Genomic DNA, 56457 nt, shown 5'->3' on the forward strand with positions numbered 1-56457 from the left:
CGCCGAACCCATGGCCATGATCAGCGACCGGCCCGCCGAAGCCGCCGACCGCGCCGTCCCCGGGCACTGGGAAGGCGACCTGATCATCGGCAAGGACAACGCCTCGGCCATCGCCACCCTGGTCGAACGCACCACCCGCTACGTCCTGCTCGTGCCCCTGCCCCGCGGCCGCGGCGCCGAGGCCGTCCGCGACGCCCTCGCCGCCACCGCCGCGACCCTGCCCGCGCACCTGCAACGATCCCTGACCTGGGACCAGGGCAGCGAAATGGGCCGCCACCACGAATTCACCATCGCCACCGGCATCCCCGTCTACTTCTGCGACCCCCACAGCCCCTGGCAACGCGGCAGCAACGAAAACACCAACGGCCTGCTGCGCCAATACTTCCCCAAAGGCACCGACCTGTCCGCCCACACCCCCGAACACCTCGCCGCCGTCGCCGCACAACTCAACCGCCGACCCCGCAAAACACTCGACTGGGACACCCCAGCCGAACGCCTCGCTAACCTCCTCACCACAACCACATAACCACCCGTGTTGCAACCACCCCTCGAATCCACCCAGATTCCCTCAAGGGCCCCTTCATGGACCACTCGCGTGCCCGTCCGCCAGCACCAGCCCGCCCAAACCGCAGCGATCCCGCCGCCTTCGTCCTGCACCGCGGATGGGTAGGCCCCGCCGTCCGGTTCACCCTGACCGACCCAGCCGACCCCACCCCCTACTGGCTCTTCAGCACCCGCAAACCCCAACGAGTAGTCGAACTACTCCGCGGCGCCTGACAAACCGCAGCCAGCACACCCAACGCCCGAGGCAGCCAGCCCCCGCCCTGCACCCCGATACGAAGCCTCCCTGCGGTTCGGGGGTGCTTGTCAAGGCATCTTTCCCGCATTGACAAGCACCCCCGAACCGTCAGCACACTCCGGCTTCGGGGTGCCCCACCGCACCACCCACCTGCAATGTCGCCCCCAGGCGACGAGCCGCCCCCTACTTCGCCGCCATAGCCACCGCGACAAGAGTCACCACTCCGCCGACCCCGAACACCCCCACCACCAACCCCGAAACCGCCGCCACCGAAGCAGCCACCCGGACCGCCACCCCCGCGATCCACCGCAGCACCCGGATCACCGCGACCAGCATCACCAGCGCGAGCACGAGCACCCCGGCCGGCACCCCCTGCCCGCTCTCCGCGGCGGCCAGCACGGCATTCATGACCGCACCCGTATCCGCGGTTCGCGCAGGTCCTCGCGCCCGAACTCGCGCAGGTTCTCGGACGCCCGCCTGCGCATTTCCTCGCGCGCCCGCACCCGCTTGCGTTCCGAGCCCAGCTGCCACACCCAGCGCCAGCCGACGACCGTCGCGACGACGGAACCGGCGAGGGTCACCAGGAAGGCCTGTCCGACGAGACCGTGGAGCGAGTCGAAGCTCAGCAACACCAGCAGCGCCCACACCTGAGCCACGGTGAACGGGACGACCAGCGCTGCCGCGTACACCCCCCGACGCCAGCGAACCGGCTGAGGAGCAGGAAGAAACGGTTCCATGACTGCCTCCCTCGGTGGTGTGTTTCCAGGAAACCCCGGCCACGCCAGGAAATCTGTGTCAGCTGACACGTTCAGCGGGCGAGCCTTCGCAGTTCCGCGAGCCGGTGGACGGTCACCTGGCCGCGCGCGGTGCTGATCACCCCCCGGCGGCGGAGTTCCCGCGTCACCCGCGCCCACGATTCGCGCGAAATCGCCGCTGTCATCGCGAGTTCCGCTTGCGTGCCAGGCACTTTGACTTCGATGTCCGCACCGCGCCGCACGCCGTGCTGCACCGCCAGCTGCATCAGCTGCGCGGCGACGCGGCGGGTGGTCGTCCCGCCGCCGAGATCGAGCCATTGGCGTCCGACGTCGCGCATCCGGTCGGCCAAAACTTGAAGCAGCGCCCAGGAAATCGCCGCTTCGCGCTGGCACAGCGCGACGAACCGCGCGGCGGGCACGACCAGGACATCCAGTTCGTCGAGTGCTTGCACAGTCGCCGACCTCCGTCCGCCGTCGATCACGGCCAGTTCGCCGATCACGTCGCCCGCGCCGCGGACGCCGATCACGACCTCGCGCCCGTCCGGCGTCGCGTTGGTGATCCGGACGTGCCCGGTCAGCAGGAGAAGCACCACCGAGGCCTGCTCGCCTTCGCGGCAGAGAACGTCCCCGCGCCGGTAAGCCTTGCGGACGGACAGGTCTTCCAACTTCGCGCGGTCCGCCGCGCCCAGCGCCGGCCAGAACCCGATCGTTTCCACGGCGATCCCCCCTCCTCGTCGTCGGCCGGACCGGTCAGGCGATCAGTCCCGCTCCCGGCCGGACGGCGTCGGTGGTGCGGACCCAGCCCCGGGTCCGCTGCCCGCCGACGCGCACGCGGAAGGCGTGCGCGAAGGAGCTGCGGTCGATCCCGGCGTAGCCGTGCCGGACGACCGAGCGGTGGATGGCGTTCGAGACGACCAGCGCGAGCGGGCCCGAGGAAGCGCGCAGCCTGCGTCTCAGATCAGGGGCGTCGAGGAGCCGGCAGGCGATGTCGATGTCCTCGCCGTACGGTCCGTGCGCGTCGTAGTGCACCTCGCCGGCGTGCACCGAAACCCTCAGCCGGAAGGCCAGTTCGGGGTCCTGGTCGCCGTGCCGGGCGAGCAGTTCGGCCAGCGCGGGCACCACGCGGGCGAGCAGGACCGTCTTCGGCACCTCGTCGACCGGGCGGACGAGGCACAGCGCTCCGTCGCCGCGGTCGACGAACGGATCCCGGAACTCCTCCGTGATGCCGCCGGCCCGGAACGCCTCGTCGAGCAGGGCGAACAGGACCGAACGGAGCCCGGCCCGAGCCGGGTTCGTGCGCGTGGTCGACCCTTCGATGTCGACCACCACGATGGCTCGGTGAACTGGTGCCTGTACTGCTGACGTGTCCATGACCGCCCCCTTATTTCAGGAAGCTACTGAAATCTAGTAGACTTTCACAGCAGCTACTATAAGGCTGGGCCGGTACTGAAACAATGGTGTCGCGCACCCGACATCTTCGCTTCACCTGCCGGCCTGGCCCGCGATAGGCAACCCCTGAACCGCCGCCGACACTCGACCCCGGCCCGTCCGGCGACTCCGGCCTCCCGGGTGTAGAATCCCCGCCATTCACGCCTGACTGAACTTCACTGAAGGGTCTGAAGTCGTGTCTCAGCCCAACCCCGCGCTCGCCGCTCGACTGCGCACTCTGCGCAAGGAGAGCTGGTCCGACGTGGTGCTCACCCAGAAGCAGCTCGCCGAGGCCTTCGGCGTGAGCACCGGCCTGCTGTCGTCGTGGGAGAACGTGGCGAAACCGGTGACGCCCCCGCCGCCGCGGCTCGAGGCGTACGCGACCTTCTTCGCCACCCGCCGTTCGGTGCAGGGCCCGAAACTTCATCTCCTGGACGTCGCGGACCTGACGGACGAGGAGCACACCGTCCGCAAGGAACTGCTCGCGGAGCTGCAGGCGCTGCGCGGCGACCTCGACGACCCGCCCGCCCAGCCGGTCTTCGCCCCGGCGAGCCTGTGGCACTTCCCGCCGAACCAGGACATCGTGATCGTCTGCGCGCAGCTGCCGGAGAAGTACCGCATCGCCTACACCGACCCGTCCAGCCCGGACTTCGTGAACCTCTACACCTACGCCGACCCGGACGCGCTGCTGGAGCTCTACGGCCACATCCGCGCGTGCAACCCGGCGAGCAACGTCACCTTCCGCACCACCGACCAGAACACGACGCTGTCGGCGGACGAGTACACCGCGCACCTGGTGCTGCTCGGCGGCGTCGACTGGAACCCGCAGACCCGCGCCCTGCTCGACCGGGTCGACGTGCCGGTCCGCCAGATCAGCCGCAAGGGCGACGAGGAGGAGCTGGACAGCGGGTTCGAGGTGACCCGCCCGGACGGGACGACCCAGCGGTTCAGCGCCAAACTGCGCGATGGCGTCCTGCTCGAGGACGTCGCGCACTTCTACCACGGCGTCAGCCCGCTCAACCGCAAGCGCACTGTGACCGTGTGCAACGGGATGTACAGCCGCGGCACCCTCGGGGCTGTACGAGCGCTGACCGACCGCCGCTTCCGCGACCGCAACCAGGCTTACCTCGACCGGCGCTTCGCGGGCGCGGATTCCTTCAGCATCATCAGCCGGGTCCCGGTCTTCGACAACCAAGGGCTGACGCCTGACTGGACCCTGCCCGAAAACCGGCTGCACGAGTGGCCAGAATCGAGCCTTCCATGACCGCGACCGTCGCAGCGCCGGCGCAGCACACGACGCATCAGCGCCTGCTGCATCACGTCGCCGCCGAAGACGCGCCGCAGGCCCAGCTGGACGCGATCGTCGTGCCCAACGGCCGTCCCGCCGCCTACCTCAAGGACGCTTTCCGCGCCGCCCGCGAACTCGACGCCACGCTTCTGTTGCTGTGCAGCAAAAACGCGCGCGCGACCGACGCGGTGCTCGCCGCGAAACGCGCCGGAGTGCGAGTCCGCGCGATCGACACCGACGAGGCCGCCGGTCTCGGCGCCGTGCCGCCGTTCGAGACGAACAAGCTTCTGCAGCAGCAGGCGAAACGCATGCTGCGCCGGGCCGACACCAGTTTCAAGCGCAACCTCGGCGTGCTCGTCGCCGACCTCGCGGGCTGGCAGCGGATCCTTTTCCTCGACGACGACATCCATCTCTCGCGCCCCGGCGACCTGCGCGCGGCGGCGGGTCTGCTCGACGAGTACGCGGCGGTCGGCCTCGCCAACACCGGAATGCCGGACAACTCCGTGGTGTGTCACGCCTACCGCGATTCCGGCGGACAGCAGGACACGTTCGTCGGCGGCGGCGCACTGGCGGTCGGGCGAGACGCGTTCTCCTCGTTCTTCCCGGACATCTACAACGAGGACTGGTTCTTTCTCCTCAGCGGCACCGGCCTGCGGGCCACCGCGGTCACCGGGACCGCGTACCAGGGCGACTACGACCCCTATCGCGACACCATGCGCGCCCGGTCGGAGGAGCTGGGCGACACGCTCGCCGAGGGCGTCTACTGCCTGCTGGACAACGGTCTCGGCATCGCCGACGCGAACGCCGGGTACTGGAAGGACTTCCTGAAAAGCCGCCGGGCGTTCATCCGCACCACGCTGCGCCAGGTCCAGGACGCACCGCACCTGACCGGCGCGCACGAGGACCGGATGGTCGCCGCGTTGAAGGCCGCGCTCGGCCGCAGCCTGCTGATCGAGCCGGACCTGTGCGTCGACTACCTGCGCGCCTGGCAGGACGACCGGGAAGCATGGCACACGCATCTCCTGTCGCTGCGCGCGCGGCACGGTTCGGCGAGCGATCCGGACGCCGCGTTCGGCACGCTGGGGATCGCGGAGATCGTGCACAAATCCTGAAGGTTCAGCGTTCGCCGCAGGTGCGGCTGGCGAGCGGTGCGGGACGGTCGTCCGGCAGTCTTTTCACCAGCACGTGGCAGCGCTCGGCCTCGGAAACCGTGCGCCCGTCCGGGAAAACGCGCTCGGCGTAGCACACGACCGTGCCGTGGCCCCAGTCGTGGTAGCCGAGGCGACGGTACAGCCGGGCGGCGCGCGTGTTGTCCGTGCGGACCGCGAGCGCGCCGAGCGCGTGGCCGTGACCGACCAGGTACTCCTCGGCCGCGCGGACCAGAGCCGCGCCGATGCCGCGGTTGCGCGCGTCCGGAGCCACTTCCAGGTGGTTCAGCAGCGGAACGCCCGGCAGGTGGCCGCGGATCGGCGGCTCCTCGGCGTCCTCCAGCCACAGGTACACCGCGCCGACCGGTCGCGCGGAGCACCACGCGGTGAACAGGACGCCGAGCCCCTTCGCCTGCCGGGTGAACCGGTCCTCGAAGAATCCCCGATCGCCGAGGATCTCCGCCAGCGCCGCGAGGTCCGCCTGCTCAGCCGGCCGGATCGAGACGTCGCCCATCAACGCCGACTCCTGTCCGCAGGACCGGGCACGAGGCACGCGAGCGGACGGTCGGCCCGGAGCCGGTCCGGGCCGCGGTCCTGATCTTGTCCGCCCGGCCTCAAGGGTAAGTGCGCGCCGGGTAGCCGCGAAGACGGCGAATGCCGCAGCCCGGCCCCGCGAACGGAGCAACCGGCTACCCTGCGCGACCGCGCCCCTCCCCCGTTTTTCACGTCCCCAATACACCCCGGGATGAAGCGGTTCAAACGGAAACCGAGCAGTAGTACGGAAATCCGCTTCAATCGCGGGGTTGGGCGCGGGAATGAGCGGTTGACTGGAGCGGGTTCAGCGGATCCCGTCGCGGTCGCGCTGATTCGCCCGGAGTGGGGGCGTGGCGAGCTGTCGTGCCGCGCGCTGTCGGCTTCTGCACGCGGCCTTGCGTGCCTCGGCATCGGCGCGGGGAGAAGCGGTCGGCTGGAGCAGGTTCAGCGGATCCCGTCGCGGTCACGCTGATTCACCCGGAGCGCGGGGCATGGCGAGCCGTCCTGCCGCGCCCTGTCGCCTTCCGCACGCGACCTTGAGCACCTCAGCACCGGCGCAGGAATGAGCCGTCGGCTGGAGCAGGTTCAGCGGATCCCGTCGCGGTCACGCTGATTCACCCGGAGCGCGAGGCATCGCGAGCCGTCCTGCCGCGCCCTGTCGCCTTCCGCACGCGGCCTTGGAACACCTCGGCACCGGCGCGGGAACTGACCGTCCAGTCGAGCGAGCCGCCGCCGAGGGCTGTCGCACCCCATGCTGGCTCGACCGTCTTCCGGGCATCCCGGCGGGCCACCGCGTCGCGCGCACCACCGTCGGCAAGCGGCGCGGCCGAGGCCCGTGACACCCCGCGCTGGGCCACCGCCTAAATCAAGTCCAACGGGTCCAGCTGCACCCGCACCGGCTCCACCGCCTTGCGGGCATCGCGGCGGGCCACCGCGTCGCGCACCACCGTCGCCAGGGCGCGGCCGTCCGGGCGGGCCACCCGTACCAGCGCCCGCTCCCGTTCCGCGTTGCCTTCGTCGTCGTAATCGCCCAGCGGGACCGGGCCCAGCACCTCGCCGCTCTCCGGCAGCGGGAGGTCGTCGAGCACGCTCGCCACCGCGGCCGGGCTTCCCTCGACGCTCGCCATCCGCGTCGCGGGCGGGAAACCCAGCTCCCGGCGTTGCTCCAGTTCCTGGCTCGCGTGCCACCCCGGATCCCAGCGCACCAGGGCCTGCACGACCGCCAATCCGGCTTCCGCGCCGACGATCACCCGGCCCCCGCTCGACGCCGGGCGGACCAGGGCGCCGGCAGCCATCCAGCGGCGGAGAGTTTCTTCCGCGGCGCGCAGATCCTGCCGTCCGAGCAGCGCCCAGCCGTCCAGCAGCAGCGCCGCGCCGTAACCGCCTTCGGCGACTGGCTCCGCGCCGGGCGTGCAGACCACGAGCGCCGGGCGGCCCGGGACAGTCGCCAGGACTTCGGTCGCACCGGAGGTCCGGACCGGCACCCCGGGGAATGCCCGGCCCAGTTCTTCGGCAGTGCGTTTCGCGCCGACGACCACGGCCCGCAGCCGGACGGAACCGCAAGCAGGGCAACGGAAAGCGGTCTCCGGGACACCGCACCACCGGCAGGCGGGCGGACGCGGGGCACCGTCCTGTGAACCGCCGGGCAACGCGAGCGGACCGGCGCAGCGGCGGCAGTGGGCGGGCGTTCGGCATTGGCCGCAGGACAATCCGGGGACGTACCCGCGACGCGGGACTTGCACCAAGGCCGGCAATCCGGCGGCGAAAGCTTGGCGGGCGGCTTCGAAAGCGACCGCGGGCAGACGGGCGACCCGGGCGGCCTCGTCGCGCGCCACGTCGAAGTCCTCGCCGACCGGAGTCACGCGCGGGGCAGCGGCCCGGAGTTCGGCACGATCGGCCTGGATCTGTTGTGCCCAGCCGGATTCCACGAGCAGCTGAGCCTCGGCGGTCCGGGCGAATCCGCCGACCAGGAAAGCCGATTTCGTGGCGTGGGCCCGATCCATCAGCACATCCCGCACGTGCGGGTACGGGGCATGCGGATCCAGGTGCAGATCGTCGCCGTCGTCCCAGACGACGAACAGACCAGGATCGGCGACAGGCGCGAACATCGCCGCGCGAGTGCCGACTACCACGCGGACCGCGCCGCGCAGCACGGAAAGCCAGCGGCGGTACCGTTCGGCCGGTCCCAAACCGGCGATCAGCGCCGCGACGCCCTTCTCCCCCACCAGTTCGATGCACGCGTCGTGCACTCGGGTGAGGTCGCGGTGGTCCGGCACCACCAAGACCGCGCCTCGGCCTTGAGCCGCCGCGGTGGCGGCCGCTTCGGCGAGGCGACGGGGCCAGTCCTCGCCGGGGAGGGCTTGCCAGACCGCGTTGGCCGGGCGGCCTTCCGCTACTGCTTCCAGAAAGGCTTCGCCGCGTTGATACCGGGACCAGGCGGACACCTCCGGCGCGTCCGGCGCGGGGGCCGGTTCCGCGGGCGGCTCGCCCTCTACCTTCGCGTGTCGAGGCGGCAGGGCGAGGCGCAGGACGTCGGACAGAGTTCCGGCGTAGCGATCGGCTACCGAGCGGCAGACGGCGTGCAACGAGGGCGGGAGGACGGGTTCGCTAGAGGTGACCCGCTCCAGGTACGCGAGTTTTCGCTCGTATTCCGTCGTGTCGGTGCGTTCGATGAGGTAGCCGTCGACGAGTTGCCCGGCGAAGCGTACTCGGACCCGGCAGCCGGGCACCGCGGATTCGTGCAGTTTTTCCGGGACCTGATAGTCGAAGGTGCGGTCCAGGTGGGCAAGGGGGATGTCTACGGCGATCTTCGCGACCGGGAGTTCGGGGGCGGGGTTTTGCTGGCCTTTGCGGGAGCGGGCGGGTTTGCGGGCCGTCTTCTTCGCCGGGGTGGCCTTCGGCTCCGGGGCGGAGCGCGGAGGCTCCGGGAGGTCCCATAGGGGGGTGGGTTCGGAGCTGGTCACCAGAAGATCTCTACCAGACTGGGCTGACAGTCCTGTCGTCGAGGGAACGGGCGCGGCGGGGCGCACCGGTGCTGATTGCGTGAAGGGCCCCGTGCGGGGGATCAGATTCCCCGCACGGGGCCCTTCACGGACAACCGAAGGTCAGGCACCGGCCAGGGAGCGCAGCGCGTCTGCCCGGGCGGTGCTTTCCCACGGCAGGTCCAGGTCGGGGCGGCCGAAGTGGCCGTACGCCGCGGTCGGGGCGTAGATCGGGCGCAACAGGTCCAGGTCGCGGATGATCGCGGCGGGACGCAGGTCGAAGACCTCGCTGATGGCCGACTGGATCTTCGTCGGGTCGACCGTTTCGGTGCCGAAGGTCTCGACGAACAGGCCCACCGGGGCGGCCTTGCCGATCGCGTACGCCACCTGCACCTCGACCCGTCCGGCCAGGCCCGCGGCGACCACGTTCTTGGCCACCCAGCGCATCGCGTACGCGGCCGAGCGGTCCACCTTGGACGGGTCCTTGCCGGAGAACGCGCCGCCGCCGTGGCGGGCCATGCCGCCGTAGGTGTCGACGATGATCTTGCGGCCGGTGAGCCCGGCGTCGCCCATCGGGCCGCCGATCACGAAGCGGCCGGTGGGGTTCACCAGCAGGCGCGTGCTGTCGGTGTCGAGGCCCAGCTCGGCCAGCTCCGGCTCCACCACGTGCTTCTTCACGTCGACCCCGAGCATCTGCTCCAGGTCGATCCCGTCCGCGTGCTGGGTGGACACGACGACGGTGTCGAGCCGCACCGGCTGTTCGCCCGCGTACTCGATGGTGACCTGGGTCTTGCCGTCCGGGCGCAGGTACGGCAGCACGCCGTCCTTGCGGACCGCGGTCAGCCGGCGCGACAGCCGGTGCGCGAGCGCGATCGGCAGCGGCATCAGCTCCGGCGTGTCCGAGCAGGCGTAGCCGAACATCAGGCCCTGGTCGCCCGCGCCCTGGCGGTTGATCTCGTCCTCGTCCGACTCCACGCGCGACTCGTACGCGGTGTCGACGCCCTGGGCGATGTCCGGGGACTGCGACCCGATCGCCACGTTCACGCCGCAAGAGTTGCCGTCGAAGCCCTTGGCCGACGAGTCGTACCCGATGCGCAGGATGACGTCCCGCACGATGGTGGGGATGTCCGCGTACGCCTCGGTCGTCACCTCGCCCGCGACGTGCACCTGGCCCGTCGTGATCAGGGTCTCGACGGCGACCCGGCTGCGCGGGTCCTTGGTCAGCAGGCCGTCGAGGATCGAGTCGCTGATGGCGTCACAGATCTTGTCGGGGTGGCCCTCCGTCACGGATTCCGACGTGAACAGCCTTTTCGTGGACGCAGACACGACCTCGTCACTTCCCTCGGTCTCGCTTCGGCGCCCCACCGGATTTCAGGCGCTCCTGGCACGACCCACCCTACCCAGCGGGCCTGTAGCTACAGTCGACGTTGAATCAACGCTGTTACGGCATCCCACAATGTGGCCGCCAGCCGGGCTTTGGCGCCCTGCGGGATGACCTGCTCGGTGCCGTCCGAGGCGAGCAGCCAGCCCGAATTGTCCTCGGTGCCGAACGCCTTGCCGTCGCCGACCGCGTTGACCACCAGCAGATCCGCGCCCTTGCGGCGGAGCTTGGCGCGGGCGTGGTCGAGCACACTGCCGTTCTCGTCGCCGGTTTCCGCGGCGAACCCGACCACGATCTGCCCGGAACGCCGTCCTTGCACCAGTTCGGCGAGAATGTCCGCGTTGCGGTCGAGCGTGATGACCGGATCCGGGCTGTCGTCGGACTTCTTGATCTTGTGGTCGGCCCGGGTGGCGGGCCGGAAATCCGCGACCGCGGCGGCCATCACGACGACATCCGCGTCGGCCGCGGCGGCGTGCACGGCTTTGCGCATCTCCTCCGCGGTGGACACGCGCCGCAGCGTCGCGCCCGCCGGGGACGGCAGGGCGTCGGTGTGCCCGGCGACCAGCGTGACGTCGGCCCCGCGCTGCGCGGCGACCCGGGCGAGCGCGAAGCCCTGTTTGCCGGACGAGCGGTTGCCCAGGTAGCGGACCGGGTCGAGCGGTTCGCGCGTGCCGCCCGCGGAGATCACCACGCGCAGGCCTTCGAGGTCCCGCGGCAGCGCGCGGGGCTCGGCGAGCAGCAGCCGGGCCAGGTCGACGATCTCGGCCGGGTCGGCGAGCCGTCCCTTGCCGGTGTCGACGCCGGTCAGCCTGCCGGCGGCGGGTTCGGTGACGACCATGCCGCGCGAGCGCAGCAGCGCCACGTTGTCGCGGGTGGCCGGATGCTCCCACATCTCCGTGTGCATCGCCGGGAAGAAGGCGACCGGGCACCGGGCGGTGAGCAGGGTGTTCGTCAGGAGGTCGTCGGCGAGCCCGTGCGCGGCCTTGGCCAGCAGGTTCGCGGTCGCCGGGACGACCAGCACGAGGTCGGCCTCTTTGCCGACCCGCACGTGCTGCACCTCGGGCACCTCGGTGAAGACCCCGGTGTGCACCGGGTTCCCGGACAGTGCCTCGAAGGTCGCCGCGCCGACGAAGTTCAGCGCGGCCTCGGTGGGCACGACGCGGACGTCGTGGCCGGATTCGGTGAGGCCCCGCAGGACCTCGCACGCCTTGTAGGCGGCGATGCCGCCGCCCACGCCCAGGACGACCCTGGGCCTGGCGTCACTCACCCTCGGTGTGCTCGAGCAGCCCGCCGTGGATCTCGCGCAGCGCGATCGACAGCGGCTTCTCGCGGGGGCCGGGCTCGACCAGCGGGCCCACGTACTCCAGCAGGCCCTCGCCCAGCTGCGCGTAGTAGTCGTTGATCTGCCGGGCCCGCTTGGCCGAGTAGATCACCAGCGCGTACTTCGAGGAGACCTTGTCGAGCAGGTCGTCGATCGGCGGGTTGGTGATGCCTTCGAGCTCTTCCAGCGTCGCCTGTTGCACAGTCACTCGTGCTGCTCCGTATCGTCACATCGATCGGCGGCGGATTCGCCACCGCCGGTAATCAAGTCTAGCAACCGCCGCGCGGCGACCTCGACGTCGGCGTTCACGACCCGTTCGTCGAACTCACCCGCCGCGGCCAGTTCGCGTTCCGCCTCGGCCAGCCGGGCGGCCACCGCGGCCTCGGACTCGGTGCCCCGGCCGGTGAGCCTGCCGACGAGTTCTTCCCAGGACGGCGGCATCAGCATGACCAGCCGCGCGTCCGGCATCGCGGCCCGGACCTGGCGGGCGCCCTGCAGTTCGATCTCCAGCACCGCCGGACGGCCGTCCGCGAGCGCCTTCTCCACCGGCTCGCGCGGCGTCCCGTACCGGTTGCCCGCGAACTCGGCCCACTCCAGCAGCCGGTTCCCGGCCACCATCCGGTCGAATTCGGCGGAATCCACGAAGTGGTAATGGTTTCCGTCTACCTCGCCCGGCCGCGGCGCCCGCGTCGTCACCGAAACGCTGAAGTACAGGTTCGGCTCGAGCCGGCGCAGCTGTCCCACCACACTCGACTTCCCGACACCGGACGGGCCGGAGACGACGGTGAGCCGGGGGCGGGAGACTTCCCCCGCCACCGGCTCACTGCCGCGGTCGGCGCCCCGGGTCACCGGGTAGTCCTGACCGACGCCGCTCACTCGCCGCTGAACTCGGCCAGCAGCGCCTTGCGCTGCCGGTCGCCGAGCCCGCGGAGCCTGCGGCTGGGGGCGATCTCCAGTCGTTCCATCGTCTGCTGGGCCCGGACCTTGCCGACGCCGGGGAGCGCCTCGAGCAAGGCCGAAACCTTCATCTTGCCGAGAACTTCGTTCTCCTCGGCCTGCTTCAGCACGTCGACCAGAGTGGTACCGCCCCGCTTCAGCCGCTCCTTCAGCTCAGCACGGATGCGGCGGGCGGCGGCGGCCTTCTCCAGCGCCGCAGCACGCTGTTCCTCTGTCAGCTGGGGAAGTGCCACGTTTTCCTCCGGTAGTTCTCACATCTGGGTGGGTGACGCGACGGTACCCACCCCTGAGCAGGGGCCACAATGCGGGGGTGGCTGGTGGAGCGCGATTCCGGGGCCTGCTATTGGCCTTTTCCGCGCAGTCCCGCCAACCGGCCGTTCACCTCTTGGGCCGCACGGCGTAACGCCGCGGTGTCCGGGCCGTGGCGCAGCAGGTCGCGCGAGGAGGCCGGGAGCAGGCCCGGAAGGCCCTCCCCGAACACTGCCCGCAAATCCGCCTCGGTTGCCCCCTGCGCCCCGAAACCGGGCGCGAGGACCGGTCCGTTGAGCCGGCTCAGGTCGACTTCCCCAGGAGCCACAGTGGCCCCTACGACCACGCCGACGTCGCCGTAGGGCTCAGCACCTGCGTTGTGGTCCGCAGCAGCGTCTACGACGCTCTGAGCGACCGTACGGCCGTCTTCGAGCCGCGCGCGCTGCAACGCGTCCGCCTCCGGGTTGGACGTGCGCGCGAGCACGAAGAGCCCGTTGCCCGCTTCGCGCGCCGCCGCGACCGCCGCGTCGAGCGCGCCGAAGCCGAGGTACGGCGACACCGTGGCCGCGTCGGCGGTGAAAGCCGCCTTCTCGGCCACGTACGCCGCCGTATAGGCCGCCATCGTCGAACCGATGTCGCCGCGCTTGACGTCCAGCAAGACGAGCGCTCCGGCGTCGTGAGCGACGTCCACGACGCGTTCGAGCACCGCCACCCCGGCGGGCCCGAACGCCTCGAAGAACGCCGACTGCGGCTTCACGATCGCCGCCACCTCGCCCAGCGCCTCCGCGGCGCTGAGCGCGAAGCGTTCGAGCCCGCTCGCGTCGAGCGGAAGGCCCCACGCCTCGATCAGACCCGGATGCGGGTCGATCCCGGCGCAGAGCGACCCGCGCGCGGCCACCGCTTCGGCCAGCCGCGCCCCGAACCGTGCGGTCACGACGTCGCCTTCAAAGCCGCCTGGAGGTCCTGAAGGCTGCGCACGCCGATGTCGCCGCGGATAAGCGCTTCAATCCCGTGCACGGCCGCCGCGGCGCCCTGCACCGTGGTGATGCACGGAATGTCGCGCGACACCGCGGCAGTACGGATTTCGTAACCGTCCACACGCGGTCCGCTGTTTCCGTACGGCGTGTTGATCACCATGTTGACGTCGCCGGCGAGGATCACGTCGACGATGTTCGGCTCGCCGGTGCCCGGGTCCGGTTCGGAGTGCTTGCGCACCACCGAACACGCGACTCCGTTGCGCCGCAACACTTCCGCGGTGCCCGAGGTGGCCAGGATCTCGAAGCCGAGGTCGGCCAGCCGCTTCACCGGGAAGACCAGCGAACGCTTGTCGCGGTTGGCGACGGAGACGAATACCCGGCCCGAGGTGGGAAGGGATCCGTAGGCGCCGCTCTGCGATTTCGCGAACGCTTTCCCGAACGAGGTGTCGACGCCCATGACTTCGCCGGTGGATTTCATTTCCGGGCCGAGCAGGGAGTCGACGCCGTGTCCTTCCGGCGTGCGGAACCGGTGGAACGGCAGGACCGCTTCCTTGACCGCGACCGGGGAGTCGGCGGGCATCCGGCCGCCGTCGCCCTCGGCGGGCAGCACCCCGGAAGCACGCAGGTCCTTGATCGTCGAACCGGTCATCACCAGCGCGGCGGCCTTCGCCAGCGGGACCGCGGTGGCCTTGGAGACGAACGGGACCGTGCGGGAGGCGCGCGGGTTCGCTTCCAGGACGTAGAGCACGTCGTCCTTGAGCGCGTACTGCACGTTCAGCAGGCCGCGGACGCCGACGCCGCGCGCGATGGCCTCGGTGGAGCGGCGGACCGCGTCGAGGTCCTGCGCGCCGAGGGTGATCGGCGGCAGGGCGCACGAGGAGTCGCCGGAGTGGATGCCGGCTTCCTCGATGTGCTCCATGACGCCGCCGAGGTAGAGGTCCTCGCCGTCGAACAGGGCGTCGACGTCGATCTCGATGGCGTCGTCGAGGAACCGGTCCACCAGCACCGGGTGCTCGGGGGTGACCTCGGTGGCGCGGCGGATGTAGCCGGCGAGGGACTCCTCGTCGTAGACGATCTCCATGCCGCGCCCGCCCAGCACGTAGGAGGGACGGACCAGGACCGGGTAGCCGATCTCGTCGGCGATCCGCTTCGCGCCCTCGAACGAGGTCGCCGTCCCGTACTTCGGCGCGGGCAGCCCGGCCTCGGTCAGCACCTCGCCGAACGAGCCGCGGTCCTCGGCCAGGTCGATCGCCTCCGGCGGCGTCCCGACCACCGGCACCCCGGCGTCGGCGAGGCGCTGCGCGAGCCCGAGCGGGGTCTGGCCGCCCAGCTGCACGATGACCCCGGCGACGGTGCCGGACCGCTGCTCGGCGTGCACGACCTCCAGCACGTCCTCGAACGACAGCGGCTCGAAGTACAGCCGGTCGCTGGTGTCGTAGTCCGTCGACACGGTTTCCGGGTTGCAGTTGACCATCACGGCCTCGAACCCGGCCTCGCGCAACGCGATCGCCGCGTGCACGCACGAGTAGTCGAACTCGATGCCCTGCCCGATCCGGTTCGGCCCGGACCCGAGGATCAGCACCTTCGGCTTGTCGCTCTGGACCGCGACCTCCGACGTCGCGGCGGGGTCGGTCTCGTAGGCCGAGTAGTGGTACGGGGTCTTCGCCGCGAACTCCGCCGCGCAGGTGTCGACCGTCTTGAACACCGGCCGCACCCCCAGCCGGTGCCGCAGCGCCCGCACGCCGTCCTCGCCCGCGAGTTCGGGGCGCAGGGCCGCGATCTGCCGGTCCGACAGGCCGGTGCGCTTCGCCCGCCGCAGCAGGTCGCCGTCCAGCACCGGCGCGTCGCGGACCTCGGCCCCGACCTCGCCGATCAGCGCGATCTGGTCGATGAACCACGGATCGATCCCCGACGCCTCGTGCACCTGCTCGACGGTCGCGCCGAGCCGCAGCGCGCGCTCGACCTCGTAGAGCCGTCCCTCGTGCGGCGTGCGCAGGTCGTCCAAAGTGGACTCCAGCGTCGCGCCCTCGGGGTCGGGCCGGGTCCAGAACCCGGTCGCCTTCGTCTCGATCGACCGCATCGCCTTCCCCAGCGCCTCGGGGAAACTGCGGCCGAACGACATCGCCTCGCCCACCGACTTCATCGTCGTGGTCAGCGTCGGGTCCGCGCCCGGGAACTTCTCGAACGCGAACCGCGGCATCTTCACCACGACGTAGTCCAGCGCCGGCTCGAACGACGCCGGGGTCTCGCCGGTGATGTCGTTGCGGATCTCGTCCAGCGTGTAGCCGATCGCCAGCTTCGCCGCGATCTTCGCGATCGGGAAACCGGTCGCCTTCGACGCCAGGGCACTGGAGCGGGACACGCGCGGGTTCATCTCGATCACGACCATCCGGCCGTCGACCGGGTTGAACGCGAACTGGATGTTGCAGCCGCCGGTGTCGACGCCAACCTCGCGCAGCACCGCGATGCCGACATCGCGCATCACCTGGTACTCGCGGTCGGTCAGGGTCATCGTCGGCGCGACCGTCACCGAGTCGCCGGTGTGCACGCCCATCGCGTCCACGTTCTCGATCGAGCACACGACCACCACGTTGTCGTGCTTGTCGCGCATCAGCTCGAGCTCGTACTCCTTCCAGCCGAGCACGCTCTCCTCGATCAGCACCTCGGTCACCGGGGATTCGGTCAGCCCGGTCGAGGCCAGCCGCTCCAGGTCCTCCGGGGTGTGCGCCATGCCCGAGCCCAGGCCGCCCATGGTGAACGACGGCCGGATCACCACCGGCAGGCCCAGCTCCGCGACCGTCGCGCGGACCTCGTCCATGTCGTGGCAGACCCGCGACCGCGGCACGTCCGCGCCGACGGTGCGGACGATGTCCTTGAACTTCTGCCGGTCCTCGCCGCGCTGGATCGCGTCGATGTCCGCGCCGATCAGCTCCACGCCGTACTTCTCGAGCACGCCGCGCTCGTGCAGCGCCACCGCGCAGTTCAGCGCGGTCTGCCCGCCCAGCGTCGCCAGCAGCGCGTCGGGGCGCTCGGCCGCGATGACCTTCTCCACGAAGTCCGGCGTCACCGGCTCGATGTAGGTCGCGTCCGCGAACTCCGGATCCGTCATGATCGTCGCCGGATTCGAGTTCACCAGGCTCACGCGCAGGCCCTCGGCCCGCAGCACCCGGCAGGCCTGCGTGCCCGAGTAGTCGAACTCGGCCGCCTGCCCGATCACGATCGGCCCGGAGCCGATCACCAGCACGTGCTGGATGTCCGTCCTCTTCGGCATCAGGCCTTCTTCTCCTGTGTCTTGCGGGATACCCGCACCCAGTCGCCCCCCGCGAGCTGGGCTCCGCCAGTGTGGCTCACGCGGGACTCCATCAACTCAACGAACTCGTCGAACAGCGGCGCGGCGTCGTGCGGACCCGCTGCCGCTTCGGGGTGGTACTGCACGGAAAACGCCGGGACCTCGAAGGCGCGCACGCCCTCGACGGTGTCGTCGTTCGGGCAGTAATGGCTGATTTGCGCGGCCCCGTAAGGGGAATCGAACCGCTGGCCCGGCTCGCCTTCGAGAGCGAAACCGTGGTTCTGCGCGGTGATCGCGACCCGTCCGGTCGCCACGTCGATCACCGGGATGTTGATCCCCCGGTGCCCGTAGCGCATCTTGTACGTCCCGAGACCCAGGGCCCGGCCGAGGATCTGGTTGCCGAAACAAATCCCGAACAGCGGAATCCGCTGCTCCAGAACCGTTTTCGTCAACGCCGTCGCGTGCGCCGTCGTCGCCGGGTCGCCGGGACCGTTGGACAGGAACACCCCGTCCGGCTCCAGCGCCAGCAGCTCCTCCGCGCTGGTGTTCGACGGCAGCACGTGCACCTCGATGCCCCGCTGCGTCATCAACCGCGGCGTGTTCGACTTGATCCCCAAGTCCAGAGCCGCAACGCGGAACCGCCGTTCCCTTTGCGCCGCAACCACGTACGGCCGCTCCGTGGAAACCTCGCCCGCGAGGTCCGCGCCCTTCATCTGCGGGCTCGCCAGCACCTCCGCGACCATCTGCTCGTCGCTGCCCAGCGCGTCGCCGGAGAACACCCCGGCGCGCATCGCGCCCTGCTCGCGCAGATGCCGGGTCAAGGTCCGGGTGTCCACTTCGGAAATCCCGACCACGCCCTGGCGCACCAGTTCCTCGTCCAGCGTGCGCTTGGCCCGCCAGCTCGACGGCGTGCGGGCGGGATCCCGCACCACGTAACCGGAAACCCAGATCCGGGACGATTCGTCGTCCTCGTCGTTCCAGCCGGTGTTGCCGATCTGCGGCGCGGTCTGCACCACGATCTGCCGGTGGTACGACGGATCCGTCAGCGTTTCCTGGTACCCCGTCATGCCGGTGCAGAACACCGCCTCGCCGAGGGTCCGCCCGCGCGCGCCGTACGCCGCGCCGCGGAACACCCGGCCGTCTTCGAGAACCAGGGCGGCGGGGCCGCGAGTGCCGGTGCTCACTGGGCACCTCCCTTGATGTCGTGATCGGAGAGTTCTTCGATCCACTGTGGATAATCGTCTAGTTCGTCGCCGCGGAACCCGGTGTCCAGCTCGACGTCGCCGAGCCGCCAGGTGATCACCAGCAGCACGTCGGTGCCGGTGACTTTCCCGGCGAGCCGGGAGTCGCGGCGGATCCCGGTGATCGAGGCGCGCGGGATCCAGAAGTCCGGCAGCCCGCCGCGTTCGACGGCCACCCCGTCCGGGTGCAGCCGCCAGACCGCGCCGGAGCGCGGGCCCGCGCCCCGGGTGACGACGCGGTCCTGCCAGTTGCCCGCGGTCGTGGTGCCCACGTACACGCCGGTCGATTCGAGCTGGAACTCGCCGGGCTCGGCCGGGATCTCCGGGAACGGGGCGATCCGGGCGCTCTGCGAGCGCGCCTTGCGCCGCCAGCCGACCCACATGCCCCACAGGCACAGCAGGAAGAACGCGGCGATCCCCAGCGTCAGCAGCAACCGCTCCATCAGCAGATCTTCCCCTCGCGTGCGGTGATCCGCCCGCGCAGCAGGGTCGCCGTCACCACGCCGGGCAACCGCATTCCCTCGTACGGGGTGTTGGCCGCGATGCTGGCCAGTTCGGCCCCGCGCACGGTCCATTCGGCGTCCGGGTCGACCAGCGTCAGGTTCGCCGGTTCGCCCGCCTCGATCGGACGGCCGTGCCCGGCCAGGTTCCCGACCTCCGCCGGCCGCTCGCTCATCACGCGGGCTACGCCGCGCCAGTCGAGCAGCCCGGTCTTGACCATCGTCTCGACGACCACCGACAGCGCGGTCTGCAGGCCGAGCATGCCGGGCCGGGCCGCGGCCCATTCGGTGTCCTTGTCCTGCACGGCGTGCGGCGCGTGGTCGGTGGCGACGCAGTCCACGACGCCCTCGGCCAGCGCGGCGCGCAGCTTCTCCGCGTCGCCGCCGGTGCGCAGCGGCGGGTTGACCTTGTTGACCGGGTCGTAGGTCTCCAGCCGGTCGTCGGTCAGCAGCAGGTGGTGCGGCGTGACCTCGGCCGACACCTTCGTGCCGCGCTCCTTCGCCCAGCGCAGGACGTCGACCGTGCCCGCGGTGGAGACGTGGCAGACGTGCAGCCGCGCGTTCGCGTGCAGCGCCAGCAGGCAGTCGCGCGCGACGATCGACTCCTCCGCCGACGCCGGCCAGCCCGCGTAGCCCAGCCGCGACGCCTGCTCGCCCTCGTGCGCCTGCGCGCCGACGGTGAGCCGCGGTTCCTCGGCGTGCTGGGCGATCACCGCGTCGAGCGCCGTCGAGTACTCCAGCGCACGGCGCATCAGCAGCGGGTCCGCGACGCACACGCCGTCGTCGGAGAAGACCCGGACCGCCGCGGTGCCCTTGGCCATCGTGCCCAGTTCGGCGAGCTTCTCGCCCTTGAGCCCGACGGTGACCGCGCCGACCGGGTGGACGTCGACCAGGCCGACCTCCTGTCCGCGCCGCCACACGTGGTCGGTGACGAGCGCGTTGTCCGCGACCGGATCGGTGTTGGCCATGGCGAACACGGCGGTGTAGCCGCCCAGCGCGGCCGCGGCGGACCCGGTGTCGATGGTCTCGGTGTCTTCGCGCCCCGGCTCGCGCAGGTGCGTGTGCAGGTCGACGAACCCGGGCAGCAGGACCTGGCCCTTCGCGTCGAGCACTTCGGCGCCCTCGGGAACGCGTACCTCGCCGATCGCGGCGATCACGCCGTCGGTGACCAGAACGTCCACCGGCTCGCCCTCTCCGTACGGGCGGGCACCCTTGATCACGATGCTCACGCGGCAGCTCCTTCACTGGCCAGGAGGTGGTAGAGGACCGCCATGCGCACGTGCACGCCGTTGCGGACCTGTTCGGTAATGGCCGAGGACGGGGAATCCGCGACCGCGGAAGCGATCTCCATGCCGCGCAGCATCGGGCCGGGGTGCAGCACGACGGCGTGGTCCGGCAGCAGCGCTTGGCGGCGCTCGGACAGCCCGTAGGAGATCGAATATTCGCGCGCGGACGGGAAGAAGCCCCCGTGCATCCGTTCGGCCTGGACGCGCAGCATCATCACCGCGTCCACCGCGGGCAGCTCGGCGTCGAGGTCGTGCGACACCGTGACCGGCAGCTTCTCCACGCCGACCGGCAGCAGCGTCGGCGGCGCGACGAGCACCACCTCCGCGCCGAGGGTGCTGAGCAGGTGGATGTTGGACCGCGCGACCCGGCTGTGCAGGACGTCGCCGACGATCGCGATCCGCCGGTCCTTCAGGGAACCGAGGCGTTCGCGCAACGTCGCCGCGTCCAGCAACGCCTGCGTGGGGTGTTCGTGCATGCCGTCGCCCGCGTTGACCACCGCGGTGCCCGGCCCGGCGAGCCAGCCGGACAGCCGGTGCGCGGCCCCCGAGGCGGGGTGCCGGATGATCACGCAGTCGGCGCCCGCGGCGGCCAGCGTGAGCGCGGTGTCCCGCAGGGACTCGCCCTTGTTCACCGAGGAACTGGACGCCGAGACGTTGATCACGTCCGCGCTCATCCACTTCCCGGCGATCTCGAAGGACACCCGGGTGCGCGTCGAGTTTTCGTAGAACAGCGTGATCACGGTGCGGCCGCGCAGCGTCGGCAGCTTCTTGACCTCGCGGCCGAGCAGCGTGTGCTTCAGCTCGTCGGCGGTGTCGAGCACGGCGGTCGCGGTGTCCGCGTCGAGCCCGTCGGTGGCGAGCAGGTGCTTCACCGGGTTTCTCCTTCCGGTGCGCGCAGCAGCACCGCGTCCCGGCCGTCGGTTTCGGACAGCAGGACGGAGACGCCTTCGGCGCGCGCGGTGGGCACGTTCTTGCCGACGTAGTCGGCGCGGATCGGCAGCTCGCGGTGGCCGCGGTCGACGAGCACGGCGAGCTGGACGGCACGCGGGCGGCCGTGGTCGCGCAGCGCGTCGAGGGCGGCGCGGATGGTGCGGCCGGAGAACAGGACGTCGTCGACGAGGATGACGACGCGGTTGTCGATCCCGTCCGGCGGCAGCTGCGTCTGCTCGAGGGCGCGCGGCGGACGGCGGCGGAGATCGTCGCGGTAGAGGGTGACGTCGAGGGCGCCGTGCGGCGGCGCGACCCCGGCGAATTCGCCGATCTTCTCGGCGAGGCGCGCGGCCAGCGGGGTGCCGCGCGTGGGGATGCCGAGCAGCACCGGGTACTGCTCCGGCGGACCGGCTCCGAGAGCGGTCTTCTCGATGACCTGGTGGGCCATCCTCGCGATCGTGCGCGCGACATCACCGGCGGACAGCAGCTCGCGCTCTCCCGCCGGCTCCGCCGCGCCACGCGGACGTGACGACAAGGCGGACCTCCTTCCCCGCCTCTCTGGACGGGTCCTTAAAGGACGTCGGCAACCGGCTGCTGCCGGAAACCGCACCGACAGTAGCAGGACCGGTCAATCAGTCTTCCGGGTGGTACGCGCACGGCCGCCACCTGCGCGGACCGACCTTCTGCTTGACCTGGTGACAACTATGCGTAACCATTACTCTGAGTATTCGACTCGAGGAGTCCCCGGCTCCGGTCCTCCCGGCCGGACAGGGGCGATGAAACGGAGAACCACCAGATGGGCGATTACGCCAAGGCGCTCGGGGCCAAGCTCCGCGGGATCCGCCAGCAGCAAGGCCTGTCCCTGCACGGGGTCGAGCAGAAGTCCGGCGGACGCTGGAAGGCCGTCGTGGTCGGCTCGTACGAGCGCGGCGACCGGGCGGTCACCGTCCAGAAGCTGGCCGAGCTGGCGGACTTCTACGGCGTGCCGGTGGTCGAACTGCTGCCGGAGGGCCGGGTCCCCTCGGGAGCCGAACCCGCCACGAAGATCGTCATCAACCTGGAGCGGCTCCAGCAGCTGCCCGCGGAGAAGGTCGGCCCGCTCGCCCGGTACGCGGCCACGATCCAGAGCCAGCGCGGCGACTACAACGGCAAGGTGCTCTCCATCCGCACCGAGGACCTGCGCTCGCTCGCCATCATCTACGACATGACCCCCGGCGAGCTGACCGAGCAGCTCATCGACTGGGGCGTCCTCCCGCCGGAAGCCCGCCCGTCCAAAGAGGACTGAGCACTGATGGCGGCAGCGGCCGTGCACGACGCGGCGGGCTTCCCGCGCCCGGGGAACCGGGAACGCCCGCCGCGCTTCGGGTGCGGTTCCGGCTGAAATCCTGCCGCCGCGTCCGGCCGGGCCTCGCTCGATCCAGGGTGCCCGCGTCCGCTGACCTGCATTTTCCCCCTGTGGCGAATCGCGGATCGCTCGCCGCGATTCCCGCGTGTGCCGCGCCGGGAACGAATCCGTTCCGGCGCATTTTCCGCTCCAGGCCGGGCCGCCGGGACTCTTCGCGCTCCGGCCGCTTCCCCGACCTGCGGTTTCCGAGCGGATTCCCTGAGCTGGTGCGCAGTTCGGCTTCGAGCGCCGTCCGCACCGCTTTCCCCGTATCGCTGAAAAGCGTTGCCGCGCCCCGGTTTCCCCGCCTCAAGCCGCGATTCCCGCCGTACGGCACCGGGATTTCCCGGCTGGTCGCGGTTCTCCCGTCGCACCGGCGGACTGCTCACTCACCGCAGCGAGTCCGGGAAACCACCGCTGCCGACTCACCGGATCGCCGCGAAACCGCGCGGGTGCGCCCGGCTCGAATGGTGCCCGCCGACCGGTTCTGATTCCGCTCGGTGATCAATTTTCTCCCGGACGCCCCTCGCGCCCGACCGCCCTGCCCCTGCCGTGACCCGATCAGGCAGCGGCCATTCAGGTGGCCGCTTCCCCCGGCCGGGTTACCTCCGGCTACCGGGCCGCCAGCGCTACAGGACCGCGCGCAGCCGGTCGGCGATCGTGCCGATGCGGCCGAGCACGCCGTTGATGAACCGGGGCGAGTCGTCTGTCGAAAGTTCCTTCGCGAGACCGACCGCTTCGTCGATCGCGACCGCGTCGGGAACGTCCGCCGACCACAGCATCTCGTACACGCCGACGCGCAGGACAGCCAAGTCGACCGGCGGCATCCGCTCGAGGGTCCAACCCTGCGAGTGTTCCGCCAGCAGTTCGTCGATCCGCTCGCGCTGGGCCGTGACGCCCTCGACGACGGTGATCGTGTAGTCCGCGATCGGGTCGACCTCGACCGCGCCGACCCGGTCGGCCAGCAGCGTGACCGGGTCGGCGGACCGCTGGGCGGCCTCGTACAGCATCTCGACCGCGCGCCGGCGGGCCTGCCGCCTGCTGATCGCGCCGCCGCGGTTCGGGTGCGGGGGAAGCTTGTCCGCCATCAGCTGGAGACGCGGCCGAGGTAACGGCCGTCGCGGGTGTCGACCTTGATCTTCTCGCCGGTCGAGAGGAACAGCGGGACCTGGATCTCCGCGCCGGTCTCGAGCGTCGCCGGCTTGGTGCCGCCGGTGGAGCGGTCGCCCTGCAGGCCCGGGTCGGTGTGCTGGATGACCAGCTCGACCGAAGTCGGCAGCTCGACGTACAGCGGCTCGTTCTCGTGCACCGCGACCTGGACCTCGGTGTTCTCGAGCATGTAGTTCGCGTTGTCGCCGACGGTCTCGGCGGGCACGGTGATCTGGTCGTAGGTGTCGCCGTCCATGAAGACGAAGTCCGCGCCGTCCTTGTACAGGTACGTCATGTTCCGGCGGTCCACCGTGGCCGTCTCGACCTTCGTGCCCGCGTTGAAGGTCTTGTCGACGACCTTCCCGGTCAGCACGTGCTTGAGCGTGGTGCGCACGAAGGCGCCGCCCTTGCCCGGCTTGACGTGCTGGAACGCGGTGACGCTCCACAGCTGGCCGTCCAGGTTGAGGACGAGTCCGTTCTTCAGGTCGTTGGTGGTGGCCACGAGTCTTCAGGTCTCCTGTGTTCGATCTCTTCGGCCGCGGCCGTCATACGGCCACGAGGTCCTTGGTGCTCAGGGTGAGGAGTTCGGGTCCGGAGTCCCGCACGACGAGCGTGTCCTCGATGCGCACGCCACCGCGCCCCGCGAGGTACACGCCGGGCTCGACGGTGACCGCCATACCGGCGGACAGTGTACCGACGCCCGCCGCGGCGAGACTCGGTGCCTCATGCACCTCCAGCCCGACGCCGTGGCCGAGACCGTGCGCGAACTGCTCTCCGTACCCGGCGTCGGCGATCACCGAGCGCGCGGCGGCGTCCACTTCGGACACCACGGCGCCGGGGCGGACGGCCTCGGTTCCCGCCGCCTGCGCGCGGTGCACGAGGCCGTAGAGCTCGCGCTGCCAGTCCGCGGGTTCGCCGAGGACGACCATGCGGGTCATGTCCGAGTGGTAGCCGTCGACCGTCGCGCCGAAGTCGAATTTCACGAAGTCGCCGCGGCGCAGTTCGGCCCCGGTCGGGCGGTGGTGCGGGATCGCCGAGTTCGGCCCGGCGGCGACGATGGACTCGAACGAGATCCCGGACGAACCGTGCTCCAGCATCCGGTTCTCCAGGTCGCGGGCCACTTCCAGCTCGGTGCGGCCCGGCCGCACTCCCCCGGCCTCGAGCAGCGCGGCCAGCGCGCGGTCGGCGGCGGCGCACGCGGCGCGCAAGGCGGCGATCTCGACCTCGTCCTTGACCATCCGCAGCTGCTCGATCAGCCCCGGCGTGCGGACCAGCTCGACCCGGTCGAAGCGCACCTTGAGGTGCTCGTGCTCCTCGACGCTCACGTGCTGGCTCTCGAACCCGGTCCGGCCGTAGTCCGCGAGCCGGTCGGCCGCGTGCGCCGCGAGCGCGCGGGCGCTGGCCCGGTCGAGCACGCGCTCCAGGTCGGGCACCTCCGACTCCGACTGGGTCGTGTAGCGCCCGTCGGTGCAGAACAGGGTCTTCGCGTCGCCGCCCGCGTGCAGCAGCAGCGCGGCGTTCGACCCGGTGAACCCGGTCAGGTAGCGGATGTTGAGCAGATCGGTGACCAGCAGCGCGTCGACCCCGTTCTCGTGGAGCAGAGCGGCGAGCGCGGCACGGCGGCGAGCGTGGATTTCCGGCACCCGACCAGCTTAACCAGCGGCTTCCGGCCGTCGTTCCGACGCTGTTCCAGCGCGGTTCCGGCACGGTTCGAGCACGGCGGACGGGACGGCCTACTGGCGGTTAACTTCGGCGCGCCTACACTCCGTCCATGCTGGGTGCCTGGTTGACGCGCGGGCTGGTCATGGCGGTCGTGCACGCCGCCGCGATGACGCTGCTCGCCAAGTGGTCCGTGTTCCACCCGACCGGCCAGACGCTGTTCACGTCGCTCACCATCGCCGTACTGGTCGGCCTGGCGGCGCTGTGGAGCGCGATCGACGGCTGGCGCGACCTGCGCGACAGGGGGCGCGCGTGGTTCATCGCTTCCCTGGTCGCGGGCGTGTGCTCGGGCATCCTGTACGTGATCGGGCGGGCCATTTTCGTCGACCAGACCGGGGTTTCCGAGCTGGGCGCCGCACTTACCGGCGGAGCGGCGTTCTCCGCGCTGCTCGTGCTGGTGCCCGCCGGGCTGGGGCTGTTCGTCGGCGGGCGGATGCGGCGTCCGGCGGCGGAAGACGACGAGGATTCCTCCGGGCCGGAGCCGGACGACGAGGACGAAGACGGCACCGGCAGCCGTTCCGGCGAGCTCGAACTCCCGCCGAGCCCGGCCCCGCGGACCGCTCCGAAGCCTTCGCCGGTCAGCCGCCCAGCGGCAAACCGCGCGCGGCGGCGTCCCACTGTCGCGGGTCGATCTCCTGCACCCCGGAACCGTTGAGCGCCACGATCGTCGTGTCCGGCAAGCCGTAAAGCTGCCCGTCGAGCACCATGCCGTAGCCGCGGCCGTACGCGTGCACGATGGTCGCTCCCGAACGCAGGCGGGTTGTCACCGGCATGTCCGGCACCTGCGGCAGCGGCCGGTCGACCAGCTCCGCGGCGAGCACGGCGGCGACTGAACGCCGGTCGATCCGGATGCGCTCGCCGCGGCGGTAAAGGTCGATCATGCGGTCCGGGGACGGCATCGCGACGCCGTCGAAGGTCGCGGTGCTGCGAGACGGGGTCGAGCAGCCGCCCGCGCCTTTCACGTCGAGCCCGAAGTGCTTCAGCCCGGTCGGCGCGCCCGCCGGGCCGATCTCGGTGGCGCGCACGACGTCCAGCGACACCAGGTCGCACGGATCGCTGACCGACGTCGGCGCGTGCCCGTCCGGACGGCGGACGAGGCCGGGGCCTTCCTTCCACGCGCCCGGGATGACGACCGGTTTGTACGGCTGCATCGTGAAATCGCGGTCCCAGAACGTGATCGTCGTGCCGTCCGCGGTTTCGTGCGCGATGGCGAAGGCGTCGAGCGCGCCGACCCACTCCAGGTCCACGCTGAACGCGTCGACCACCGACCGGGTCCGCGGCGCGTCGGTCGTCGCGGTGGGCTCGAAACCCTTCTCCCCCAACGCTTCCACGCCTTCGCGGAACGCCGGGTCGTGCGCCCGGATCACGAACTGGCCCGCCCCGTTCCAGCCCGCCGCGCGGCCGGTGGTGTCGGTGAACATGAGGTAGTACCAGCCGTCGAGGAACACTACGGAGGGCTGGCCGGCGCCGTAGACGTTGGCGCGGTGGACGTCGTGGGACGCGCCGAGAATCGGTTTGCCGCCGTTCGACCGGGTCCAGTGGATGCCGTCCGGGCTGGTGGCCATGCCGATCGCGTTGCCGAGCGCGTGGTCGCCCGCCGCGCCGGTGTAGTACATGAAGTACGTGCCGCCGACGCGCAGCACCGACGGGTCGCAGGTGTGCATGCCGTCGAAGTTGCCGGGCGCGCCGGACAGGACCGCCACGGGCGCGCCGCCACCCGGTCCGGTGAAGGGTCCGTCGGCGGAGGGACCTTCGGCGTAGAGAATGTCGTCGCCCGGCGGCGGGGCGCTGCTGTACTGGCTGCACCACCACATCCGGGTGCGGCCGTTCTCGACCATCACGGTGGGGCCGTAGTTGTAGGACGCGTCCGCCGCCCCGGCCGCCACCACCCCGCCGCTCTGCCGGGCGGCCCCCGCGGCGAGCGCGACATCCGCCGCCCGAGGCGGATCCTGAGAGGATTGCGGCGCTCCCCCGGCGATGCCGCCGTGCCCGGTGCCCTCGGCTTGCGGCTGGGCGGAAGTCTGGCTGCACCCGGAAACGAGGGAACCGGCGATCAGCAGCGAGAGCAGCTGACGCACGGGTCGCCGACCCCCACGACGGAACGGGTGCATGATCGCCGAGTGTAGCGACAGCGGCACCGGATGGGTGAACCACATCGTGCATCCGCCGGTCAGACGGCGGGTTTACCGAGGGCTTGCTTTTCGCGCGGGAAAGCCCGCTGCGGTAGCGGATCTGCGGCTGGGTCGGGTGCTTCGCGGCTGCCAGGCCGGAATGGATGCGCGGTGATCCAGCGCAACGCCGCAACCGCCGACGTCGAGACCGGCGGTCGGGATCCCAGAAGGCGTGCGGTCCCGCATTTGCCCGCCGCCCGCTGTCCGGCCGCCAGCTCGAGACGAATGCGGCGCGATCCAGCGCACCCGGCCACAACACCAGACCACGGTTCAGCTGCAACCGCCCCGCGCCCCTACCGGGAGGTCAAGACGAATGCGCCGCCGACGCCGAGATCGACGCTGACGCCGGTCGCGAGACCAGAAAGAGTGCCCCACCGCATCTGCCCGCCGCCCGCTGTCGGCCGCCAACTCAGAACAATGCGGCGCAATCCAGCTGCAACCGCCCCGCGTTCGCCACCGGGAGGTCAGGACGAGTGCGCGGCGATCCAGCGCAACGCGAGGCCGTACCCGTCCACTCCGAGGCCGACGATCACGCCGGTCGCGATGTCGGACAGCACGCTGTGGTGCCGGAATTCCTCGCGCTTGTGCACGTTGCTGATGTGCAGCTCGATCAGCGGCGCGGTGAGCTGGGCGGCGGCGTCGCGGACGGCGATCGAGTAGTGCGTCCACGCGCCGGCGTTCAGTACGACCGGCGCGCCCGCGTCGGCGGCTTCGTGCAGCCAGCCGACCAGTTCGCCTTCGTGGTCGGTCTGCCGGACCTCGACGTCGAGACCGAGCTCCTGGCCGGTCGTGACGCACAGCTGCGCGAGATCGTCGTGTGTGGTGGAGCCGTAGACGTCCGGCTCGCGCTTGCCCAGGCGGCCGAGATTGGGGCCGTTGAACACGAACGCCTTCACAGCAGCACGCTCCCGCCGTTTTCCGGGGCCTCGGCCGCGATCGCCGAGTACGCGGCGGCGAGCAGCGACGGGTCGGGGCCTTCCAGGCGGCCGGGTTTGCCGAGCCCGTCGAGGACGACGAACCGCAGTACGCCGGAGCGGGTTTTCTTGTCGCCCTTCATGGTTTCCAGCAGCTGGGGCAGCGCGTCCGGGGCGTAGGTGGTAGGCAGGCCGATCAGCTTGAGCACGGAGGCGTGCCGGTCGGCGGTGGCGTCGTCGAGGCGTCCGGCCAGCCGGGCCAGTTCCGCCGCGAACACCAGGCCGACGCTGACCGCCGCGCCGTGCCGCCAGCGGTAGCGCTCGCGGCGTTCGATGGCGTGGCCGAGGGTGTGGCCGTAGTTGAGGATTTCGCGCAGGTCGGACTCGCGCAGGTCGGCCGCGACGACGTCGGCCTTCACCTGGATCGAGCGGCGGACCAGCTCGGCGAGCACGTCGCCGGTCGGGTCGAGCGCTCGCTCCGGGTCGGCCTCGATCAGCTCGAGGATCCGCGGGTCGGCGATGAACCCGGTCTTGACGATCTCGGCCATCCCGGCGACGAGTTCGTTGCGCGGCAAGGATTCCAGCGTCGCGAGATCGACCAGGACGGCCGAGGGCTCGTGGAAGACGCCGACGAGGTTCTTGCCCGCCTCGGTGTTGATCCCGGTCTTCCCGCCGACCGCCGCGTCGACCATGCCGAGCAGCGTCGTCGGCACGTTCACCAGCCGGACGCCGCGCATCCAGGTGCCCGCGACGAACCCGGCGAGGTCCGTGACCGCCCCGCCGCCGAGCGCGACGACCACGCCGCGCCGGTCCAGCCCGATCCGGCCGAGGACCTCCCAGCAGAAACTGGCGACGGAGAAGGCCTTGCCGTCCTCTGCGTCAGGAATTTCGACGCGGTGCGCGTCGAGACCGGCCGCGGCCAGCTCGTCGCGTACGGCCTCGGCGGTGGCGGTGAGCGTCGGCGGGTGGATCAGCGCGACCTTCGACGCGTCGGCGAGCTGCTCGGTGAGTTCGCCGAGCAGGCCGCGCCCCACGAGCACGTCGTACGGCTGCGCGGTGGCGACCCGGATCCGGACGGGCGGGGTGGCGGACACGGTTCTCCTCACTGCTCCCGGACCCGGCGGTCCTGGGCTGCGTGGTCCTGGGCTGGGCGGTGGCTCAGTGGCATCGGCTGCTCGCGGCCGACGCGGGTGCGGACGGGCTGCTGGCTCCCGCCGGACTTGGCGGCCCGCCAGCCCGGCGCGACAGACCGAACATGGTTCGGAGCAGCCAGCCGGACGGAGCCGTGCTGGCCGGTGCCGGGCCGGTGGCGGGTCACTGTTCGCGGACCCGGTCGGGTTCGAGGGCGGCGACGGCGGCCGCGACGACCTCTTCCGGCGTCAGCTTGTCGGTCTCGATCTCGACGGTCGCCACCTCGCGGTACACCGGCAGCCGCTGATCGAGCAGGGCTTTGAAGGTGGCGCGCGGGTTGATCCCGGCGAGCAGCGGGCGGGCGCTGGACATCCCGGTGCGCTGCACTCCGGCGGCGAGCCCGACGTTCAGGAAAACCACGGTGTGGTCCTGAAGCCGGGCGCGGGTGCCCGGGCTGAGCGGGGCGCCGCCGCCGAGGGAGAGCACGCCGTCGTGTTCGGCGAGTGCGGTGGCGACCGCTTCCTCCTCGAGCGCGCGGAACGCCGGTTCGCCGTCGTCGGCGAAGATGTCCGAGATGGCGCGTCCGGCGCGGGCGACGATGTCGTCGTCGGTGTCGCGGAAGGTCACGCCGAGCGCGGCGGCCAGCAGCGGGCCGACCGTGCTCTTGCCGGAGCCCGGCGGTCCGACGACGACCGCGCGCGGGCTCACCAGCGCTCCTCGAGCGCCTTCAAGTACGCCTGCGCGTTGCGCCGGGTCTCGGCGAGCGAGTCGCCGCCGAACTTCTCCAGCGCCGCGTCCGCGACGACCAGCGCCACGACCGACTCCAGCACCACGCCCGCGCGCGGCACCGCGCACACGTCGGAGCGCTGGTGGATCGCCACGGCGGGCTCGCCGGTCTTGACGTCCACTGTGGACAGTGCCTTGGGCACGGTCGAGATCGGCTTCATCGCGACGCGCACCCGCAGCGGTTCGCCGTTGGTGATGCCGCCTTCGAGCCCGCCCGCGCGGTTCGACCGGCGCGTGACGCCGACCGGTCCGGTGCCGCGGTCGATCTCGTCGTGCGCCTGGCTGCCCCAGCGGCGGGCGGTGGTGAAGCCGTCGCCGACCTCGACGCCCTTCATCGCCTGCACGCCCATGAGCGCGCCGGCGAGCCGCGCGTCGAGCCGGCGGTCCCAGTGCACGTGCGAGCCGAGGCCCGGCGGCAGTCCGTAGACGATCACCTCGATCACGCCGCCGACGGTGTCGCCGGCCTTCCGCACCGCGTCGACCTCGGCGACCATCGCCTCGGTCCCCTCGGCCGAGAACGCGCGCACCGGGCTCTCGTCGATCGCCGCGAGGTCGCCCGGCCGCGGCAGCGGGCCGTCCGGGGCGTCGGCGCCGCCGATGGAGACGACGTGGCTCAGCACCTCGGCCCCGAGCAGCTGCCGCAGGAAGTTCCGCGCGACCGTGCCGAGCGCGGTCCGCGAGGCCGTCTCGCGGGCGCTGGCGCGCTCCAGGACGGGACGGGCCTCGTCGAAGCCGTACTTCTGCATGCCGGGCAGGTCGGCGTGCCCCGGGCGGGGCCGGGTCAGCGGCTCGTTGCGGGCGAGCCCGGCAAGCTCGGCCTCGTCGACCGGGTCGGCCGCCATGACCTTCTCCCACTTGGGCCACTCGGCGTTCTCGATCTGGACGGCGATCGGGCCGCCCTGGGTGACCCCGTGCCGGACCCCGCCGAGGAACTGGACCTGGTCGGTCTCGAAGCCCATCCGCGGGCTGCGGCCGAACCCGAGCCGGCGCCGCGCGAGCTGCGCGGACAGGTCCGAGGTCGTCACCTCCACCCCGGCAGGCAGCCCCTCGAGCACAGCGGCGAGGGCGGGTCCGTGCGATTCTCCAGCGGTGATCCAGCGCAGCACCGGACAATCCTGTCACGGCCGGTCCGAGCGCCTGGCAGAGCCCCTGGCCTCAGGCGATGCCCGTTCCAGCGGCTGGGAACACCGCGCACGCCCAGGTGGCCAGAACCAGGCCGGGGCCGTAGGGCACGCGGAGAGGTCCGGCCCGGATCCGGGAGTGCACAGGGCCGGTGTGCGGCACGGTGGCAGCGACCGTCGGCGAAGGATCGGTACCGGTTGGCGCGGGCACGCGGGCACCATCGGCCGGAATGGCATTCGGAAGTTCTTCCCGGCTCTCGGACCGGAGGGACAGCGCGCCGGTCTCGGTGGCCGGTAGGCGGGCAGAAGTCCGCGATCCGCGTGCTTGCCGGATCCGGCGCATCAGCCACATCGGCACCATGGCCGCCGCGCTCACCATCGCCGCCAGGACCGCGGCCACCGCCGGGGCCAGTCCGCCGACCGCGCCCAGCACAGCGCCGAAAGACCCGGCCAGCTTCACGTCCCCGGGGCCGAGCCCGCCCGCGGACAAGCGATGGACGATCAGGTGCGTCCCGCCGAACAGCAGGCATCCCAAGGCCGCACCGGCCGCCAACCGCCATCCCCCGCCGCTGAGGGCGGCGAGAGCAAGCGTCAGGGCGACCACGGGGTAAGCGGGCAGGGTGAGGACGTCCGGGAGGCGGCGGTGCCGGACATCGGCCAGCGCGAGGGGCACGCCGAGCACCGAAACCAGCCACGCCACGGGCAGCCACCAAGCCGGGAGCGCGCCAGAGTCGGCACGCGCCGCAGCCACCGCGACTGCCGCGACGGCGGTTGTCATGCCGAGCACGGCGGAGACCGGGGCACCGGCTTTCTTCGTCATCACCAGCAGCACGGGGACCACCGCCCCGGCTGCGAGCACTGCTGTCAGGACCATGCGACCAGCCTGTCGCCACCGCCTGGACCAGGGCAAACAAATCAGGGCGCGAGGGGACCCCTCGTGCGCGACACGCCGGAAGGTTCACTCGACGGAGGCGCTTCAGCCGCGAGAAGAAGCCAAAACCCCGTCCCCGGCAAGGGAAGCCCGCCGGTATCCGGTCGGGTTGACGCCGCGCAGCCGTTTGAACGCCGAGCTGAACCCGAACGCGTCCGAGTACCCCACCGCACGCGCCACCTCCGCGATCGACATCGACGGCTGTTCCGTCAGGAGGTCCGCGGCCAGAGTCATCCGCCATCGGGTCAGGTACGTCATCGGCGGCTCCCCCACCAGGTCCGCGAAGCGTTTGGCCAAGGTGGACCGGGAAACTCGGGTCCGGGCGGCCAGGGTGACGACCGTCCACGGCGCCGCCGGATCCGCGTGCAGCAAGCGGAGCGCCGCGCCCACCACCGGGTCCCGCTGGGCCGCCCACCACGGCGGCGGCGTTCCGCCTGGACGGTCGAACCAGTCGCGCAGGAGGCAGACCAGCATCCAGTCCAGCAGACGGTCCAGGACGACTTGCTGGCCCGGCGCGTCGACGGCCAGTTCGGCCGCCAGATGATCCAGCACCGGGTCTTCCGCGGCCGAGGAAGGCGGCCGGACGACCACCGGCAGCGCATCCAGCAGAGCGGACATCCGGCCGCGGCTCCGCACCGGGTACGCGCCGACGATCAGGTTGGTTTCGCCGTGAAAGGGATCGTTCCAGCCCAGGCGATGCTGAGTGCCGCCCTGATCGGGAGTCGCGCAGAACTCGCCGCAGTCGACCGGGGTGGCGGAGGTGTCGAGACTGTCCACGAAGGAAAACGGGCCGCGGACGAGGATGGTCTCGCGGGCCCGCAACAGCTCCGGCGGGTGATCTTCCGGAACGACCCAGCCCTCGCCGCTCAACAGCGTGCACAGGGTCAGCGGGGCACTGTCCACGAAGCGCAACGACCACGGCGCCGAAAGGGCCGTGCAGCCGAACAACGAGCCCTGTGCCCGGACCCCGCGGATCAAATCGCTGAACGCGTCCACTCCCCCGAGATTAGACGAATGGACAGGAAATCCGGCGTATTACCCATGGGATCGTCCGAAGACACCCGGTTGAATCCCAGTCATGAGCACTCTCACCGACCACGATCTCGAGTTCCTCCGCCGTCCCCTGCACGGCTTCCTGACCGTCGCCGCCGGACCGCGGCCGCCGCAGCCCCGGCCGGTGTGGTTCGAGGCCGCCGACGACGGCACGATCCAGCTGTTCACGTCCCCGGACTCGGCCAAGATCCGCCAGCTGCGCGAGGACCCGCGCGCGTCGATCGTCGTCGCCGCGCCGGTCGGGGAACGGGAACGCTGGGTGTCCGTCGCCGGGCGCGTCACGATCGAGACCGACGGCGGGCACGACCTCGCCCGCAGGCTCGCCGCCCGGTACTGGGATCTCAGCACCCCGGATGCCGAAGCCGGGCTGAAACTGCTGCAGGACCTCGACCAGGTCCGGGTCGTCATCCACCCGGAGAAGGTGCGCCGCTACGCGTTCTGAGCCGTTCGCGCGCGGATCGCCCGCACCAGCAGCACCAGGCCGCAGACCACGCAGACCGCTTCGGTGATCACGCCCCAGTATTCGTACTGGCTGTTGAACTGGTCGTGCACACCGTAGAAGCCCACCGTCACCGACAGGAGGTAGGCCAGCAGCGTCACGCCGCCGAAGCCCAGCGTCAGGAACGCGGGCAGCCAGTGCCGCCAGGCGAGCAAGGCGACCGCGATCAGCACGCCGGCGATGCCGTTCACCACAAAGAGCGGCCCGACGACCGGGATGTCCGCGTAGCCGCTGCCCCAGTACAGATAGAAATGGATCGCCGCCGAGCCCGCCAAGCCCGCCGCGCCCAGCACTCGCAGCCAGGTGGTCCCCATGCCGTCTCCTTCCGTGCGTGCTGCCGGATATCGACTACACGCATGGGCGACCGCGGCGGTTCACCGGCACCTGGAGCCGTCCCGGTTCGTTGCACTGGGCATGACTGCCGAACTTCACTCCCGCCGTTCCGTTCTCGTCTCCGGAGCTGCCGTCGCAAGTACCGCTGCCGTCGCGCTCACCGCGTGCGGGAGCGGCGACAGCGGGTCCGGAAAGGCCGCGCCGAAGGCGGGCGGGAAAGTGCTCGCACTGGCGGAAGTGCCGGTGGGACAAGCGAAATCCGCGAAGACTCCGGACGGGCAGGACGTGCTCGTGGCACAGCCGTCGGCCGGGACGGTCGCCTGTTTCAGCGCCGTCTGCACGCACCAGGGCTGCACGGTGAACCCGCCGCAGAACGGTCAGGCGACCTGCCCGTGCCACGGTTCGGTGTTCGACGCGCTGACCGGCGAGGTCAAGAAGGGACCGGCGAGCCAGCCGCTGTCCAAAGTGGCCGTGAAGGTCGAGAACGGGGACGTTGTCACGGCCTGACCGGAACCGCCCTTTGCGGACAAGCTCTGTCCACAAAGGGCGGTCGGATCAATCGTTCCAGGTGAACAGCTCGTCGCCGGCGGCGACCGTGCGCCCGCCTTCGAGGCCGGCGAGCACGTCGGCGGACGCGTCGAGGCCGACGACCGGGACGATCGGCGAGTAGCCCTTGGCGGCCACCGCCTCGGGGTCCCAGCCGACGATCGGCTGGCCGGCCCGCACCGTCTCGCCCTTGACGACGTGCAGGGTGAACCCCTCGCCCTTTTCCTTGACCGTGTCGATGCCGAGGTGCACGAGCACCGCGCGGCCGTCCTCGGTGGCCACGACGTACGCGTGGGGGTGCAGCGTCACCACGGTCCCGTCGACCGGGGCGACCGCGTCGGCGCGGCCGCCGGACGGCCGGACCGCGATGCCCGGGCCCACCATCGCCTCGGCGAACACCGGGTCGGGCACCTCGGTGATCGCGACGACCTCGCCCGCGACCGGGCTCAGGATCGGCAGGCTCACATCAAGTCCTCGATGTCGCTGGCGATGGTGTCCGCCTCCGGGCCGACGATGACCTGGACCGCCGAGCCCATCTTCACGACGCCCATCGCGCCGGCGGCCTTGAGCGCCGCTTCGTCCACGGCGGACATGTCCTCGATCTCGCACCGCAGCCGCGTGATGCAGCCCTCGATCTCGATGACGTTGTCCGCGCCGCCGAGCGCCGCGAGAATCTTTTCCGGCCTGTCATCCGCCATCGCGGCCTCCTCGTATCCCGTTGGTTTTCCACCTGGAACAGGTGCTGCCCGCCACCATTACTACGCCGTTTGCCGCCTTGCCCGGCGAGACCGGCCACGAACGGATAACGGTGGTTGACACCCGCTCTCGCTGCGGAGCATCCTGCCCCATCAGATCATTGGTCTAGACCGGAACGTACCAATCTTCCGGCGCGGACGCGAGCACCGGCCCCGGTGCGCGAGGAGCGAGGGAGGGCGACATCGAGATGAGCGCGGCCGCGCACGTTCCGCCGTCCGACCCCGCCGAGCGCGTGGTGAACGGGCCGACCCCGAAGCACGCCCAGCTGCGGGAGATCCTGCGCCGCCTGGTGGAGCGCGAGCTCCCGCCGGGCTCGCCGATCCCGTCCGAGCGAGAGCTCGCGCAGCTCTACGGCGTCTCGAGGCTCACCGTCCGTTCGGCGATCGGGAAGCTCGTCGAGGAAGGACTGCTGGCCCGGGTCAGGGGCAAGGGCACCTTCACCGCCGCGAGGCGGATGGAACTGCAGGTGTACCTGATGTCGTTCACCGACGACATGCGCCGGCGCGGGCTTACCCCGACCACCGAAGTGATCTCGACCTCGACCGAGGTCCCGCCGGTGACTTCGGCGCACGCGCTCGGCCTCGCCGAGGGCGTGCCCGCGCACCGGCTCGTGCGGCTGCGGCGCGCCGACGGCGTTCCGCTGGCCGTGGAACGCGGCTGGTACCACGCGGGCCGGACCCCCGGCCTGCTCGACCTCGACCTGACCCGTTCGCTGTACGCCCAGCTGGCCGACGCTTTCTCGCTCCGGCCGGACCGGGCGTACCAGACGGTGTGGGCCGAATCCGCGGACCGCGAAACGGCGCGCCTGCTCGGCATGCGCACCGGCAGTCCGCTCCTGGTGTTCCGCCGGGTTTCCAGCTCGGGCGGCGAACCGGTGGAGGACATGACGTCCTGGTACCGGGGCGACCACTACCAGGTGACCATGCAGCTGGACCGGAACACCCCGGGTTCCGGCGACCAACCCCACAATGGAGGTATCCGATGAGCGCCACCACCGCGGCTGGGGCTAGCGGAAAGAAGAAGGGCGGCGGCCTTGCCGGGCTGCAGCGCTTCGGCCGCAGCCTCATGCTGCCGATCGCGACCCTGCCCGCGGCCGGCCTGCTGAACCGGCTCGGCCAGGACGACGTCCTCGGCAAGGACGGCCTCAACTGGGGCAAAGCCGCCGACGTGATCGGCGCGGCGGGCGGCGGCATCTTCGACTGGCTGCCGCTGATCTTCGCGATCGGCATCGCGGTCGGCTTCGCCCGCAAGGGCGACGGCTCGACCGCCGTCGCGGCCGTCATCGGCTGGGTCGTGTTCAACAAGGTGATCCAGGCGATCGCCCCGATCAAGAGCCAGCAGGGCTACAAGCCCGGCTGGGACCTCGCGCCGATCCACTGGCCCTACAGCGTCCTGACCGGCATCGTGTCCGGCATCGTGGCGGCCCTGCTGTGGCAGCGCTACCACCGGATCAAGCTGCCGTCCTGGCTGGCCTTCTTCGGCGGCCGCCGGTTCGTGCCGATCATCACCGCGCTGGCGATGATCGTCCTCGGCGTCGTGTTCGGCCTGCTGTTCAAGTACGTCGACGAGGGCATCACCGCGGCGGGCAAGGCGGTCGTCGGCTCGCCGGTCCTCGGCGGCGGGATCTACGGCATGCTCAACCGCCTGCTCATCCCGGTCGGCCTGCACCAGCTGCTGAACGTTCCGGTGTGGTTCATCTTCGGCGGCGGCGACCTGACCAACTTCTTCAACCACGTCCAGGGCTCCGGCGCCTTCATGACCGGGTTCTTCCCGATCATGATGTTCGCCCTTCCCGCCGCGGCGTTCGCGATCGTGCACACCGCGCGTCCCGGGCAGCGCAAGCTCGTCGGCAGCATCATGATCTCGGCCGCGCTGACCGCCTTCGTCACCGGCGTCACCGAGCCGATCGAGTTCGCGTTCATGTTCGTCGCGTGGCCGCTGTACATCTTCCACGCGGTGATGACCGGCATCTCGCTCGCGGTCTGCAACGCGCTGGGCATCCACCTCGGCTTCTCCTTCTCCGGCGGCGCGATCGACTTCGCGCTGAACTCGTCGCTGGACACCGCGCACAAGGCCTGGCTGATCATCCCGATCGGGCTCGTGCTGGCCGTGATCTACTACGTGGTGTTCCGGTTCGTGATCACCAAGTTCAACCTGCGCACGCCGGGCCGCGAGGACGATTCGGTCGAGGCGGACCTCGAGCGCACGGCCGCGAAGTAATACCCGAGAAAGGCAAGAGAGGTACACCATGCCGGAGAAACGCGTCACCGTGGCCAGCAAGGTGGGGCTGCACGCCCGGCCGGCCGCTCTGGTCGCCAAGGCGGCCGCGGCCCAGCCCGTGGCGGTGCGGATCGCCAAGGACGGCGGCGACCCGGTGGCCGCCGGCAGCGTCCTCAACCTGATGACCCTCGCCGCCGCGTACGGCGACGAGGTCGTCATCAGCGCCGAAGGCGACGGTGCCGAGGCGGCGGTCGAGGCCGTCGCCGAGCTGGTCGCCACCGATCTCGACGCTCAGTAGCGATACCGCTCCACGGGGAAACCGCGAACCGTGCGGGGCGCCGGAACTTCCGGGGCCTCGCACGGTTCGTCGCGTCAGGGCACTGCGAGACGGCCGTCGCGCGGGTCCTATTACGCTGGCGGGCATGGAGAGCCTGCGCCTGATCGACGAATGGCCAGTGGACAACGCCGCGGCCGGGGTGGTCTCCGCTTCCGGCGAGGTGCGCGGACGCCACGGCGACCCGGCCCGCCAGTTCCGGCTCGCGTCGGTCACCAAGCTGCTCACCGCCTATGCCGCGCACATCGCGATCGAAGAGGGCGTCGTCGAGCTGGACACGCCGGCCGGGCCCGAGGGCTCCACCATCGCGCATCTGCTCGCGCACACCTCCGGGCTCGCCTTCGACGCGCACAAGGCGATGGCCGAGCCCGGCACGCGCCGGCTGTACTCCAACGCCGGGTTCGAGGAACTCGCCGACGCGCTGGCCGAGCATTCCGGCATCGAATTCGCCGAGTACCAGCGGGAAGCGCTTTTCGAACCGCTGGGCATGACGTCGACGCGCCTGGAGGGCTCCCCCGCGGCGGGCGCGGTGTCCACATTGGACGACCTGATTCGGTTCGCCGCGGAACTGCAGGCCCCCAAGCTGCTCGCGCCGGAAACCCTGAACGCGGCCACCGAAATCGCGTTCCCGGGACTGAACGGCGTGCTGCCCGGCTTCGGGCACCAGAAGCCGAACGACTGGGGCCTCGGCTTCGAACTGCGCGACCACAAGAGCCCGCATTGGACGGGCGCGAACAGCTCGCCGCGCACGTTCGGCCATTTCGGGCAGTCGGGCACTTTCCTGTGGGTGGACCCGGAAGCGGGCCACGCCTGCGTCGGGCTCGCCGACCGGTCGTTCGGACCGTGGGCGGCGCAAGCGTGGCCGCCGTTCACCGACGCCGTGCTGGCGGAACTCTCCGCGTGAGACGCTGGTTGGCGCTGGCCGCCCTGCTGCTTGTCGCGAGTTGTTCCGCACCGGCCGCACAAACCCAAGCGCCACCAGCAATACCCGCGCCGGACGCTCCGCTTCCGTTGGGCACCAACGGCGCCGCGGCACCAAAACTGAGCTGGGCACCGTGCCACGGCGGTTTCCAGTGCGCGACCGCGCCGGTACCGGTGAGCTACCGCGAACCTGGCGGCGCGAAGCTGAATCTCTCGGTGATCCGCATGCCGGCCACCGATCCCGCGCATCGCGTCGGGTCGCTGGTGATCAATTTCGGCGGGCCGGGCACCGACGGCGTCAGCGAGCTGATGCGGTTCGGCCCGCGGTACCCGGACGAGTTGCGGGCCAAGTTCGACCTGGTGAGCTTCGACCCGCGCGGAGTCGGCGGCAGCGCGCCGGTGCAGTGCCCGGGAACGCCGCCCGCGGCCGGGTCTCCGTTGCGGGACAGCGCGGCGTTCTGGGCGGCGAGCGCGGCCGTCGGCAAGGCGTGCGCGGCCGCGACCGGTGCCGAGTTGTCGCACCTGTCCACGGCGAATGTCGCGCGGGACATGGATGTGCTCCGGCAGGCGCTGGGCGAGCAGCAGCTGAACTTCTACGGCTATTCGTACGGCACGTATCTCGGCGGCACCTACGCGAACCTGTTCCCCGGCAAGCTGCGCGCGATGGTCCTCGACGGGACGCTCGACCTCGTCGCGAATTCCACCGGACAGCCGGGTCAGCAGCACAAACCGGTCGACGTGCGCGCGGACATAGCGACTGCGCAGCAACAGGAACTCGAAGCGTTCTTCGCCGCCTGCGACGCGGCCGGGCCGGGCAAATGCGCGTTCGCCGGCGGTGACCTGAAGCAGAAATTCGCCGCGGTGTTCGCGCGGTTGACGCACGGCCCGGTCGGCGGCATGACGGTGTCGTCGCTGATGGAAACGATCGACCGGGCGCTGTATCAATCGTCCCGGTGGCCGTGGCTGGCGAAAACGCTCGCCGGGCTCGTGCCGTCCTCCCCGGTGTCCCCCGCGCCGGTGCTCGATCCGCGCGTGCCGACGCATTCGCCCGGCTTCCTCGCGGTGCAGTGCCTGGACAGCGAACTCCCGCAGGAGCCCGCCGAGTACGCCGCACTCGCTGCGGCAGAAGCGGAACGGCAGCCGTACTTCGGGGTCGCGCCAGTGTTTTCGATGGCCCAGTGCGTCGGCTGGCCCGCGCGGGACGAGGACCGGTACCTCGGGCCGTGGAACCGGCCTCGCCAGCACCCGATCCTGATCCTGGCCAACCGGAACGATCCGGTCACCCCGCTCGCCAACGCCCAGGCCGCCGCGCGGGAACTCGGCGACGGCCACGTGGCCGTGGTGGACGGCGCCGGGCACACGACGCTCGACGTGCCGAGCACGGCCGCTTCCGCGGCGACGGCACGGTATTTCGTGGACCTGACGGTGCCTCCGGACGGGACGGTCTACCCGCCGGAGGTCCGGCCGTTCCCCTAGCCGTTCAGCACGTTGATCGGCTCGCCCGCCTGGAACGCGGCGATGTCCTCCACCGCGCCGCCGTAGAAAATCTCGTACGTTTCCCGGCTCACGTACCCGATGTGCGGCGTCAGGATCGCGTTGTCCAGCGTGCGCAGCGGATGGTCCGCGGGCAGCGGCTCGACATCGTAGACATCCAGCGCGGCCGCCGCGATCTTCTTGCCGCGCAACGCCTCCAGCAAAGCCGATTCGTCCACGATCGGCCCGCGCGAGGTGTTCACCAGCAGCGCGCTCGGCTTCATCGCGGCGAATTCGGCGGCACCGACCAGTCCGCGAGTGCGGTCGGACAGCACCAAGTGGACCGACAGCACATCGGACTGCGCGAACAAGTCCTCTTTGGACACTGCGGTGACGCCGTGCTCGGCCGCCCGTTCCGGCGTGAGATTCTGGCTCCACGCAATCGGTTTCATCCCGAACGCCTGGCCGATCCGGGCGACCTCGGCGCCCAGCCTGCCGAGACCGAGCAGGCCGAGCGTCTTGTCGCGCAACGACGTCCCGAGGCCGACCTGCCAGCCGCCCTCTCGCATCGAGCGGAACTCCGCGGGCAGATTGCGCGCACCGGCCAGGATGAGCGCCCACGCGTGTTCCACGGTCGACGCGCCGAGCGCACCGGTCGCGGACACCACCACGCCGCACCGCTTCGCCGCGTCCAGATCGATCGCCGCGTTCCTCCGGCCGGTGCTGACCAGGAGCCTCAGGTCCGGCAGCCGGTCGAACACGGCGGCCGGGAACGGCGTGCGCTCGCGCATCGCGACCACGACGTCGAACCCGGCCAGCCGCGTCACCACCTCGCCCGGTCCGGCGAACGGCTCGGTGAACACCTCGATCTCCGCCCCGAGCGGCTCCCAGTCCGCACACTGGAGAGCCACGTTCTGGTAGTCGTCGAGAATCGCGATCTTCATGCCGCCCACCGTAACCCGGCGAGGTCAGGCGTTCCGCGCCCGCTCGATGATCTCGTCGATCACCTCGTTCTTCGCGTCGGCGTAATTCTGCACGTACTCCCAGACCTGCGCGGCCAGTTCGCGTTTCGTCGCCAGGTACAGCGCCAGCTCCTCCGGATGAGTGCGCAGCCGGTTCCGGAACAGCAGATAGCGCTCGGTCTGGCCGTTGCCGGGCGAATGGACGTGCAGGTTGACGTTCGTGTCCGGGCCCTTGAAACAGCGGTGCTTCTCCCAGTCCGGCTCGCGGATCACCAGCCGGTAGCCCGCCGCTTCGAGGTCGGGCACATACGCCGCTTCATCGTTCGAATCGGGCACCTCGAGCAGAATGTCGACGATCGGTTTGGCCGCGAGCCCCGGCACCGAGGTGGATCCGACATGCTCGAGCAGCAGCACGCGTTCCCCGAGCGCCCCGCGGATGCGCTCCGCCTCGCGTTCGTAGAGCCGCGGCCATTCCGGGTCGTACTCGGCGAGCGTGATCGTGGTGCCGAGTTTCGGAGCCTCGCCGACCCACGCCGCTTGGATTTCTTGCTCGCCGAACTGTTGCCTGGTCACAGTGCATCCCCCTGATGCTGGACGAAAACAGTCGACCAGAATATCAGGAAATCGGCAGCGGCAGGATGTTTCCGGTCGCCTCGCGCAGCGCCGCCCGCATCGCCTCGCGCGGAGCCGGTTGCCCGGTGAACTGCTCCGCTTGCCCGAATGCCTGGTGCAGCAGCATGTCGAGGCCGGTCGCGAGCCGTCCGCCGCGGCGTTCGACCGCCTCGGCCAGCGGCGTCGGCCACGGGTGGTAGATCACGTCGAGCACACTGCCGATCCGCGACAGCTCCGCGAGGTGCGGCACGACCGCGTCCGGCGGCACCGTGTTGACCAGCACCGCCGCGCGGTCCGCCAGGTCGGCGAAGTTGGCGTCGGACCAACGCAGCACGTCGACGTCCAGGCCCGCGCGTTTGGCCGCGTCCAGCGTTTCCGAGGCCCGCGCCGGTTCCCGCACCACCAAGCGCACCGCCGTGACGCCGAGCGCGGCGAGTGCGACCACCGCGGCGGCGGCCGTCCCGCCCGCGCCGAGCACTACTGCCTGGTCATTGGCGGAAGGCGAGTAACCACCGGCGTACCGCAGCGCCCCGGTCACCCCGTCGACGTCGGTGCAGTCCGCGAGCCAGCCGTCCGCCCCGCGCACGAGCGTGTTCGCCGCACCGACCGCGGCCGCGCGCGGCGTGACCTCGGCGGCGTGGTCGAGGGCGGCGCGTTTGCCGGGCATGGTGACCGAAAGGCCGACCCATTCCGGGCCGAGGCCGTCGACGAACCCGGGCAGTTCGGCGGCGTCCTTCTCGATCCGGTCGTAGGTCCAGCCGTCCAGGCCCAGCGCCGCGAACGCCGCGCGGTGCAGCACCGGCGACAGCGAATGCGCCACCGGCTTGCCCAGCACCGCCGCGCGGCGCGGCCGGTCAGTAGACGCCACGCTGCTCCGCCAGGTGCTTGTTCTCGTTGTGCTGGTCGTTCGTGACCGCGAAGCAGGAATGCCCGTCCTTCTCGCATTTCACGAAGTACGCCCAGTCGCCGGGCGTCGGGCTGACCGCGGCCTTGATCGCGTCCGCGCTGGGCACCGCGATCGGCGTCGGCGGGAGACCGTAGTTGGCGTAGGTGTTGTACGGCCCCGATTTCGCCCGGTCCTCCGGTTTGGTGAGCAGCGTCGGGCGGTCCAGCACGTAGTTGACCGTCGAGTCCAGCTGCAGCCGGATGCGCTGCGAAAGCCGGTTGTAGATCACCCGCGAGATCTTGCCGAAGTCCGGCGTGATCGCCTCGCGCTCGATGAGCGACGCGATGATCAGGGTCTGGTACGGCGACATTCCCGGCCCGGTGTTCTGCGCGGTGAGCCCGGCCGCCTGGATCGCATCGGCCGACTGCTTCACCAGGTCGGTGATCAGCTCGGTCGCGCTCCAGCCGGGTTTCACGTCGTACACGCCGGGTGCGATCAGGCCTTCGAGGCGTTTGTCCTTGCTCAGCGCCTTGCCCGCGTCGGCCAGCGCCCAGTCGGGCGCGCCGAGGGCCTTGAGGTCGGCGTCGGCGACCGTCTTGCGCAGCTGGTCCACCGAAATGCAGGTGCTCTTGCCGTTCACCGTGGCGCACGACGCCTTCGACATCAGGCTGAACACGCCCGGCGTGACCTTGCCGTCCGGCTGAGTGATGTCGTCGAACTGCGTGTACGGCCGGATTTCCAGCCGCCCGACCCGTGCCGTCGGCGAGGTGATCAGGTCGACCGCGCTTTCGCCCGACATGTGCTGGCGCAGCAGGTAGTAGCCCTGCTGGATCTTGCTGAGCGCGGTGTTTTCCGCGCCCGCCTTCACGAACGCCCGGGTACTCGCGACCACACCCGCGTCGGTGAGCTTCGCGCCGATCGCGGACGTCGTGTCGCCCTGCTCGACCTGCACGAGCGCGTCGCCCTCGCCGGAACCGTCGTAGTCCGCGTAACCGAAGATCTTCTGGTAGCCGAACCAGGCCCCGCCGCTGAGCAGGACGAGCACGAGCACCGCGGCGATCCAGCCGATCGCGCGCTTGCGCTTCTTGCGGGTCTTCTTCGCGGGCGGCTCGTCGACCGGCGGCCCTGCCCCGTCTACGGGATAGCCGTCCTCGTCGTAGCCGTCGTACTCGTCGTCGTAGTCCTCGTACTCGCCGTATTCGTCGTACTCGTCCTCGAAGAGGCCGTCGATCGGCCGCTCGTCCGGGTGCTCCGGTTCGTGCGCCTCGGGCACGGTCGGGATCACCTCGGTGGGCTGCTCGGCCGGCTGCCGACGCGGCGGCTGGGTGCGTGGGTCGCGCGGCATCGACGCGTCCGCGAAACGCGGGTCGCGCGGCATGGAGGCCTCGGCGAACCGAGGATCCGGCGGCATCGACGCATCGGCGAACCGGGGATCACGCGGCATCGAGGCCTCGGCAAAGCGCGGATCCGGCGGCATCGACGCGTCCGCGAACCGAGGATCGCGCGGCATCGAGGCCTCGGCGAACCGAGGATCCGGCGGCATGGAGCCGTCCGGCGGCGGAGCGGGAGCGCGCCGAGCCGGAGGGGGCGGAGGCATCTCCGGTGGTCGGCGACGGCCAGGCGCGGCAGCTTCCACTGGCATGTCGACGGCGTCCCGGCGACGGCGACCGGACGGCGGTTCGGCGTCGACCGGAGGCGGAATGTCCTCGCGCCGACGGCGACGACCGGCGGGCGGCTCGCTCGGCGGCGGCACGTCCTCAAGCCGGCGACGGCCTGGTTCAGCGTCGACCGGCGGGACGTCTTCGCGGCGACGGCGACGTCCGGCTGGCGGCTCGACGTCCGCGGGCGGAACGTCGTTCCCGGCCACCGGTTCCTCGCCGGGAGCGATCCGGCGCGGACGGGCGCGCGGAAGGTCGTCGGCCGCGTGCGGCGGCAGGTCCCAGTTCTCCGTCGACCGCTGTGGCCGGTCCTGGGGCGGGGCCGGACGACGCCGCCGGGTCGGCGGCGCGTCGGCGGCCGGGCGGCGGGGCGGTTCGGCCGGCGGCATCGCGTCCGGTGCGACGCGACGGGTCGCGTCGCCGGCGGGGCGAGGCGCTCCCTCCGGCGCGCGCCGTCGCCCTTCCGCCGCGGGAGGACGCTGGGGCACGTCGCCGCGCGGGCGCCGTCGTTCGCCGGACGGAGGCATGCCGTCGGCCGCCGCGCGGCGTGCGGGCGGTTCGTCTTCGGGCTCGCGTCGCCTGCGCCGTCCGCCCGGAGCTCCGGAACCCGCCGCGGGGTCCGGGAGATCCGGGTTGTCGGGGTTGCGCAGCCGACGGCGGCCACCCGGGTTGCCGGGGCCGCGAGGGTCGGTCATGAGTCGCCTTTCCGGGCGCGGTGCGCGGCGGCGGCGTCGAGCCAGGCTTGCAGGATCTCGACGGCCGCTGCCTGGTCCACCACGGCGCGCTGCTTGCGTCCCTTGACCCCCCGCTGGGACAGCATTCGCGACGCGGTGACCGTGGTCAACCGCTCGTCCGCCAGCCGCACGGGCACGTCCCCCACGCGCCCGGCGAGCTTCTCCGCATACGCGAGCGCCGTGTCCGCGGCCGCGCCCTGCCGGTTCGCCAGCGTCCTCGGCAAGCCCACGATCACCTCGACCACCTCGTGTTCGGTGACGAGGTCGGCAAGCCGGTCCAGATCGCTGTCGTCCTTCGCATCACGGGAGAGGGTAACGAGCGGGCTCGCGAGGACGGGGGCGGGATCGCTCAGCGCGACCCCCACCCGGACAGACCCGACATCGACCGCGAGCCGCCTGCCCCGTCCCGGATCGGATTCGCCGGGCCGATCCGGGCCTCTCCGGGGATTAGCGGCCAAGGTTCGCGACCGCCGCGCGCAGCGCCGTCACGGCCTGCTCCGCGCCCGCCGGGTTGCTGCCGCCGCCCTGGGCCATGTCCGGCTTGCCGCCGCCGCGTCCGCCGATCGCCTCGGCGAACGACGGCACGAGCTTGCCCGCCGCGATGCCCTTGTCGCGCGCCGCCGAGGTCGTGGCGACCACGAAGGCCACCTTCTCCCCCGCAGGCGCGAACAGCGCCACGACACCGGCGCGGTCGCCGAGGCGGCCGCGGATGTCGGAAGCGAGCGCGCGCAGGCCGTTGCCGTCGACGTCCGGCACGACCTCGGCGACCACCGAGACGCCGTTGACGTCCTGCGCCTTGTCCGCCAGCGCGCCGGCCGAGCCGAGCACCTGCTTCGTGCGCAGCTGCTCGATCTCCTTCTCGGCGTTCTTCAGCCGGGTCAGCACGTCCTCGATCCGGCCGGGCAGTTCGTCGGACGGCACCTTGAACGTGTTCGCCAGCTGCGACACGAGCAACTGCTCCTTGCGGACGTGCTTGAGCGCGTCCGGGCCGACCAGCGCTTCGACGCGGTGCACGCCGGAGCCGACCGACGCGTCCGACACCAGCTTGACCAAGCCCAGCTGGCCGATCCGCTCGACGTGCGTGCCGCCGCACAGCTCGCGCGAGTACTCGCCCATGTCGACGACGCGGACGTCGTTGCCGTACTTCTCGCCGAACAGCGCGACCGCGCCCAGCTCGAGCGCCTTGTCCTTCGTCGTGGTGTAGCTCTGCACCTCGACGTCGGTCTGCAGGTAGTCGTTCACTTCCTGCTCGACCTCGGTGAGGATGTCGGCCGACACCGCGCCCGGCGTGGTGAAGTCGAACCGCATCCGGCCCGGCGCGTTGAGCGAACCGGCCTGCGCGGCGCGTTTGCCGTACGCGCCGCGGACCGCGGCGTGCACGAGGTGCGTCGCCGAGTGCGAGCGCTCGATCGAGAGCCTGCGGTTCGCGTCCACCGATCCGGTGAGCCGGGTGTCGATCGCGACCTCGCCCTGGGTGACCTCGACGCGGTGCACGAACAGGCCCGGCACGATCTTCTGCACGTCGAGCACCTTCAGCTCGACGCCGTCGCCGACCAGGACGCCGGTGTCGGCGATCTGCCCGCCGCTCTCGGCGTAGAACGGGGTGCGGTCGAGCACCAGCTCGGCCTTGCGGCCCGCGGCGACGCTGCGCACCGGCAGACCGTCTTCGAGCAGGCCGACGACCTTCGCGTCCGCCTGCAGCTCGGTGTAGCCGAGGAACTCGGTTTCGCCGTGCTGCTCCAGCACCTTGCGGTACTCGGACAGGTCGCCGTGGCCGCTCTTGCGCGACGCCGCGTCCGCCTTCGCGCGCTTGCGCTGCTCTTCCATGAGCGTGCGGAACCCGGCTTCGTCGACGGTCAGGCCCTGTTCGGCCGCCATCTCCAGCGTCAGGTCGATCGGGAAGCCGTAGGTGTCGTGCAGCTGGAACGCCTTGTCGCCGGCGAGGACGTCGCCGCCGCCCTTCTTCGTCTCGGCCGCGGCCAGGTCGAAGATCCGCGAACCGCTGGTGAGGGTGGCGAGGAACGCCTCCTCCTCGACGCGCACGACCTCGGAGATCCGGTCGAAGCCGCTGACCAGCTCGGGGTAGGTCGGGCCCATGGTCTGGCTGACGACCTTCGCGAACTCCTGCAGCACCGGCTCCTGCACGCCCAGCAGGCGCGTGGAGCGGACGATGCGGCGCAGCAGCCGGCGCAGCACGTAGCCGCGGCCGTCGTTGCCCGGGGTGACGCCGTCGCCGATCAGCAGCACGCCGGTGCGCGCGTGGTCGGCGATGACGCGGAAGCGCACGTCGTCGGCGTGGTTCGCGCCGTAGCGGCGCCCGGAGAACTCCTCGGCGCGGCCGATCACCGGACGCACCAGGTCGGTCTCGTACACGTTCTCGACGCCCTGCAGGATCGTCGCGACGCGCTCGACGCCCATGCCTGTGTCGATGTTCTTCTTCGGCAGCTCGCCGATCGGCGGGTGGCCCGCCTTCGGGCTCTGGTCGCCGCGGACGTCCTGCATGAAGACGAGGTTCCAGATCTCGATGTAGCGGTCCTCGTCGGCGACCGGGCCGCCTTCCCGGCCGTAGGCGGGGCCGCGGTCGTAGTAGATCTCCGAGCACGGGCCTCCGGGACCGGGGACGCCCATGTCCCAGTAGTTGTCCTTGCCGTCGCGGACCTGGATCCGTTCGCTGGGCAGGCCGGTGAGCTTGCGCCACAGCCCGGCCGCCTCGCTGTCCTTCTCGTAGACGGTCGCCCAGATCCGGTCCGGGTCGAGGCCGAAGCCGCCGTCGTCCTGGGACTTGGTGATCAGCTCCCAGGCGTTCTCGATCGCGCCTTCCTTGAAGTAGTCGCCGAACGAGAAGTTGCCCGCCATCTGGAAGAACGTGTTGTGCCGGGTGGTCTTGCCGACCTCGTCGATGTCCGGCGTGCGCACGCACTTCTGCACCGAGGTCGCACGCGGGTAGGGCGGCGGGGCCTCGCCGAGGAAGTACGGCTTGAACTGGACCATGCCCGCGTTGACGAACAGCAGGTTCGGGTCGTCGAGGATCAGCGGGGCGCTCGGCACCCGCGTGTGGCCCCGGCTCTCGAAGTGGCGCAGGAAACGGTCGGTGATCTCGTGTGTGTCCACGGGTGAAGTCCTTGTGCTGGGCCCCGGCTTCGGCCGGGGAAGGAAACGGGGTCGGAGGCGGCGGAAGGCGCGCGGAGATCAGCCCTCCGCCCGGCGAGCTCGCCGGGCGGGGCGACGTGCGGCGTGCCTGCCCGCGCCGGAAGGCGGCGCGACGGCGGCGGTCCGCTCCTCGACCATGTCGTGCAGCTCCTGTTCCCGTTCGTTCATCCCGGCGCGCACCTCGGCACCGAACGAACCGACGGCGCCCGCGAGTTCCCGCACGGCGTCGCCCAGGTTCGATGCTAACCCGGCGGGCGTGGCCTGACGAGCGGTTTCGGTCGCCTTGCGGCTCAGCGCGACCCCGGCGACGACCCCGACCCCGAGCCAGAACAGCCGCTTCACTTCTTCCCCCGGCGGGCCGGGCGCTGCGCCTTCGCTTCCTGCTTCTTGCGGCGCGCGCGGATGGCTTTGCTGATCCCGTACGAGAGCGCGGCCGTCTTCACCAGCGGACCGCCGAGCGTCGCGGTGAAGACCGAGGACAGCGCGGACACGTTGCCGCTCACCGCCTGCGCGTTCGAGGTGATCCCGTCGACCCGCTCGAGCTGCGTGTTGACGTGCGTGATCGTCTCGTTGGCCCCGATCAGGATCGGGTCGCTGTTCTCGTGCGCCTTGCGGATCGCGATCGTCGCCTCGTCCAGCGTGCGGCCGAGCTTGAGCAGCGGGATCGCCAGCAGCAAGACCAGCAGTACGAAAGCTCCTGCGGCGATCAGCGCGGCGATCTGCCCTGCCGACACGGGCCCTCCTCGGGTGGTGCGGGATTGAGTGGATGTGAGGTTACCGCCTGCGCCGCCTTTCGGCCGGGACCCCCCGCCGCTGCGGTCACCCAGCGCAGCCGCCGCGGCGGAAAACCGTTCGCGCGCGAGCGTCGGGGCTGGTCTCCTCGGCCGATGGACTCCTCGAACCGACGCGGTCCGCTCCCCCGCGTGCTCGCCGGACCGGGCGGCCCCGCGGCCGACGTGCTCGCCGACCTTCCCGGCGCGGACCTGACGACGCTGCAACTGGAAGTAGCCCGGCGCCGTGCCGCGAAACTGCGCGGCCCGGACGTCCTGCGCCGCTACCGCGAGGACCGGTTCACCACGCCCGCCCCGGTGCCCTTCGAGGTTGCGCGGCGGGTCGAAGACGCCCTGCTTTCCGCCGCGCCGCCGGAATTCGAACGGGTGACGCTCTCCCCGGTGACCCCGCTCGGCACCCATTCCACAGTGGCCGGACTAGCCCAGAACCGCGTCGTGCCCACCGGCCGCGGCACCGAGGTCGCCGCGGACCCGACGAACGCCCTGGCACTGGAAGCGGCGGTCCGGCGCACCGGTTCCTCGCCGGTGCGCCTCACCACCGTGCAACGCGTCGTCCGAGCCCAGCTCCCCGGTTCCGGATTCTCCGCACACTTCTCCCTCTTCGCCGCCGTCACCGCCGGTCGCGACCGAGGAAGTCTGGCGTTCGAACGCGAGCATCTGGTTGAGCACGCTCGATTCCTCACCACCGCGGTACGCACCGCCGGTGCTCGCGCGGCCGGCTTCCAAGTGACCACATTGGACAACCGCTTCGCCGATGTCGCCGCGTCCGTCCAGGAAGCACTGCCCGACGTCGCCGTTTCCGACGCCCCAGACCGCGCCGTCGGCCGCGATTACTACTCCGGCCTCTGCTTCGCCGTCACCGCCGACTTCGGCTCCGGACACGAAGCCGTCGGTGATGGCGGCTTCACCCCGTGGACGGCACGGCTGCTTGGAAACGCGAAGGAACGCCTGCTCATCTCCGGCATCGGCGTGGACCGGGTCGCGTCACTGCTCAACGCCCCTTCTTGACGATCCCCTCGTACACCGCCGCCATGTCGTCCTCGCCGTGCCCCGCCTCGACCGCGGTCTCCAGATGCGCCAACGCGGCCGCCGCTCCGCCGACGTCGATCGCGTGCCCCGCCGCTTCCACCACGAGCCGCGCGTCCTTCGCCGCGAGCGACGCCGGAAAGCTGGCCGGATACTCGCCGGACAGCATCATGGGACCCTTCGCTCGCGCGTACGGAACGTCGAACCCCGTGCCGCTCATGACGTCGGAGAACAACTGCGGGTCCACACCAAGCACGCTCGCGAGCGCGAGGCTCTCGCCAGTACCGTTGGTGAGCGCGAGAACCCACGCGTTCATCACCAGCTTGAGCCGCGTCGCCGTGCCAGGTTCGGTACCGAGCCACCGAGTCTTGGACCCGATCGCGTTGAACACCTCTGCCGCGCCTTCGTGCACGTTGTCCGGCCCAGCCGCGAGCACCTGAAGCTGCCCCTGCTCGGCCGGCCCCTTCGTCCCCATCACCGGACAATCAACGAACGGCACCCCCGCCGCGACGGCCGCCTGAGCGAGCCGATCAGCCCACTCGATCCCGACAGTGCTGGTCTGCAGCCAAATCGTCCCGGGTTCGAGCGAGAGCCCGCGAAAGACCTCAGCGACCGCCGGACCGTCGGCGAGCATGGTGACGAGGAAGTCCGCCCCCTTGACCGCCTCGCTGGGAGACCCGACAACGGTGACGCCCTCCGCGGCAAGCGGCTCAGCCTTAGCCCGAGTACGGTTCCAGGCCCGCACGGTCAACCCAGCGCGAGCAAGATTGGCGGCCATCGGACGGCCCATGATTCCGGTGCCAAGGAATGCGACTGTGGTCATCCGGCCATCGTGCCGTCAGCCGCGCGAATCGGCAGGATCAGCGGACCAGCCCCAGCCCCCGAGCTCGCGGCGATCGGTGACCAACGCGGCGAACCGGGACAATCCACCACGACCGCGCCCCGCCATTCCGTGAGGGCCCCTTCACCGCTCTCCCCTCGCGACCTCCCCGGCCATCCGTGAGGGGCCCCTTCACTGAACTGGGCCCCGGAAGTTGGACTGGTTATGTAGAGGTTAGGCGGCGAGGGTCTGGGCTCGGTATTCGGCTGGGCTGAGGTCGCCGAGGGTGGTGGAGATGCGGGTGGTGTTGTACCAGTCGATGTAGTCGTGCAGTGCCGTGGTGAACGTGTCGACGGTGTCGAACGTGTTGTGGTGGAAGAGTTCTTCTTTGAGGTGGCCGAAGAAGTTCTCGGCGACGGCGTTGTCCAGGCAGGTGGCGCGGCGGGACATCGACTGGGTCAGGCCGGCGTCGGCGAGCAGGGTGCGCCAGGAGGCGTGCTGGTATTGGAAGCCCTGGTCGGAGTGCACCAGCGGGCGGGCTCCGGCGGGCAGGGTCGCGATCGCGGCGCGCAGCGAGGAGTTCGTCAGCTCCAGCGTCGGGGACGGGCCGCAGGCGTAGGCGACCACGGACCGGTCGAACAGGTCGATCACGGGCGAGAGGTAGAGCTTGCGGTCGCGGATGCGGAACTCGGTCACGTCGGTGACCCATGTGGTGTCCGGGGCGTCGGCGTTGAACTGGCGGTTGAGCAGGTTCGGCGCGGTCGTGCCGGGCCGCCCGGGCCAGGACCGGCACCGGCGCGGCCGCCGGACCTGGCAGGCCAGGCCGAGGGCGTTCATCAGCGTGCGCACGGTTTTCTTCGCCACCCGCCAGCCGTCGCGGGCCAGGACCGCGTGGATCCGCCGGTGCCCGTAGCGGCCGCGGGCGGCCTCGAACGCCTCGGCGATCGCGGCCTTGAGCCCGGCGTGCGGGTCGGGCCGGTCCAGGCGGGCCTGGTGGTAGAAGAACGTCGACCGGGCCAGGCCCGCGACCGCCAGCAGCACCGGCAGCGGATAGTCGGCCTTGAGGGCGGCGACGGCCTGGGTTTTCACCCTCGCCCCTGCTCCCTCAAGGCCCGCAATTTTTTTAGGTAGGCGTTCTCCGCCGACAGCCGCAGGTTCTCCGCCCGCAACCGCTCCAGCTCGCCGGGACCCGGCGAGTCCGCGACACCGGGCGGACGGCCTTTCGGCTTGGGCCGCAACGCGTCCTCGCCCTCGCGCCGATACGCCCGCGCCCAGTTCTCCACGAGTTTGGGCGAGGACAGGCCGTGCTCGCGCGCCAGCTCGGCCGCGGTCGCCTCGCCGCCGACATACCGGCGCACGACCTCCAGCTTGAACTCGAACCCGAACGACCGCCTGCCTGGCTTGTTCATCAGCGCTCCCGCGCTCCGCAGCCTCCAACGATCACGCAAGCGTCGCACGGCACCCGCCGACACCCCCAACCGGGACGCCACGGCCTTCGCGCCATACCCGTCCTCGAACAACGCAACAGCGGACGCCCGCTGCCACTCAGACAACGAACTGCGTGGATGCAACGAACCACTCCCCGGACAGCCGGAACTGGATTCCCAGTCCAACTCCCGGGGCGCAGTTCACACGGACATAGATTCCCTCAAGGAGCCCTTCACGGACCACCCGTCGTCGCCGCGCTGCACCCAATGCGGCCTTCGGTGCATCCCACGCACCCGATGCGGCGTTGGGGCCCTATCCCCAACGCCGACCCGCCCAGTCCCGCCAACGCACCCAACTCAGCCAGGCACCCGACTCGGCCGCCCGCCCAAGCCTCGCCCCCAACCGCGACCGCCGCACCCCACGCGACCAGGCAGCCAGCCCCCGCCCTGCACCCCGATACGAAGCCTCCCTGCGGTCTGGGGGTGCTTGTCAAGGCATCTTTCCCGCCTTGACAAGCACCCCCAGACCGTCAGCACACTCAGGCTTCGGGGTGCCCCACGCACACACCCACCTGCAATGTCGCCGCCAGGCGACGAGCAGCCCCAGGGAGGACTCACCCACCCACCACAGCCCAACCCCCCATCCGCTCCGCAACCAACTCCGCAAACCCAGGAAACTCCCCCAGCGCCACCCGACCCACCCCACCCGGCCCAGCGACCCCACCAGCATGCCGAACCCGAACAGTCACGTAATCCGGCCGATCCCCACCGTCATGCCAATGCCGCACCCCCGCCGGAACCGTCAGCAAATCCCCCGGCTCGCACAACACGGCATGCACCTCACGCCCAGCATGCAGATACCAGACCGCCGACCCCCGCACGAAGAACCGGTCCTCCGCCCCGCCCCCACAACGCTCGACCCGCCCCGGCTCCCCAGCGACGACATCCACCGCGTGATAACCGACCCCGCCGACCCGGGAATCAATCAACTCCCGATACCGCGCCAGCACCCCAGCCTCGGTATCCGCAGCCTCGCCGACCACCGGCCACCGAGCGAACCCGGCGCCAATCCGCCCCAGCTCGGCGACGATCGCCCCAGTGTCCTCGGTCCGCAGCAGCACATGCCCGGGCTGATCGTCAGGCCACACGGTCAACAGCGTCATCGCCGCCCCCTTCTCCTTGAAGAGGATCAACCGACGACGCATCCCGATGTTCCCGCCCCAACCTCCGCCGGGCAGAAAGTGGCGACGTTCACTCAGGCGCCGCTGACCGGAACACTCACGCCTGCCGCTCGCCCCGAATAGTCCGCCGCAGCCGCGGCACCCGCTCCGCCAGCGTCCGCTCCCCGCCCCGCTGGGTCGGCTCGTAATAGTCCCGCCCGACGAGCTCGTCCGGCGGGTACTGCTGAGCCAGCACGCCCTCCGGCACGTCGTGCGGGTACCGGTACCCCTGGGCGTTGCCCAACTGCTTGGCCCCCGCGTAGTGCCCGTCGCGCAGATGCGGCGGCACGGTCCCGATCGCCCCCGAACGGACGTCGCTCAACGCCGTATCGATCGCCGTCACCACAGCATTCGACTTGGGCGCGGTGGCCAGATGGATCGTCGCCTGCGCCAGCGCGAGCCGCCCCTCCGGCATCCCGATGAACTGCACCGCGTGCGCCGCCGCCACCGCCGCCTGCAACGCGGTCGGATCCGCCAGCCCGACGTCCTCGCTCGCGTGCACCACCAATCGCCGCGCGAGGAACCGCGGATCCTCGCCCGCCTCGATCATCCGCGCCAGGTAGTGCAACGCCGCGTCGACGTCCGACCCCCGGATCGACTTGATGAACGCACTGATCACGTCGTAGTGCTGATCGCCGTCGCGGTCGTAACGGACCGCCGCTTTGTCCACTGTGGACTCGACCACGGCCAGATCGATCGTCTTGTTCTCCGTGGCGGACGCCGCGTCCGCAGCCGCCTCCAGCGCGGTGAGCGCACGCCGCGCGTCACCGCCGGCAAGCCGCACGATGTGCGCCCGCGCATCGTCGGTCAACGTGAGTTCCCCGCCGAGCCCGCGTTCGTCAGTCAGCGCGCGCTCCAGCACCGCCACGATGTCGTCGTCGGTGAGCGGTCGCAGCTGCAGCACCAGGGACCGCGACAACAGCGGCGACACCACCGAGAACGACGGGTTCTCCGTGGTCGCCGCCACCAGCAGCACCGTGCGGTCCTCGACCGCTCCGAGCAGCGCGTCCTGCTGGGTCTTGGAGAAGCGGTGCACCTCGTCGATGAACAGGACGGTGTTCTCGGTGTTGTACTGCCGGCGCCGCCGTGCCTCCTCGATGACGCCGCGCACCTCCTTGACGCCCGCCGACAGCGCGGACATCGCGACGAACCGGCGTCCGGTGGCGATCGACACCAGGTTCGCCAGCGTGGTCTTGCCGGTGCCGGGCGGGCCGTAGAGCAGCACGGACGCCGGGGCGGCCCCCTCGACCAGCCGGCGCAGCGGAGCCCCTTCCCGCAGCAGGTGCTGCTGGCCGACCACCTCGTCGAGCGTGCGCGGCCGCATCCGGACCGCGAGCGGCGACGTCGCCGGGTCGGCCTGCGGTTCGGCCTGGTTCGCTCCGGAGGGTTCCGGCGGCGGCCCCACGTCGGGGTTCACCGTGAAGAGTTCGTCCTGTGCCACACCGACGACGGTATCCGACCACCCCGACAATCCCGCTCGCCCGGCCCCGCGGCGCCGCCGGAGGGGCAGACTGGGGCGATGGTCTCTTCCGTCGCGGTGTTGTCCGATATCCACGGCGTGCTGCCCGCCCTCGACGCGGTCCTCGCCGAACCCGACGTCCAAGCCGCCGATCTGGTGGTCCTGTGCGGCGACCTCGCCGCCGGACCGCTCCCGCGGCAGACCCTCGACCGGCTGCTTTCGCTCGGCGAGCGCGCGGTGTGGGTGCGCGGCAACGCCGATCGCGAACTCGTCACGCTCGCGGGCGGCGGCCCCACCAAGATCCCGGATCCGATCGGTCCGTGGGCGGCGACGCAGCTGCGGCCGGATCAGGTGAAGCTGCTCGACGGATTGCCGTTGACGGTGACGCTGGAGATCGACGGGCTCGGCGAAGTGCTGTTCTGCCACGCCACTCCGCGCGACGACGAAGAGGTCGCGCTCGTGGACAGCCCGCTGTCGCGCTGGGCGGAAGTCCTGGACGGCGTCACCGCGGAAACCGTGGTGTGCGGGCATACCCACATGCCGTTCCTGCGGTTGGCCGACCGGTGCCGGATCGTGAACCCGGGGAGCGTCGGGATGCCTTACGGGACAACGGGTGCACACTGGGCAAGGCTCGGTCCCGGGGTCGAATTGCGGCGCACCGCCTACGACGCGGAGGTCGTGTGCCGGGAGTTGGCGGAAGCGTCGGAGTATCCCGGGATTCAGGACTGGAACGACTATTTCGTACGGAATCCGGCGTCGGACGCGGAGGCGTTGCGGGTGTTCAGCCCACGCGCTCGCGGAACGAGCGCCACATGATGACCGCGGCGTAGGGCAGGAATTCGCGTCCGCGCCGCCACAGCCAGGGCACGCCCTTCGCTACGAGCCAGCCGACATGGGCGGCGGCGCTTGGCTCGACGCCGCCGGAGCAGATGAGGCTCACCGGTTCTGGCACGGCGAAACCGGCTGCTGCGGCCAGGTTCGTGAACCCTTGGGCGAGCATGCGGTGGCCCAGTTCGGAGGGGTGCAGGCGGTCGACGCTCCAGACTGTGAGGTCATAGGCGCCGGGCAGCGTGTCGAGGTTCAGGCAGGCGATGCCTTCGGTTTCCACTACGCGGTCGATGGCCTCGTTCAGTTCCGCGACGCGGGCGCTCAGGGCTCGCTTCAGCGACGGCGGCAGGCGGAAGACCTTGCTGTGGTCGTGGAAACG

Annotated in this window: 57 protein-coding genes and 4 pseudogenes (2 of these 61 only partly in view); 15 read left to right on the forward strand and 46 right to left on the reverse strand. The window is 71.0% G+C overall.

The window, feature by feature from the left end; genetic code table 11:
- On the forward strand, positions 1–526 hold the 3' end of the coding sequence (locus ATK30_RS05250) for an IS30 family transposase (RefSeq protein ID WP_101434569.1). 680 nt of this gene lie to the left of the window's left edge; the window shows 526 of its 1206 coding nt (coding positions 681–1206); the start codon falls outside the window, past its left edge; it ends in the stop codon at positions 524–526.
- Positions 527–630: 104 nt separating this feature from the next.
- Positions 631–777 (forward strand): annotated as a pseudogene (locus tag ATK30_RS05255) (DUF3093 family protein); the annotation flags it as partial.
- A gap of 205 nt (positions 778–982) precedes the next feature.
- Here the strand turns inward: ATK30_RS05255 and ATK30_RS05260 are convergent.
- The 4 genes from ATK30_RS05260 to ATK30_RS05275 form a co-directional block, all read right to left on the reverse strand.
- Positions 983–1207, reverse strand: coding sequence for a hypothetical protein (locus ATK30_RS05260; RefSeq protein ID WP_101434570.1), 225 nt, complete (start codon positions 1205–1207; stop codon positions 983–985).
- Positions 1204–1488, reverse strand: coding sequence for a hypothetical protein (locus ATK30_RS46020; protein ID WP_244194524.1), 285 nt, complete (start codon positions 1486–1488; stop codon positions 1204–1206). Before ATK30_RS46020 ends, ATK30_RS05260 begins: the two co-directional genes overlap by 4 nt.
- Before the next feature lie 119 nt (positions 1489–1607).
- Complete coding sequence (locus tag ATK30_RS05270; RefSeq protein ID WP_101434571.1) at positions 1608–2270, reverse strand: Crp/Fnr family transcriptional regulator; 663 nt, start codon at positions 2268–2270, stop codon at positions 1608–1610.
- 34 nt (positions 2271–2304) lie between these two features.
- A complete protein-coding gene (locus ATK30_RS05275; RefSeq protein WP_101434572.1) occupies positions 2305–2925 on the reverse strand; it encodes a hypothetical protein in 621 nt (206 codons plus the stop codon).
- 253 nt (positions 2926–3178) lie between these two features.
- On the opposite strand from ATK30_RS05275, the gene ATK30_RS05280 reads away from it, so the two are divergent.
- Together ATK30_RS05280 and ATK30_RS05285 are read left to right on the forward strand one after the other, a co-directional pair.
- On the forward strand, positions 3179–4246 hold the full coding sequence (locus ATK30_RS05280) for a helix-turn-helix domain-containing protein (protein WP_101434573.1): 1068 nt from the start codon (positions 3179–3181) through the stop codon (positions 4244–4246).
- Positions 4243–5382: a hypothetical protein gene (locus ATK30_RS05285; RefSeq protein WP_101434574.1), complete on the forward strand. Its 1140-nt coding sequence runs from the start codon at positions 4243–4245 to the stop codon at positions 5380–5382. Before ATK30_RS05280 ends, ATK30_RS05285 begins: the two co-directional genes overlap by 4 nt.
- A 4-nt stretch (positions 5383–5386) precedes the next feature.
- Here the strand turns inward: ATK30_RS05285 and ATK30_RS05290 are convergent, their stop codons facing one another.
- The 14 genes and pseudogenes from ATK30_RS05290 to pyrR all read right to left on the reverse strand — a co-directional run bounded on the left by ATK30_RS05290 (position 5387) and on the right by pyrR (position 21599).
- A complete protein-coding gene (locus tag ATK30_RS05290; protein WP_101434575.1) occupies positions 5387–5932 on the reverse strand; it encodes a GNAT family N-acetyltransferase in 546 nt (181 codons plus the stop codon).
- A gap of 880 nt (positions 5933–6812) precedes the next feature.
- Positions 6813–8915: a primosomal protein N' gene (locus tag ATK30_RS05295; RefSeq protein WP_101434576.1), complete on the reverse strand. Its 2103-nt coding sequence runs from the start codon at positions 8913–8915 to the stop codon at positions 6813–6815.
- A 141-nt stretch (positions 8916–9056) separates the two neighbouring features.
- The gene (gene metK, locus ATK30_RS05300) at positions 9057–10259 is read right to left on the reverse strand and encodes a methionine adenosyltransferase (RefSeq protein WP_167441836.1); all 1203 of its coding nucleotides are present in this window, start codon (positions 10257–10259) and stop codon (positions 9057–9059) included.
- A gap of 89 nt (positions 10260–10348) precedes the next feature.
- Positions 10349–11581, reverse strand: a complete 1233-nt coding sequence (coaBC, locus tag ATK30_RS05305) for a bifunctional phosphopantothenoylcysteine decarboxylase/phosphopantothenate--cysteine ligase CoaBC (RefSeq protein ID WP_167441837.1) — start codon at positions 11579–11581, stop codon at positions 10349–10351.
- Positions 11574–11843 carry a DNA-directed RNA polymerase subunit omega gene (rpoZ, locus tag ATK30_RS05310; protein WP_101434577.1) on the reverse strand — a complete coding sequence of 90 codons (270 nt, stop codon included), beginning with the start codon at positions 11841–11843 and terminating at the stop codon, positions 11574–11576. Before rpoZ ends, coaBC begins: the two co-directional genes overlap by 8 nt.
- Positions 11840–12511, reverse strand: a complete 672-nt coding sequence (gene gmk, locus ATK30_RS05315) for a guanylate kinase (RefSeq protein ID WP_101434578.1) — start codon at positions 12509–12511, stop codon at positions 11840–11842. Before gmk ends, rpoZ begins: the two co-directional genes overlap by 4 nt.
- Positions 12508–12825: an integration host factor, actinobacterial type gene (gene mihF / locus ATK30_RS05320; RefSeq protein WP_003096398.1), complete on the reverse strand. Its 318-nt coding sequence runs from the start codon at positions 12823–12825 to the stop codon at positions 12508–12510. The genes gmk and mihF overlap by 4 nt, the downstream gene beginning before the upstream one ends.
- A 107-nt stretch (positions 12826–12932) precedes the next feature.
- Entirely contained in the window at positions 12933–13775 is an 843-nt protein-coding gene (gene pyrF, locus ATK30_RS05325; RefSeq protein WP_101434579.1) for an orotidine-5'-phosphate decarboxylase, read from the reverse strand.
- Positions 13772–17089, reverse strand: a complete 3318-nt coding sequence (carB, locus tag ATK30_RS05330; protein ID WP_101434580.1) for a carbamoyl-phosphate synthase large subunit — start codon at positions 17087–17089, stop codon at positions 13772–13774. The genes pyrF and carB overlap by 4 nt, the downstream gene beginning before the upstream one ends.
- 80 nt (positions 17090–17169) lie before the next feature.
- Positions 17170–18291 (reverse strand): annotated as a pseudogene (gene carA / locus ATK30_RS05335) (glutamine-hydrolyzing carbamoyl-phosphate synthase small subunit); the annotation flags it as partial.
- A complete protein-coding gene (locus ATK30_RS05340; protein ID WP_101434581.1) occupies positions 18288–18791 on the reverse strand; it encodes a PH-like domain-containing protein in 504 nt (167 codons plus the stop codon). The gene ATK30_RS05340 and the pseudogene carA, both read right to left, overlap by 4 nt.
- The gene (locus tag ATK30_RS05345) at positions 18791–20077 is read right to left on the reverse strand and encodes a dihydroorotase (RefSeq protein WP_101434582.1); all 1287 of its coding nucleotides are present in this window, start codon (positions 20075–20077) and stop codon (positions 18791–18793) included. The genes ATK30_RS05340 and ATK30_RS05345 overlap by 1 nt, the downstream gene beginning before the upstream one ends.
- A complete protein-coding gene (locus tag ATK30_RS05350) occupies positions 20074–21006 on the reverse strand; it encodes an aspartate carbamoyltransferase catalytic subunit (RefSeq protein ID WP_037818941.1) in 933 nt (310 codons plus the stop codon). The genes ATK30_RS05345 and ATK30_RS05350 overlap by 4 nt, the downstream gene beginning before the upstream one ends.
- A complete protein-coding gene (gene pyrR, locus ATK30_RS05355; protein ID WP_101434583.1) occupies positions 21003–21599 on the reverse strand; it encodes a bifunctional pyr operon transcriptional regulator/uracil phosphoribosyltransferase PyrR in 597 nt (198 codons plus the stop codon). Before pyrR ends, ATK30_RS05350 begins: the two co-directional genes overlap by 4 nt.
- A 261-nt stretch (positions 21600–21860) precedes the next feature.
- On the opposite strand from pyrR, the gene bldD reads away from it, so the two are divergent.
- Positions 21861–22349 (forward strand): transcriptional regulator BldD, encoded by a 489-nt coding sequence (gene bldD / locus ATK30_RS05360; RefSeq protein WP_003096372.1) that lies wholly within the window; start codon positions 21861–21863, stop codon positions 22347–22349.
- A 728-nt stretch (positions 22350–23077) separates the two neighbouring features.
- Here bldD and nusB read toward each other — a convergent pair.
- Genes nusB through ATK30_RS05380 form a run of 3 tightly spaced genes read right to left on the reverse strand, consistent with a single transcriptional unit; the run spans position 23078 to position 25240 of the window.
- Positions 23078–23536, reverse strand: a complete 459-nt coding sequence (nusB, locus tag ATK30_RS05370) for a transcription antitermination factor NusB (protein ID WP_101434585.1) — start codon at positions 23534–23536, stop codon at positions 23078–23080.
- Positions 23536–24099, reverse strand: coding sequence for an elongation factor P (gene efp / locus ATK30_RS05375; protein ID WP_009075786.1), 564 nt, complete (start codon positions 24097–24099; stop codon positions 23536–23538). Before efp ends, nusB begins: the two co-directional genes overlap by 1 nt.
- Before the next feature lie 43 nt (positions 24100–24142).
- On the reverse strand, positions 24143–25240 hold the full coding sequence (locus ATK30_RS05380; RefSeq protein WP_101434586.1) for a M24 family metallopeptidase: 1098 nt from the start codon (positions 25238–25240) through the stop codon (positions 24143–24145).
- A gap of 128 nt (positions 25241–25368) precedes the next feature.
- On the opposite strand from ATK30_RS05380, the gene ATK30_RS05385 reads away from it, so the two are divergent.
- Positions 25369–25971 carry a B-4DMT family transporter gene (locus ATK30_RS05385; protein ID WP_101434587.1) on the forward strand — a complete coding sequence of 201 codons (603 nt, stop codon included), beginning with the start codon at positions 25369–25371 and terminating at the stop codon, positions 25969–25971.
- On the opposite strand, the gene ATK30_RS05390 is transcribed toward ATK30_RS05385, so the two are convergent.
- From ATK30_RS05390 to ATK30_RS05420, 7 genes are all read right to left on the reverse strand, one after another.
- A complete protein-coding gene (locus ATK30_RS05390; RefSeq protein WP_167442123.1) occupies positions 25895–27385 on the reverse strand; it encodes a glycoside hydrolase family protein in 1491 nt (496 codons plus the stop codon). The genes ATK30_RS05385 and ATK30_RS05390 overlap by 77 nt on opposite strands.
- Before the next feature lie 566 nt (positions 27386–27951).
- Complete coding sequence (gene aroQ, locus ATK30_RS05395) at positions 27952–28383, reverse strand: type II 3-dehydroquinate dehydratase (RefSeq protein ID WP_101434588.1); 432 nt, start codon at positions 28381–28383, stop codon at positions 27952–27954.
- On the reverse strand, positions 28380–29495 hold the full coding sequence (gene aroB, locus ATK30_RS05400) for a 3-dehydroquinate synthase (protein ID WP_101434589.1): 1116 nt from the start codon (positions 29493–29495) through the stop codon (positions 28380–28382). Before aroB ends, aroQ begins: the two co-directional genes overlap by 4 nt.
- A gap of 220 nt (positions 29496–29715) precedes the next feature.
- The gene (locus ATK30_RS05405) at positions 29716–30240 is read right to left on the reverse strand and encodes a shikimate kinase (protein WP_208637281.1); all 525 of its coding nucleotides are present in this window, start codon (positions 30238–30240) and stop codon (positions 29716–29718) included.
- On the reverse strand, positions 30237–31424 hold the full coding sequence (aroC, locus tag ATK30_RS05410; RefSeq protein ID WP_101434590.1) for a chorismate synthase: 1188 nt from the start codon (positions 31422–31424) through the stop codon (positions 30237–30239). The genes ATK30_RS05405 and aroC overlap by 4 nt, the downstream gene beginning before the upstream one ends.
- A 49-nt stretch (positions 31425–31473) precedes the next feature.
- Positions 31474–32313, reverse strand: coding sequence for a prepilin peptidase (locus tag ATK30_RS05415; RefSeq protein ID WP_101434591.1), 840 nt, complete (start codon positions 32311–32313; stop codon positions 31474–31476).
- Between the two features lie 102 nt (positions 32314–32415).
- Complete coding sequence (locus tag ATK30_RS05420; protein ID WP_101434592.1) at positions 32416–33366, reverse strand: AraC family transcriptional regulator; 951 nt, start codon at positions 33364–33366, stop codon at positions 32416–32418.
- An 82-nt stretch (positions 33367–33448) separates the two neighbouring features.
- On the opposite strand from ATK30_RS05420, the gene ATK30_RS05425 reads away from it, so the two are divergent.
- Complete coding sequence (locus ATK30_RS05425) at positions 33449–33865, forward strand: pyridoxamine 5'-phosphate oxidase family protein (protein WP_101434593.1); 417 nt, start codon at positions 33449–33451, stop codon at positions 33863–33865.
- Here ATK30_RS05425 and ATK30_RS05430 read toward each other — a convergent pair.
- Entirely contained in the window at positions 33853–34236 is a 384-nt protein-coding gene (locus ATK30_RS05430; RefSeq protein WP_101434594.1) for a hypothetical protein, read from the reverse strand. The two genes, ATK30_RS05425 and ATK30_RS05430, sit on opposite strands and share 13 nt — an antisense overlap.
- Positions 34237–34336: 100 nt before the next feature.
- On the opposite strand from ATK30_RS05430, the gene ATK30_RS05435 reads away from it, so the two are divergent.
- Positions 34337–34762, forward strand: a complete 426-nt coding sequence (locus ATK30_RS05435; RefSeq protein WP_101434595.1) for a Rieske (2Fe-2S) protein — start codon at positions 34337–34339, stop codon at positions 34760–34762.
- A 48-nt stretch (positions 34763–34810) separates the two neighbouring features.
- On the opposite strand, the gene ATK30_RS05440 is transcribed toward ATK30_RS05435, so the two are convergent.
- The gene (locus ATK30_RS05440) at positions 34811–35266 is read right to left on the reverse strand and encodes a PTS sugar transporter subunit IIA (RefSeq protein WP_101434596.1); all 456 of its coding nucleotides are present in this window, start codon (positions 35264–35266) and stop codon (positions 34811–34813) included.
- The gene (locus tag ATK30_RS05445) at positions 35263–35499 is read right to left on the reverse strand and encodes a glucose PTS transporter subunit EIIB (RefSeq protein WP_101434597.1); all 237 of its coding nucleotides are present in this window, start codon (positions 35497–35499) and stop codon (positions 35263–35265) included. Before ATK30_RS05445 ends, ATK30_RS05440 begins: the two co-directional genes overlap by 4 nt.
- A 245-nt stretch (positions 35500–35744) precedes the next feature.
- Between ATK30_RS05445 and ATK30_RS05450 the strand changes: the two genes are divergently transcribed.
- The 5 genes from ATK30_RS05450 (at position 35745) to ATK30_RS05470 (ending at position 40508) form a co-directional block, all read left to right on the forward strand.
- On the forward strand, positions 35745–36542 hold the full coding sequence (locus tag ATK30_RS05450) for a GntR family transcriptional regulator (RefSeq protein WP_101434598.1): 798 nt from the start codon (positions 35745–35747) through the stop codon (positions 36540–36542).
- The gene (locus ATK30_RS05455; protein ID WP_101434599.1) at positions 36539–37777 is read left to right on the forward strand and encodes a PTS transporter subunit EIIC; all 1239 of its coding nucleotides are present in this window, start codon (positions 36539–36541) and stop codon (positions 37775–37777) included. Before ATK30_RS05450 ends, ATK30_RS05455 begins: the two co-directional genes overlap by 4 nt.
- 28 nt (positions 37778–37805) lie before the next feature.
- Entirely contained in the window at positions 37806–38075 is a 270-nt protein-coding gene (locus ATK30_RS05460) for an HPr family phosphocarrier protein (RefSeq protein WP_101434600.1), read from the forward strand.
- 124 nt (positions 38076–38199) lie between these two features.
- Entirely contained in the window at positions 38200–39015 is an 816-nt protein-coding gene (locus ATK30_RS05465) for a serine hydrolase domain-containing protein (protein ID WP_101434601.1), read from the forward strand.
- Positions 39012–40508 carry an alpha/beta hydrolase gene (locus tag ATK30_RS05470; RefSeq protein WP_101434602.1) on the forward strand — a complete coding sequence of 499 codons (1497 nt, stop codon included), beginning with the start codon at positions 39012–39014 and terminating at the stop codon, positions 40506–40508. Before ATK30_RS05465 ends, ATK30_RS05470 begins: the two co-directional genes overlap by 4 nt.
- Here the strand turns inward: ATK30_RS05470 and ATK30_RS05475 are convergent.
- The 8 genes and pseudogenes from ATK30_RS05475 to ATK30_RS05510 all read right to left on the reverse strand — a co-directional run bounded on the left by ATK30_RS05475 (position 40505) and on the right by ATK30_RS05510 (position 49241).
- Positions 40505–41449, reverse strand: coding sequence for a D-2-hydroxyacid dehydrogenase family protein (locus ATK30_RS05475; protein WP_101434603.1), 945 nt, complete (start codon positions 41447–41449; stop codon positions 40505–40507). The two genes, ATK30_RS05470 and ATK30_RS05475, sit on opposite strands and share 4 nt — an antisense overlap.
- A 27-nt stretch (positions 41450–41476) precedes the next feature.
- Positions 41477–42040, reverse strand: a pseudogene (locus ATK30_RS05480) (GrpB family protein); the annotation flags it as partial.
- 43 nt (positions 42041–42083) lie between these two features.
- On the reverse strand, positions 42084–42947 hold the full coding sequence (locus tag ATK30_RS05485) for a shikimate dehydrogenase (RefSeq protein ID WP_101434605.1): 864 nt from the start codon (positions 42945–42947) through the stop codon (positions 42084–42086).
- Entirely contained in the window at positions 42934–45318 is a 2385-nt protein-coding gene (mltG, locus tag ATK30_RS05490) for an endolytic transglycosylase MltG (protein WP_244194527.1), read from the reverse strand. Before mltG ends, ATK30_RS05485 begins: the two co-directional genes overlap by 14 nt.
- Complete coding sequence (gene ruvX / locus ATK30_RS05495) at positions 45315–45815, reverse strand: Holliday junction resolvase RuvX (protein WP_067579314.1); 501 nt, start codon at positions 45813–45815, stop codon at positions 45315–45317. The genes mltG and ruvX overlap by 4 nt, the downstream gene beginning before the upstream one ends.
- Positions 45805–48468 carry an alanine--tRNA ligase gene (gene alaS / locus ATK30_RS05500; RefSeq protein ID WP_101434606.1) on the reverse strand — a complete coding sequence of 888 codons (2664 nt, stop codon included), beginning with the start codon at positions 48466–48468 and terminating at the stop codon, positions 45805–45807. Before alaS ends, ruvX begins: the two co-directional genes overlap by 11 nt.
- Positions 48469–48546: 78 nt before the next feature.
- On the reverse strand, positions 48547–48849 hold the full coding sequence (locus ATK30_RS05505; protein WP_101434607.1) for a hypothetical protein: 303 nt from the start codon (positions 48847–48849) through the stop codon (positions 48547–48549).
- Complete coding sequence (locus ATK30_RS05510) at positions 48846–49241, reverse strand: DUF948 domain-containing protein (RefSeq protein WP_101434608.1); 396 nt, start codon at positions 49239–49241, stop codon at positions 48846–48848. The genes ATK30_RS05505 and ATK30_RS05510 overlap by 4 nt, the downstream gene beginning before the upstream one ends.
- Positions 49242–49394: 153 nt before the next feature.
- Here ATK30_RS05510 and ATK30_RS05515 point away from each other — a divergent pair, with 153 nt between their 5' ends.
- Entirely contained in the window at positions 49395–50306 is a 912-nt protein-coding gene (locus ATK30_RS05515) for a hypothetical protein (protein WP_101434609.1), read from the forward strand.
- Here the strand turns inward: ATK30_RS05515 and ATK30_RS05520 are convergent.
- The 6 genes and pseudogenes from ATK30_RS05520 to ATK30_RS05535 all read right to left on the reverse strand — a co-directional run bounded on the left by ATK30_RS05520 (position 50290) and on the right by ATK30_RS05535 (position 55232).
- Complete coding sequence (locus ATK30_RS05520) at positions 50290–51147, reverse strand: NAD(P)-dependent oxidoreductase (protein WP_101434610.1); 858 nt, start codon at positions 51145–51147, stop codon at positions 50290–50292. The genes ATK30_RS05515 and ATK30_RS05520 overlap by 17 nt on opposite strands.
- A gap of 231 nt (positions 51148–51378) precedes the next feature.
- Positions 51379–52233 (reverse strand): IS3 family transposase, encoded by an 855-nt coding sequence (locus ATK30_RS05525; RefSeq protein WP_244194528.1) that lies wholly within the window; start codon positions 52231–52233, stop codon positions 51379–51381.
- The gene (locus tag ATK30_RS46025; protein WP_101438641.1) at positions 52230–52553 is read right to left on the reverse strand and encodes a helix-turn-helix domain-containing protein; all 324 of its coding nucleotides are present in this window, start codon (positions 52551–52553) and stop codon (positions 52230–52232) included. The genes ATK30_RS05525 and ATK30_RS46025 overlap by 4 nt, the downstream gene beginning before the upstream one ends.
- A gap of 33 nt (positions 52554–52586) precedes the next feature.
- Positions 52587–52757 (reverse strand): annotated as a pseudogene (locus ATK30_RS47240) (helix-turn-helix domain-containing protein); the annotation flags it as partial.
- Positions 52758–53185: 428 nt separating this feature from the next.
- Positions 53186–53734: a cupin domain-containing protein gene (locus ATK30_RS05530; protein ID WP_158242453.1), complete on the reverse strand. Its 549-nt coding sequence runs from the start codon at positions 53732–53734 to the stop codon at positions 53186–53188.
- 115 nt (positions 53735–53849) lie between these two features.
- Complete coding sequence (locus ATK30_RS05535) at positions 53850–55232, reverse strand: replication-associated recombination protein A (protein WP_101434613.1); 1383 nt, start codon at positions 55230–55232, stop codon at positions 53850–53852.
- A gap of 78 nt (positions 55233–55310) precedes the next feature.
- Between ATK30_RS05535 and ATK30_RS05540 the strand changes: the two genes are divergently transcribed.
- Positions 55311–56066: a metallophosphoesterase family protein gene (locus ATK30_RS05540; protein ID WP_101434614.1), complete on the forward strand. Its 756-nt coding sequence runs from the start codon at positions 55311–55313 to the stop codon at positions 56064–56066.
- Here ATK30_RS05540 and ATK30_RS05545 read toward each other — a convergent pair.
- On the reverse strand, positions 56032–56457 hold the end of the coding sequence (locus ATK30_RS05545) for an SGNH/GDSL hydrolase family protein (protein ID WP_101434615.1). The gene runs 429 nt beyond the window's last position; 426 of the gene's 855 nt are visible here — the last part of the coding sequence; the start codon falls outside the window, past its right edge — the gene reads right to left on this strand; the stop codon is at positions 56032–56034. The genes ATK30_RS05540 and ATK30_RS05545 overlap by 35 nt on opposite strands.

The sequence above is a fragment of the Amycolatopsis echigonensis genome (genome assembly GCF_002846615.1).
Classification (GTDB): Bacteria; Actinomycetota; Actinomycetes; order Mycobacteriales; family Pseudonocardiaceae; genus Amycolatopsis; species Amycolatopsis echigonensis.

Coding starts and splice junctions, on each gene's coding strand:
- ATK30_RS05475 (WP_101434603.1), bottom strand. CDS start 41,449: ATGAAGATCGCGATTCTCGACGACTACCAGAACGTGGCTCTCCAGTGT.
- ATK30_RS05430 (WP_101434594.1), bottom strand. CDS start 34,236: ATGGGGACCACCTGGCTGCGAGTGCTGGGCGCGGCGGGCTTGGCGGGC.
- ATK30_RS05540 (WP_101434614.1), top strand. CDS start 55,311: ATGGTCTCTTCCGTCGCGGTGTTGTCCGATATCCACGGCGTGCTGCCC.
- mltG (WP_244194527.1), bottom strand. CDS start 45,318: ATGACCGACCCTCGCGGCCCCGGCAACCCGGGTGGCCGCCGTCGGCTG.
- ATK30_RS05445 (WP_101434597.1), bottom strand. CDS start 35,499: ATGGCGGATGACAGGCCGGAAAAGATTCTCGCGGCGCTCGGCGGCGCG.
- nusB (WP_101434585.1), bottom strand. CDS start 23,536: ATGGCGGACAAGCTTCCCCCGCACCCGAACCGCGGCGGCGCGATCAGC.
- ATK30_RS05415 (WP_101434591.1), bottom strand. CDS start 32,313: ATGGTCCTGACAGCAGTGCTCGCAGCCGGGGCGGTGGTCCCCGTGCTG.
- ATK30_RS05450 (WP_101434598.1), top strand. CDS start 35,745: ATGAGCGCGGCCGCGCACGTTCCGCCGTCCGACCCCGCCGAGCGCGTG.
- ATK30_RS05285 (WP_101434574.1), top strand. CDS start 4,243: ATGACCGCGACCGTCGCAGCGCCGGCGCAGCACACGACGCATCAGCGC.
- ATK30_RS05460 (WP_101434600.1), top strand. CDS start 37,806: ATGCCGGAGAAACGCGTCACCGTGGCCAGCAAGGTGGGGCTGCACGCC.
- ATK30_RS05465 (WP_101434601.1), top strand. CDS start 38,200: ATGGAGAGCCTGCGCCTGATCGACGAATGGCCAGTGGACAACGCCGCG.
- ATK30_RS05425 (WP_101434593.1), top strand. CDS start 33,449: ATGAGCACTCTCACCGACCACGATCTCGAGTTCCTCCGCCGTCCCCTG.
- ATK30_RS05340 (WP_101434581.1), bottom strand. CDS start 18,791: ATGGAGCGGTTGCTGCTGACGCTGGGGATCGCCGCGTTCTTCCTGCTG.
- ATK30_RS05435 (WP_101434595.1), top strand. CDS start 34,337: ATGACTGCCGAACTTCACTCCCGCCGTTCCGTTCTCGTCTCCGGAGCT.
- carB (WP_101434580.1), bottom strand. CDS start 17,089: ATGCCGAAGAGGACGGACATCCAGCACGTGCTGGTGATCGGCTCCGGG.
- ATK30_RS46025 (WP_101438641.1), bottom strand. CDS start 52,553: ATGAACAAGCCAGGCAGGCGGTCGTTCGGGTTCGAGTTCAAGCTGGAG.
- bldD (WP_003096372.1), top strand. CDS start 21,861: ATGGGCGATTACGCCAAGGCGCTCGGGGCCAAGCTCCGCGGGATCCGC.
- ATK30_RS05275 (WP_101434572.1), bottom strand. CDS start 2,925: ATGGACACGTCAGCAGTACAGGCACCAGTTCACCGAGCCATCGTGGTG.
- ATK30_RS05530 (WP_158242453.1), bottom strand. CDS start 53,734: ATGACGCTGTTGACCGTGTGGCCTGACGATCAGCCCGGGCATGTGCTG.
- ATK30_RS05290 (WP_101434575.1), bottom strand. CDS start 5,932: ATGGGCGACGTCTCGATCCGGCCGGCTGAGCAGGCGGACCTCGCGGCG.
- ATK30_RS05385 (WP_101434587.1), top strand. CDS start 25,369: ATGCTGGGTGCCTGGTTGACGCGCGGGCTGGTCATGGCGGTCGTGCAC.
- ATK30_RS05515 (WP_101434609.1), top strand. CDS start 49,395: ATGGACTCCTCGAACCGACGCGGTCCGCTCCCCCGCGTGCTCGCCGGA.
- ATK30_RS05260 (WP_101434570.1), bottom strand. CDS start 1,207: ATGAATGCCGTGCTGGCCGCCGCGGAGAGCGGGCAGGGGGTGCCGGCC.
- ATK30_RS05520 (WP_101434610.1), bottom strand. CDS start 51,147: ATGACCACAGTCGCATTCCTTGGCACCGGAATCATGGGCCGTCCGATG.
- ATK30_RS05455 (WP_101434599.1), top strand. CDS start 36,539: ATGAGCGCCACCACCGCGGCTGGGGCTAGCGGAAAGAAGAAGGGCGGC.